This window comes from Pantanalinema rosaneae CENA516 (assembly GCF_050753385.1).
Lineage (GTDB): Bacteria > Cyanobacteriota > Cyanobacteriia > Leptolyngbyales > Leptolyngbyaceae > Pantanalinema > Pantanalinema rosaneae.
In genome coordinates, this window is sequence record NZ_JBLZFZ010000004.1 from 57,672 (window position 1) to 115,342 (window position 57,671).

The 57,671-nt window shown below is 45.0% G+C and carries 43 protein-coding genes and 1 pseudogene (2 of these 44 cut by a window edge); 14 read left to right on the forward strand and 30 right to left on the reverse strand.

Annotated features, from left to right (window positions below):
* A protein-coding gene (locus ACN4EK_RS03315; protein WP_431656055.1) for a hypothetical protein crosses the window boundary here: on the forward strand, window positions 1–1,071 show its 3' portion. Its footprint begins 780 nt before the window's first position; 1,071 of the gene's 1,851 nt are visible here — the last part of the coding sequence; its start codon lies beyond the left edge, outside the window; its stop codon occupies window positions 1,069–1,071.
* A gap of 163 nt (window positions 1,072–1,234) precedes the next feature.
* On the opposite strand, the gene ACN4EK_RS03320 is transcribed toward ACN4EK_RS03315, so the two are convergent.
* Entirely contained in the window at window positions 1,235–1,639 is a 405-nt protein-coding gene (locus ACN4EK_RS03320; RefSeq protein WP_431656056.1) for a response regulator, read from the reverse strand.
* 189 nt (window positions 1,640–1,828) lie between these two features.
* Here ACN4EK_RS03320 and ACN4EK_RS03325 point away from each other — a divergent pair, with 189 nt between their 5' ends.
* Window positions 1,829–4,426, forward strand: coding sequence for a DNA gyrase/topoisomerase IV subunit A (locus ACN4EK_RS03325; RefSeq protein ID WP_431656057.1), 2,598 nt, complete (start codon window positions 1,829–1,831; stop codon window positions 4,424–4,426).
* Window positions 4,427–4,501: 75 nt separating this feature from the next.
* Here ACN4EK_RS03325 and ACN4EK_RS03330 read toward each other — a convergent pair whose 3' ends face one another.
* On the reverse strand, window positions 4,502–6,721 hold the full coding sequence (locus ACN4EK_RS03330) for a phosphoketolase family protein (protein ID WP_431656058.1): 2,220 nt from the start codon (window positions 6,719–6,721) through the stop codon (window positions 4,502–4,504).
* A 529-nt stretch (window positions 6,722–7,250) separates the two neighbouring features.
* On the opposite strand from ACN4EK_RS03330, the gene ACN4EK_RS03335 reads away from it, so the two are divergent.
* Together ACN4EK_RS03335 and ACN4EK_RS03340 are read left to right on the forward strand one after the other, a co-directional pair.
* The gene (locus tag ACN4EK_RS03335) at window positions 7,251–9,842 is read left to right on the forward strand and encodes a glycoside hydrolase family 31 protein (protein ID WP_431656059.1); all 2,592 of its coding nucleotides are present in this window, start codon (window positions 7,251–7,253) and stop codon (window positions 9,840–9,842) included.
* Window positions 9,843–10,077: 235 nt separating this feature from the next.
* Complete coding sequence (locus ACN4EK_RS03340; RefSeq protein ID WP_431656060.1) at window positions 10,078–10,251, forward strand: hypothetical protein; 174 nt, start codon at window positions 10,078–10,080, stop codon at window positions 10,249–10,251.
* 106 nt (window positions 10,252–10,357) lie between these two features.
* Here the strand turns inward: ACN4EK_RS03340 and ACN4EK_RS03345 are convergent, their stop codons facing one another.
* Window positions 10,358–10,573, reverse strand: coding sequence for a hypervirulence associated TUDOR domain-containing protein (locus ACN4EK_RS03345; RefSeq protein WP_431656061.1), 216 nt, complete (start codon window positions 10,571–10,573; stop codon window positions 10,358–10,360).
* A gap of 157 nt (window positions 10,574–10,730) precedes the next feature.
* Window positions 10,731–11,228 (reverse strand): orange carotenoid protein N-terminal domain-containing protein, encoded by a 498-nt coding sequence (locus tag ACN4EK_RS03350; protein ID WP_431656062.1) that lies wholly within the window; start codon window positions 11,226–11,228, stop codon window positions 10,731–10,733.
* Window positions 11,229–11,401: 173 nt separating this feature from the next.
* On the opposite strand from ACN4EK_RS03350, the gene ACN4EK_RS03355 reads away from it, so the two are divergent.
* The 5 genes from ACN4EK_RS03355 to ACN4EK_RS03375 all read left to right on the forward strand — a co-directional run bounded on the left by ACN4EK_RS03355 (window position 11,402) and on the right by ACN4EK_RS03375 (window position 16,558).
* Entirely contained in the window at window positions 11,402–12,295 is an 894-nt protein-coding gene (locus tag ACN4EK_RS03355) for an SDR family NAD(P)-dependent oxidoreductase (RefSeq protein ID WP_431656063.1), read from the forward strand.
* Window positions 12,296–12,581: 286 nt separating this feature from the next.
* Window positions 12,582–13,358, forward strand: coding sequence for an SDR family oxidoreductase (locus ACN4EK_RS03360; protein WP_431656064.1), 777 nt, complete (start codon window positions 12,582–12,584; stop codon window positions 13,356–13,358).
* A 6-nt stretch (window positions 13,359–13,364) separates the two neighbouring features.
* Window positions 13,365–15,689: a glycoside hydrolase family 31 protein gene (locus tag ACN4EK_RS03365; protein WP_431656065.1), complete on the forward strand. Its 2,325-nt coding sequence runs from the start codon at window positions 13,365–13,367 to the stop codon at window positions 15,687–15,689.
* Between the two features lie 140 nt (window positions 15,690–15,829).
* Window positions 15,830–16,171: a hypothetical protein gene (locus ACN4EK_RS03370; RefSeq protein WP_431656066.1), complete on the forward strand. Its 342-nt coding sequence runs from the start codon at window positions 15,830–15,832 to the stop codon at window positions 16,169–16,171.
* 132 nt (window positions 16,172–16,303) lie between these two features.
* Complete coding sequence (locus ACN4EK_RS03375; protein WP_431656067.1) at window positions 16,304–16,558, forward strand: hypothetical protein; 255 nt, start codon at window positions 16,304–16,306, stop codon at window positions 16,556–16,558.
* On the opposite strand, the gene ACN4EK_RS03380 is transcribed toward ACN4EK_RS03375, so the two are convergent.
* Both ACN4EK_RS03380 and ACN4EK_RS03385 read right to left on the reverse strand, forming a co-directional pair.
* Window positions 16,510–18,477 carry a sensor histidine kinase gene (locus ACN4EK_RS03380; RefSeq protein ID WP_431656068.1) on the reverse strand — a complete coding sequence of 656 codons (1,968 nt, stop codon included), beginning with the start codon at window positions 18,475–18,477 and terminating at the stop codon, window positions 16,510–16,512. The genes ACN4EK_RS03375 and ACN4EK_RS03380 overlap by 49 nt on opposite strands.
* Before the next feature lie 180 nt (window positions 18,478–18,657).
* The gene (locus tag ACN4EK_RS03385) at window positions 18,658–19,284 is read right to left on the reverse strand and encodes a DUF3611 family protein (protein WP_431656069.1); all 627 of its coding nucleotides are present in this window, start codon (window positions 19,282–19,284) and stop codon (window positions 18,658–18,660) included.
* A gap of 561 nt (window positions 19,285–19,845) precedes the next feature.
* Between ACN4EK_RS03385 and ilvA the strand changes: the two genes are divergently transcribed.
* From ilvA to ACN4EK_RS03400, 3 genes are all read left to right on the forward strand, one after another.
* Window positions 19,846–21,357, forward strand: coding sequence for a threonine ammonia-lyase, biosynthetic (ilvA, locus tag ACN4EK_RS03390; RefSeq protein ID WP_431656070.1), 1,512 nt, complete (start codon window positions 19,846–19,848; stop codon window positions 21,355–21,357).
* A 368-nt stretch (window positions 21,358–21,725) separates the two neighbouring features.
* Window positions 21,726–22,154 carry a PAS domain-containing protein gene (locus ACN4EK_RS03395; RefSeq protein WP_431656071.1) on the forward strand — a complete coding sequence of 143 codons (429 nt, stop codon included), beginning with the start codon at window positions 21,726–21,728 and terminating at the stop codon, window positions 22,152–22,154.
* 215 nt (window positions 22,155–22,369) lie between these two features.
* Window positions 22,370–24,961: an ATP-binding protein gene (locus ACN4EK_RS03400; RefSeq protein WP_431656151.1), complete on the forward strand. Its 2,592-nt coding sequence runs from the start codon at window positions 22,370–22,372 to the stop codon at window positions 24,959–24,961.
* Here the strand turns inward: ACN4EK_RS03400 and ACN4EK_RS03405 are convergent.
* Window positions 24,954–26,561, reverse strand: a complete 1,608-nt coding sequence (locus ACN4EK_RS03405) for a DEAD/DEAH box helicase (RefSeq protein ID WP_431656072.1) — start codon at window positions 26,559–26,561, stop codon at window positions 24,954–24,956. The two genes, ACN4EK_RS03400 and ACN4EK_RS03405, sit on opposite strands and share 8 nt — an antisense overlap.
* Window positions 26,562–26,604: 43 nt before the next feature.
* Complete coding sequence (locus tag ACN4EK_RS03410; RefSeq protein ID WP_431656073.1) at window positions 26,605–29,859, reverse strand: glycoside hydrolase family 15 protein; 3,255 nt, start codon at window positions 29,857–29,859, stop codon at window positions 26,605–26,607.
* A 385-nt stretch (window positions 29,860–30,244) separates the two neighbouring features.
* Here ACN4EK_RS03410 and ACN4EK_RS03415 point away from each other — a divergent pair, with 385 nt between their 5' ends.
* Window positions 30,245–30,376, forward strand: a complete 132-nt coding sequence (locus ACN4EK_RS03415) for a hypothetical protein (RefSeq protein WP_431656074.1) — start codon at window positions 30,245–30,247, stop codon at window positions 30,374–30,376.
* Window positions 30,377–30,756: 380 nt separating this feature from the next.
* Window positions 30,757–32,244, forward strand: coding sequence for an SLBB domain-containing protein (locus ACN4EK_RS03420; RefSeq protein ID WP_431656075.1), 1,488 nt, complete (start codon window positions 30,757–30,759; stop codon window positions 32,242–32,244).
* Here ACN4EK_RS03420 and ACN4EK_RS03425 read toward each other — a convergent pair.
* From ACN4EK_RS03425 to ACN4EK_RS03530, 22 genes and pseudogenes are all read right to left on the reverse strand, one after another.
* Entirely contained in the window at window positions 32,219–32,407 is a 189-nt protein-coding gene (locus ACN4EK_RS03425; protein WP_431656076.1) for a hypothetical protein, read from the reverse strand. The genes ACN4EK_RS03420 and ACN4EK_RS03425 overlap by 26 nt on opposite strands.
* Window positions 32,404–34,575 (reverse strand): GumC family protein, encoded by a 2,172-nt coding sequence (locus tag ACN4EK_RS03430; protein WP_431656077.1) that lies wholly within the window; start codon window positions 34,573–34,575, stop codon window positions 32,404–32,406. The genes ACN4EK_RS03425 and ACN4EK_RS03430 overlap by 4 nt, the downstream gene beginning before the upstream one ends.
* Window positions 34,576–35,165: 590 nt before the next feature.
* Window positions 35,166–35,924, reverse strand: a complete 759-nt coding sequence (locus ACN4EK_RS03435; protein WP_431656152.1) for an XDD4 family exosortase-dependent surface protein — start codon at window positions 35,922–35,924, stop codon at window positions 35,166–35,168.
* Between the two features lie 542 nt (window positions 35,925–36,466).
* Window positions 36,467–36,841, reverse strand: a complete 375-nt coding sequence (locus ACN4EK_RS03440; RefSeq protein WP_431656078.1) for a hypothetical protein — start codon at window positions 36,839–36,841, stop codon at window positions 36,467–36,469.
* Between the two features lie 640 nt (window positions 36,842–37,481).
* The gene (locus ACN4EK_RS03445; RefSeq protein ID WP_431655305.1) at window positions 37,482–38,519 is read right to left on the reverse strand and encodes an IS5 family transposase; all 1,038 of its coding nucleotides are present in this window, start codon (window positions 38,517–38,519) and stop codon (window positions 37,482–37,484) included.
* 118 nt (window positions 38,520–38,637) lie between these two features.
* Window positions 38,638–39,258 (reverse strand): annotated as a pseudogene (locus ACN4EK_RS03450) (IS4 family transposase); the annotation flags it as partial.
* A 130-nt stretch (window positions 39,259–39,388) separates the two neighbouring features.
* Entirely contained in the window at window positions 39,389–40,684 is a 1,296-nt protein-coding gene (locus ACN4EK_RS03455) for a glycosyltransferase family 4 protein (RefSeq protein WP_431656079.1), read from the reverse strand.
* On the reverse strand, window positions 40,685–41,848 hold the full coding sequence (locus ACN4EK_RS03460) for a glycosyltransferase (protein WP_431656080.1): 1,164 nt from the start codon (window positions 41,846–41,848) through the stop codon (window positions 40,685–40,687).
* A gap of 7 nt (window positions 41,849–41,855) precedes the next feature.
* Complete coding sequence (locus ACN4EK_RS03465; protein WP_431656081.1) at window positions 41,856–43,070, reverse strand: polysaccharide pyruvyl transferase family protein; 1,215 nt, start codon at window positions 43,068–43,070, stop codon at window positions 41,856–41,858.
* 155 nt (window positions 43,071–43,225) lie between these two features.
* Window positions 43,226–44,383 (reverse strand): glycosyltransferase, encoded by a 1,158-nt coding sequence (locus ACN4EK_RS03470; RefSeq protein ID WP_431656082.1) that lies wholly within the window; start codon window positions 44,381–44,383, stop codon window positions 43,226–43,228.
* Window positions 44,384–44,509: 126 nt separating this feature from the next.
* Complete coding sequence (locus ACN4EK_RS03475; RefSeq protein WP_431656083.1) at window positions 44,510–45,826, reverse strand: glycosyltransferase family 4 protein; 1,317 nt, start codon at window positions 45,824–45,826, stop codon at window positions 44,510–44,512.
* 113 nt (window positions 45,827–45,939) lie between these two features.
* Window positions 45,940–47,178 carry a glycosyltransferase family 4 protein gene (locus tag ACN4EK_RS03480; protein WP_431656084.1) on the reverse strand — a complete coding sequence of 413 codons (1,239 nt, stop codon included), beginning with the start codon at window positions 47,176–47,178 and terminating at the stop codon, window positions 45,940–45,942.
* A 113-nt stretch (window positions 47,179–47,291) separates the two neighbouring features.
* Window positions 47,292–48,305, reverse strand: coding sequence for a polysaccharide pyruvyl transferase family protein (locus ACN4EK_RS03485; protein WP_431656085.1), 1,014 nt, complete (start codon window positions 48,303–48,305; stop codon window positions 47,292–47,294).
* 109 nt (window positions 48,306–48,414) lie between these two features.
* Window positions 48,415–49,335, reverse strand: a complete 921-nt coding sequence (locus ACN4EK_RS03490; protein WP_431656086.1) for a glycosyltransferase family 2 protein — start codon at window positions 49,333–49,335, stop codon at window positions 48,415–48,417.
* A gap of 5 nt (window positions 49,336–49,340) precedes the next feature.
* Window positions 49,341–50,522 carry a hypothetical protein gene (locus tag ACN4EK_RS03495; protein ID WP_431656087.1) on the reverse strand — a complete coding sequence of 394 codons (1,182 nt, stop codon included), beginning with the start codon at window positions 50,520–50,522 and terminating at the stop codon, window positions 49,341–49,343.
* A 312-nt stretch (window positions 50,523–50,834) separates the two neighbouring features.
* Entirely contained in the window at window positions 50,835–52,178 is a 1,344-nt protein-coding gene (locus ACN4EK_RS03500; protein ID WP_431656088.1) for an O-antigen ligase family protein, read from the reverse strand.
* Window positions 52,179–52,344: 166 nt separating this feature from the next.
* Window positions 52,345–52,590, reverse strand: coding sequence for a transposase (locus ACN4EK_RS03505; protein ID WP_431656089.1), 246 nt, complete (start codon window positions 52,588–52,590; stop codon window positions 52,345–52,347).
* A 17-nt stretch (window positions 52,591–52,607) separates the two neighbouring features.
* A complete protein-coding gene (locus ACN4EK_RS03510; RefSeq protein WP_431656090.1) occupies window positions 52,608–53,504 on the reverse strand; it encodes a glycosyltransferase in 897 nt (298 codons plus the stop codon).
* 7 nt (window positions 53,505–53,511) lie between these two features.
* Window positions 53,512–54,060 carry an acyltransferase gene (locus tag ACN4EK_RS03515; RefSeq protein WP_431656091.1) on the reverse strand — a complete coding sequence of 183 codons (549 nt, stop codon included), beginning with the start codon at window positions 54,058–54,060 and terminating at the stop codon, window positions 53,512–53,514.
* A gap of 17 nt (window positions 54,061–54,077) precedes the next feature.
* Complete coding sequence (locus tag ACN4EK_RS03520) at window positions 54,078–55,010, reverse strand: NAD-dependent epimerase/dehydratase family protein (protein WP_431656092.1); 933 nt, start codon at window positions 55,008–55,010, stop codon at window positions 54,078–54,080.
* 295 nt (window positions 55,011–55,305) lie between these two features.
* A complete protein-coding gene (locus tag ACN4EK_RS03525; RefSeq protein WP_431656093.1) occupies window positions 55,306–56,406 on the reverse strand; it encodes a DegT/DnrJ/EryC1/StrS family aminotransferase in 1,101 nt (366 codons plus the stop codon).
* On the reverse strand, window positions 56,406–57,671 hold the 3' portion of the coding sequence (locus ACN4EK_RS03530) for an ABC transporter ATP-binding protein (RefSeq protein WP_431656094.1). It continues 39 nt past the right edge of the window; 1,266 of the gene's 1,305 nt are visible here — the last part of the coding sequence; its start codon lies off the right edge, out of view; its stop codon occupies window positions 56,406–56,408. Before ACN4EK_RS03530 ends, ACN4EK_RS03525 begins: the two co-directional genes overlap by 1 nt.

A 57,671-nucleotide genomic window follows, 5' to 3' on the forward strand; every position in this document is an offset into this window, starting at 1 on the left:
CTTGAGTTCATTGATGAAAATGGCAATGTCGTCAATAACGTGTTCAACAATACGGCTCGGTTGATTACCTACGAACCGAATGGGACAGATGCCCTGTCTAAGCTGGTGCGGGGTGAACTGTCGTTAGTGGCTTCGCGTGGCATTGTCGATCCGAACTACCAGCCTCCGGTGGAGGAACCCCCAGCGGCGATCGCAGAACCTACTCCAGAGCCCACCCCTACTCCGGAAGCCAGTCCCACGCCAGAAGCAACTCCCGAACCCACTCCAGCAACAGAACCAGTTTTAGAAACTCCTGAGCCCGTAGAGTCTGCGAAGGAAAATTCCAGCCCAGAACCCATTCCAACTGTAGCAATCCCAGCTATTCCAGACATCTCAGCCCCCGCCGAACCAACACCAGTGCCAGTTACTCCGGTTGAACCGATCGCACCTCCGATCGCACCAGAAGAACCTGCCATCGAAAACTCAGTCGAAGCTGAAGCAGCGCCCGTTTTAGAAGAGACCCTATCTGAACCGGCGATCGCTCCTACTAGCGAAGAAGCAGAACAGCCTGCCTCTATTCCTGTTACTCCTGAGCCGACTGTGTCACCCGAATCCACTCCTGCTCCTGAACCTGTTCCCAGCCTGCCGCCTGTCGAAACGGTGAAAGCACCAGAACTTCAGGAGTCTCCGGTTCCGGCTGAACTGTCTGCCCCGATTGAAGAAACGCCCGTGTTACTGGTTCCTCAACCTGTAGAAACACCATCTACCCCATCAATCTCCAGTCCTCCTACACCATCTCAGGAGGTAGCTACTCCAGAAGAACCTGTGACTCCAGCGCCAGTGCCATCCAACCCACCTGCTCCTTCTGCAACTTCACAAGTGGGACAGCAAGTTAGCAAAGTGGGACGACAGATTGGGGAACAGGCTGGACAACTAGGACAAAAGGCGAGCCAATTGGGGCGACAAGCCGGTCAACGATTTGGGCAATGGTTCGATCGGGCACGTCAATCCATATCCAAGCCAGCAACCCCAAACGTTAGCCCGAGTCCTGTAGTGACGGAGCCAACGGCGACTGGTTCAGGGGCGGAATAGGCGGAAGATGGGGAGGATGAAGAAGATCGGGAAATGAGGAAGATCCTTACTACTCCGTTCTCCCCGCTCCTCGATCAAAAAACTTTGGGAATCTGGGAAAAGTTTTCTATAGTAGTACTTGTGTACCTGGAAAAACGAGAGATCCAATTAAATTTGCCAAATACTACTCCTCTAGGTCTGGCAATAGTGCCATAATCTGCTCGACAAAGGCTTGATGGTCAACGACCGGCTTAGAGATGTAGCCATCTGCCCCACTCTGCTTGAGGAAGCTTTCTCGATCGCCTTCCATCGCATGGGCAGTCACCAGGATAATCGGAAGATTGGCAGTTTTCGGATCGTCCTTGAGCATCTGAGTAATTTGGATACCATCGACCGATTTTCCCTGGTAAACACTTCGAGCTAACGATACATCCATTAAGATAATGTCTGCTTCTCCCGCCTGGGCGATTTGCATGACCTCTTCCACATTTTCGGTATGCCGCACCACCAGCCCGCCTCGTTTCGTCAGAATTTTAGAGAAAACCCGAGCATTAATCAGGTCGTCCTCCACAATCAAAACCGTCTTCATAGCACCTTCCTTATGCAGTAACCCAGCTTATTGATACCTGTGACCCCGATTATGCAGTCGTTAATCCTTATGTGAGAGGCTACCCAGAGATAGGTGAGAGCAGAATTTAGGATTATCACTATAGTAGATGTCACTCGATCGAGATTACACAGAACCGTCGTCACGTCAGGAATATAGGAAATAAAACTCATGGCTAAGCAACTGAATATGCTCTCCGCAGGACAGGTTATCACAACCGCTCTGCATACAGAGATGCAACAGTCGTATCTTGAATATGCCATGAGTGTGATTGTCGGTCGTGCCCTGCCCGATGTCCGTGATGGCTTAAAGCCAGTGCATCGGCGGATTTTGTATGCCATGCATGAGCTAGGGTTAACACCTGATCGCCCCTACCGTAAATGTGCCCGTGTCGTCGGGGATGTGCTCGGTAAATATCATCCCCACGGAGATCAAGCGGTTTACGATGCCTTAGTTCGGTTAGTTCAGGATTTCTCCAGTCGTTATCCCTTATTAGCCGGACATGGCAACTTCGGGTCGGTGGATGATGATCCCCCCGCAGCCATGCGGTATACCGAAACGCGGCTGGCAGAAATTGGCAATGAAGCGTTACTGACTGAAATTGGCGAAGCCACGGTCGATTTCATTGGTAACTTCGACAACTCGCAGCAAGAACCGATCGTTCTACCGGCACAACTGCCCATCCTGTTGCTCAACGGCAGTTCTGGCATTGCGGTAGGGATGGCAACCAATATTCCGCCGCATAACCTGAATGAGATTGTTGATGGCTTAATTGCCCTGATCGATAATCCCAATCTGTCCGATGAGCGGCTATTTGAACTAATCCCCGGGCCGGATTTCCCAACGGGTGGTGAAATTGTGGGTACAGATGGCATCCGGGATGCCTACACCACAGGTCGTGGTAGTGTGGCGATTCGGGGAGTGGCTCAAATTGAGGAAATTCAACCGGGACGAGGGCGGCATCGTCGTCCAGCGATCGTCATCACAGAATTACCCTATCAAGTCAACAAAGCAGGCTGGATCGAAAAAGTCGCTGAGTTAGTGGGACAAGGACGGCTGGATGGCATCGCTGATATTCGGGATGAAAGCGATCGTGATGGCATTCGGGTGGTGATTGAACTGAAGCGGGAAGCCCATCCCCAAAAAGTCCTCAATGCCTTGTATAAGCAGACCGCCTTACAAAACAATTTTGGGGTGATTCTGCTGGCACTCACCAATGGGCAACCCCGACAAATGACCCTGCGGGAGTTATTACAACACTTCCTCGACTTCCGGGTAGCCACCCTGACCCGCCTCTATCAGCATGAACTCGATCGCGCTGAAAGTCGCCTGCATTTGCTCGATGGCATGTTGATTGCATTGGAAAATCTGGATGAGGTGATTGATATTTTACGCAACGCTCCTGATGGCAGTACCGCAAAAGCGGTTTTACAGGAAGAGTTGGAGTTGAGCGATCGACAAGCCGATGCGATTCTGGCAATGCCCCTGCGGCGGCTCACGAGCATGGAGCAGCAAAACCTTCAAACGGAATTTGATCAACTCAGCGATCGACAAACGGAATTGCAAAAATTATTGGGCGATCAACGGGAACTCCTGAAAGCCCTGAAAAAAGAATTACGGGCGTTGAAAAAGAAATTTGGGGATCCCCGTCGGACGCGGATTATCGGTCGTCCGGAACCCGGAGAGAGTCAAAAGGGTAAGCGAGCCAACGCCGGTAACGCCGAATTGAGTGCCACGACTGGCACTGACTCCACAACGCTGTTGCCCTTAGATGACGAAGAGGAAATTGCCGAAGAAACGGTTTTGGAACTGACTCAACGGGGGTATGCTCGCCGTATCTCCGTGAAAACCTTACAGCGCCGGAATAGTCGGAATGAGGAACAGCCTACCCCCGGTCTAGCCGAGTTTGAAGACTTTACCCTCCAGACTCATATCACGACCACGGCGCATACGATTCTGGCGATTACGCGGGATGGCAAAGCCTACCCCATTCACATGAGCGATGTGCCCCAGGCAACCGGTCGATCGCGGGGTGTGCCGTTAGTCACGCTGCTACCTACCGCCGCTCAGGGCAGTCCGGATACGATCGTCGCGAGTTTCGTGATGCCAGAAGTTCCGGAGGAACAGGATTTGGTGTTAGTGACTCAACAAGGTCGGGTGAAGCGATTACCTTTGGAAGACTTTACTGATTTAACGGCGCGGGGTCTGACCACGCTCAAACTCAAAGATGAGGATCAGGTTGCCTTTGCTTGCATCACAGAGGCGGGTGAACAGTTGGTACTAGCCACCTCGAACGGTCGGATGTTGCGGGTGGAAATTGACGACGATCGCCTCCCCCTATCCAGTCGTACCTCGCAGGGACAAACCGCGATTCGCTTGATTAAACAAGAACGGTTAGTCGGTTGTGTTACTGTGCCGGTAGATGGTCATTTACTCATGGTGTCGGAAAAGGGCTATGCCAAACAGATGCCTGTTGGTTTGTTGCGCCTCTCTAATCCTGGGGATCTGGGTGGACAGGGACTGCAATTTGCCACCAAGACCGATACCTTAGTTGGACTGGCAGCCGCCTTCTCAGACTCAGAAATTATTGTGCTAACCAGCGCCGATCGCATGAGTTATATCGAGCTAGAAGAAGTACCAGTGGAAGGTAAAGAGGGCAAAGGTAGCCGGATCTTGAAGCTCGATCGCGATGAGAAAATTACCAGAGTCACATCGCTGGAATTTACCGACCTGTTTGAAGAAGAGGAAATAGAAGAAGAGGAAGAATAAGAGCGATCGGGCAACTGCCGGGTAATCAATCAGATCATGACTGGAGCAATTACCCGACAGTAGTAGCAACTCAGCTTAATGCACCAATTCGATCGCACGTTTGGCAAGCGCTTCCGCCGTAATGCCATTGAATGCCATCAGTTCACCGGGGCTAGCCGTGGTTTCACCTCGCTTCCAGGCAAAAGTGTCGCGACGGCTCGTACTCCGTAACATCACGGGTTCCAACATCCCACTGGCACCACCGGTAACGGCGATCAAGGCATCACCACCAAATAGGCGATCGAAACCAGCCTCATCCAAAAACTCGCCATCGGGTTCGGAACAACTTGCCCAAGCCACATCCGCAGGACGGTAGAGACGACGGGGATTGACGACGGAGACAATCCGCACCCCTAAGCCCTCGGCTTCCAGGCTGGCCGCCGCTTCAAATACGGGAATCAGGATCATATCTCCAATCACCGCGAAGACTACCGTTTTTGTCCCCGGATCACCGTTCACCTCTTGCAGCACGATCGCCCCATCCTCGATCGCCTGTCGGGTTTGCTCAAAGGTTGTCCGAATCGGTAACGGTGACTTGCTGGCAGTAATGACGATGCCTTTATTTTTAGTGGTCAGCGCCCAGTCGTAGCACACCTGAATGCTATTCGCGTCCGGTGGAAATAGCGGGAAGACGTTACCATTCCGCATCATGGCAGCAAAGTAAGCTTCAATCTCCGGACGTTGATGAGTCCAACCATTGCGCCCCTGTTCTAAAGCCCCGGCGGTAAATAGGGTCACGGTGGCTGGTGTAGGGCGACGCAATTCTGCCATTGCCTGAGTCACCGTTTGCCAGATTGGTAACCCATTAATCGCGAAGGATTCATAGGAACACCAGAGCGATCGCGCCCCCATTAACGCTAAACCTGCGGCTAATCCGGCACAGGCATCTTCACTTAGGGGTTCGTACACCTGTCCACCCGGTTGCTGATTGTAGAGGGGATCTTCAGTTGGGTGATTGATCTTGAGAGCCTGGTTAATGTTGGCAATCCCAGAGGCTTCGTTACCATCGGCATTCGTTACTACAAAGGTGCGATCGCTTTGCCCCACTTTGCCCACTAATCGCCCCATTGCTGTTGTGGATACTTTGGGATCACCCCCTATGGAAAACTCTTCTAACGGTAAAGCTTCCAGGTCGGGTAACGATCGCACTGATTCAGTCACCACTGTTTTACTTGCAGAACCACCGCCCGCCCGGTAACAATTGGTGCGAACCAGTTCCCAGGCGGCAGGAGTGAGGGCACGCGTCTTTAAAGCGGTCACAATCTCAGGATTATCGAGGGTATGTTGAGCATAGAGGTTATGGGATTTTGCCCCCCGCGCATGGACTCCTGCCCCTTTCAGTTGCTTGATAATAAAGACGGTCAGTTGCCCCCCTAAAGCGGCTTTTGCCGCCGTGTCCACCCCTGCGACCACCGCCTTAACAAACTCTAGCCGTTGTTCAAACGAAAAGGCGGTGCTGTCAACGAAGGCTCCAGCCTGGTTTTGATCATCAAAGTCTTTGGCATCAATCAGGACAACCTGCTCAAAGCCATTGCCCTGCCAGTAGGCGGTCATTTGCTCGTTAGACAGTAGCGATACCATGCTGTGATGTTCCTGAGAGTAACCGTTCCAAACCAGGACAGGCAGGAAGTTGGTGACTTCAGGATAGGCGGTATGGAAGTGCGCCATCGAACTCATAATGTAGGGTTCGCCCAATCCACCATCCCCCACGGTGAAGGGAAACAGCTTGTCTTGATGGAGTAATGCGGCAGACATGGCAAAGTGTTGTCCCTGTCCCAAGGGACCGGCGGGAGCTAGAATGCCAGGAATGTAGCCGGATAAGTGCCCCAACAGACCGTGGCGTTCCCGGAAGCGATCGCGCAATTGCTGTACCGTTTCAATCCCCATAGCTTCCAGGGAGCGATCGAGGAACATGGCACTGTAAAAGCCGGGGGCATGATGTCCGACTTCCGTGACTATATTTTTGTGACCCAGCATGACTAAAGCAGCATAGGCTTCTGCCTGACTGGCAAATCCACCGGGATGCCCAGAGGCTTTGCTCCCCGTCATTTGCAGGATCAAGTAGCGCAAGGCATCGGCATACAACATCGTCTGGTAAGCCGCCGTTAGATCGGTGGGATCGGCGATCGCAGTGTCTCCATCAGCAATCACAGGAGCCTGACCATAGGTATCAAATCCAGGCAATGTGTCCCCAAAATATTGAATACCTTCACAAAAGACTGGAACCGATTTGGGTGTGGGAGTGACTGCGGTCATGCTCTAGATACCTAACTGCGACAATAAACAGATCTGAAAGAATATCTCAACTATTCATAGTACACAGCTACCTGCCCAAAAAGTTATCACCACGATACAGACAACTGAACGCAGCTATCAATTTAACACTATAGTTTTGCTTGCTCTCTCATTTAGATTAGTTAGAATCGTGGCAACTTATGTCATCTGGAAGATTTAAGTAGCGTAGCTTTTAGATATATTCAGACGTGGGATTGATCTGAAATTTCGGTAGTTCATTCAAAATCAGGATTGATGCTACGGGTGGACTGGTAAGCTTCATGGCGTAGAAGCATAGATTAGTAAAGATTCAACTATTCCTTTGTTCTGAAAAGCTTTAGCAAGCCAACATTAGACTAACTTAATGCAGTTGAGCTTTAAATATTAGGTTAAATTTGCTGGGCATCAGGTGAATTCCTGAACATCATATTGATGTTTAAAACTTAAATTAAGTTTTAGTTAAACATTTGCCAGCATCTTTATTTAGCCTTCTTGGATAACCATTAATTCTATGACGTTCGATCAAACTAAGCCTCTAAGCCTTTCTGAAACTGTGCAAAATCGCTTCAAACAGGTATCACTCAAGTTCAAGTTCTTTCTGGGATCGCTGTTTTATTTAACCTATGCACTGTACGCCTATCGATATTCGCGACAACGCGATCGCTTAGAACAGCAATTTGCTCCTCCACCTACCACCGAAGTCATAGAGAGTCCAGGCAAACTATTACAAGCAGAATCCTGGGCAAGAGGGGCTTATTTTTATTTTGAGCAAGCTGAGCTAGAGATTTGCTTTTTGAAGGCAGATTTTGTCCAATTAAATTGGAAACCGGGGCTATCTCCTGTTCCTTATGCACTAGCTAAACCGATCGATCATACATCCTGGCAATTATGGTCAGAAGTCAATATTGAACTAAACGCCACATCAGAGGGGTGGACTGTTTCCAGTGGTGAGCTAGAAATTACCGTTAGTGCTACAGGTGAGTTGAAATTCTATACAGCTAACGGTGCTTTATTGCGTCAGGAACTTCCCCCCGATCGCAATGGCGAAGCCTGGAGTCATCACACCCAATTGCGTCAGGAAGAAAATTTATATGGCTTAGGAGAACGAGCCGCCCGGTTAAATCTGCGTTCTCATGATCTGTTTCAGCCTGCAAACCCGGATTCAGATAGCCAACCTGACCCACCCGCAACCACCCGCACGTATCGCATGTGGAATTACGATGCGGCAGGCATGTATGCTCCTGGCTCCGATCCCATGTATATCAGCATTCCGGTATACATCAGTTTGCATCAGCAAGGCAGCTACCTGATCTTTTATGAAAATTCCTTTGAAGCCACCTTTACCTTTGATCGCGATCGCGCCACCGCCGCCTTTACGGGAGGAGCATTACACTATTACGTCGCTACAGGATCCCCCGCCCAACTGTTAGAACGTTACACCGAACTGACTGGGCGATCGCCCTTACCGCCTCGCTGGGCATTGGGCTATCACCAATCCCGTTGGGGTTATCGAACCGAAGCGGCAGTTCGAGAAACCGTCCAACAATTTCGCGAATTAGATTTACCTCTCAGTGCGATTCACTTAGACATTGATGTGCAGGTAGGTTATCGGGCATTTACGATCGACCCGCAACGCTTCCCTCAGTTGGGCAAGTTCACCCAGGAATTGGCATCTGAGGGAGTACAATTTATTACGATTATTAATCCGGGGATTAAATACAGCCGCAAAAGTAAGCTGTTTTTAGAAGGACGGATGCTAGAAGCCTTTTGTAAACTGCCAACGGGTGATCTGGTGATTGCTCCAGTGTGGTGCGGTTGGTCAGCCTTTCCAGACTTTACAAATCCCCTAGTACGGCAATGGTGGAGTCGGCAATATGAGTTCATGTTGGATTTAGGAGTCGCTGGCTTTTGGCATGACATGAATGAACCAGCCGCCTTTATTACCTGGGGCGATCGCTCCTTACCCAAAGTCGTGCGCCATCACATGGAAGGCAGAGGGGGAGAACACCGCGAAGCTCATAATGTTTATGGGTTGCTCCAAGCACGAGCTGGGTATGAAAGTTTGTGCCAGTATCGTCCAAATCAACGTCCCTTTATTGTTTCACGCGCCGGGTGGGCAGGGTTACAACGGTATGCCTGGACCTGGACAGGAGATATTGAGTGTACCTGGGAATGTATGCAGCAAACAATCCCGACGGTGCTAGGGCTAGGACTTTCTGGGATTCCCTATAGTGGACCCGATATTGGTGGTTTCCAGGGCAACCCATCGGCAGAACTATACTTACGCTGGTTCCAAATGGCAACCTTCATGCCGTTCTACCGTTCCCATTGCTCAAATAACGTTGAGTATCGTACCCCCTGGACTTATGGAGAACCGTATCTCAGTATTATGCGGAACTTCCTTCAGTTACGCTATCAGTTAATGCCTTACTTCTATACGCTGGCCTGGGAAGCCTCCCAAAAAGGGTATCCTTTAGTGCGTCCGTTATTCTGGTACAACACGGATGAACCCGCTCTATGGAGTATTGATAATGCCTTTTATTTAGGGAAGTCACTCATCATTTATCCTGTGTTTGAAGAGGGAGGACGATCGCGTCTTGCTACCCTACCGCCAGGTCGCTGGTATAGCTTTTGGGACGACACGATGCTAGAAGGAATGGCTCAAGTAGAACTCAGTGTCCCCCTGGAACAAATGCCTCTACTGGTAAAAGCAGGCAGCATTATCCCAATGGTCATAGACAATCAATTAATGCTGCACTTGTACCCACCGGAACAGGAGAGTTGTGAAGATTGCATATACAGTGATGCCGGAGATGGCTATGGGGAATGGCGCTTAGATCATTTCCGGTTGATCCGATTTGCCGAAGGAGTGGAATTATTATGGGAACAACAGGGTGATTTTCCCTGCCTCTATCCATTTCCCTATCATAGTATTCAACTTCAGCTACATGGATTCCAACCTCAGCAACTCTGGATTGACGGTCGGGAGATCACTCCTTCTCGCAGGCTAGATCAGGACGATCGTCGTCCTCAGTTCATTATTCCTAGTCCATTTCGCCAAGCCTACGTCACAGGTGAGTTTACCAGAAGTAATCTGCACTAGAATCCTAAAAACGATAGGAGTAAAAATTATCTGGTAATAAATTTACTATTGCAATGTGAGCAACAAATCTCTCATTAGGTTGAGGTGGAATAGTAGTGCAACCTGGATGATAAAACGTAGTCTAATTCTAGTTTCAAGTGGAGATTTGAGGCATGATGCAATCACTATGGCTGGCAGCCGCCCGACCTGTAGAAAATCAAATTGCCCCTGGTTTTCCTCCGGGACACCTCTAATTATGTCAATTTGCTGCCTGTTAGCAGTAGTGCTGGCTAGCCGTGTGGTGCAGCGTCCTAATGTTGGGCCGATGATGCCGTTAGGACCTTTAACAATGAGCGTACCTACGTTTATTGGCGCTATGAGTTTTGGTCATTTGCTAGGCACTCTAGCGGTTCTCACATTAGCGCGTTAATGGTTAATGACTAACAGGTCTAGCGATCGGACATAGAAAGCCTATCGATCGCTAGGACAGCTTAATATACTTACTTCGGGGCTAGACATGACTCATTCATCATGCTCTAGTCCTGAATCTTTTTGAGTGATTCTGGTTTATGGGCAGCTTCTTTACCAGTTTTATCGCTTTTTACCAAGTATTCTGGATTGTCATCCGAAGCCGCTACATGATGCCCCTTAATCTCAGTTTCTTTGGTGAGTTTTTTCTCGACCTGACCCTGAGTTTTTCCCTGGGAGGTTTGCCATTCCACCTGGTCTCCCGATTTAAATTGTTGTGCCATCGTGTAATCTCCGGTTAAATATTCAGGTTCGCAATAGAAAAGGGCAATCAAGCGGGTAGTAAAGGGGATGATTGCCCACAATTCTCATGATTTAACTGTGATCCACAGGGTAGTCGTTGTTGAGTAAGACTAACCCAGGAGCGGATCATCTACTGAATTACAGATTGGTATTGCGATCGTGCGGAGCCGAGTTGGGATCAACTCCCATCGGTGACACAATATTACGGAACAACGTAATCTGTTGCTGGAATTCCAACCCGGTAATTTGGCTCATCAGTTGTTCGGCTTGGGCAGAGAGCTTATAGTCAGCAGGCATGGGACTAACGGTGCCTTCATCCATCCCACAAGCCAGCAAATACCAGAACAAGAGTTTCGTCGTATCGCTTAATGCGCCATATTCACGAGCAATTAAGTTGTTTTTATGGGTGATCAGATCCCGTTGCAGTTGTAATTGCTCTTGATGGGACAGCCCCTTGACTTGATTAAACAATCCTTCCGCCACTTCGGAAGAAACAGTGCTAGCTCCCGGAGCAGCAGGAGTCACAGAGTCACCCATTTTTTTATAAATAAAATAAAACAGGGCAAGCTGTTGATCAACATCTAGACTACGAAAAGATTGTGCTAATCCAGTGGTGGGTTCTGTGGTAAAAGTCATAAAGTTCTCATCTCACTAACTGCAAGCTTTCATTAAGCTTTTTGAACCTTAACGAAGAATCTCCGTCACTTAAACCAACTCAGGATAGAAGCCAGTAATCCTGCTGAGGGTAGAGGTAGGTTTGACTTGATCTCTCAAGATAAGAGATAGGGAAAATAGGGAAATTAAACTTTATGACTAGTACAATCAGTCCGACTAGACGCTTAGAAGGCAAAGTAGCGATCGTCACAGGGGCTGGGACAGGGATTGGTGAAGCGATCGCCCATAAATTTGCCAAAGAAGGGGCTAAGGTAGTAGCAAATGGTTTACCTGGTGATCCAGTCGATGATGTAGTTGCCGCCATTCAACACTATGGAGGCATCGCCATTTCCTATATTGGCGATATTTCCGAGGAATTTCACGCCCAAACCTGTGTGGAATCTGCCGTTGCTACATACGGAAAATTAGATGTCTTAGTCAATAACGCTGGGGTATTTCTGACTAACGCTGAAATTGACCAATATCCGATCGAGGATTTCGATCGCACCATTCGCATGAATCTGCGATCGGCTTTTTTGATGACACGCTTTGCCGTACCCTATCTCCGGAAAACAAACGGCAATATTGTCTCGGCGGGTTCTGAAGCTGGCTTTAATGGGTTAGCTCAGAATGCCCCCTATGGCGGCACCAAGGGTTGGATGCATTCTTTCATGATGGGCATTGCCGTGGAAGAAGCGAAATATGGGATTCGGGCAAATTGTGTCTGTCCAGGGGCGATCGATACCGCATGGACTCATAAAGAAACCGGCCCAATGGATCAACAAATGGAAAAAATGTTGATTCAGGCAACACCAATGGCACGCCGAGGCACACCGGAAGAAGTGGCAAATGTCTATGCCTTTTTAGCGTCTGATGAGGCTAGCTATGTGACTGGAGCCCTATGGTTAGTGGATGGTGGCGTAACTCCAGCCAAAGGTCCCGTTGGCAAACAAACCCCATTCTGGAAGCAAGTAGCACCAGACGGCGAACTACGCTTAGAACATGCTCAGGAAGGGTTGGAAAACAAAGAAACCCATCGAATTAAATAGGCTGTCGAGGCGAGGTTCATCCCCTATTTCACATTTCGCTCCCCCTGGGACATGGTTAAGAACCTTTTGGCTCATTCATTTTTAGAGTGATCCCCCTAAATCCCCCTTGGGAAGGGGGACTTTGAACGGTTTTGTTCCATCCTGGCTAAGAAGGGTTAGGGAGGATCACTAACGCAGTTTCCTTTTGCCTGTGAAATAAGGGTTGGGGATGGCAGCAAAGGAGTTTTGTTAGTCAAGCAACAATAGAAGGATCGAAATGATTCAATTCATCATGTAAGGAGCCAGGATGCAGGGTAAAGTTGCGCTGATTACAGGAACAGGTTCAGGGATTGGTAAGGCAACGGCGCTTCTACTCGCGGAGCAAGGAGCTAAAATTGCAGCGATCGATCGCAATCCCGAAGAAAGCCACGAAACCATTGAAACAATTCAACAACGGGGTGGCGAGGCAATGACTGCGATCGCGGATATTTCGCAACCGGAGCAGATGCAAACGGCGATTCAAACGATTGGTGAGAAATTTGGTCGCATTGATGTTGTCTTTGCCAATGCTGGAATTAATGGGGTGTGGGCTCCGATTGAAGAATTAACACCAGAAGAATGGGATAAAACATTAGCAATTAATCTCAAAGGCACGTTTCTGACTGTGAAATATGCAGTGCCTTATTTGAAGCAACATGGTGGCTCAATTATTATCACGTCATCTGTCAACGGTACTCGCATTTTTAGTAATACTGGTGCAACAGCCTATTCCTGCTCGAAAGCGGCTCAAGTGGCATTTACGAAAATGGTGGCATTGGAGTTAGCGAAACATCGCATTCGGGTGAATGTGATTTGTCCAGGTGCGATCGCCACTGACATTAATGAAAGCACTGAACAACGAGATCTCAACACTATTAAAGAACCTGTGGACTTTCCCAGTGGCAGAATTCCGTTAACGGACGGCAAATCAGGTACATCCGAGCAGGTTGCCCAACTGGTACTATTTCTGGCATCCGATGCGTCCAGCCATATCACTGGGACAGAAGTTTGGATTGATGGTGCCGAATCGTTGTTGCAAGGATAAGATTGCATGCCCCAATATTTTGGACAATTGCCCTCTACGGATCAAGCCTGGTCAGTGTTAGGGGCTGTCGATTCAGTTGAAATTCGCGATCGTAGTGTGCTATGTCGTTGCCAAACAGCAACATTACTGGTGACGGTTCTCGCTCCTAATTTAGTGCGAGTGCGATTATCGCCAACGGGTGAGTTTGCCCCCCGCCGCTCCTGGGCAGTGACCAAAGATGATGCGGAATGGAAGGATTCGATCGTTGAAATTATTGAGCATGAAACCGCCATTTTTTTAGAGACAAATCAATTAACCGTCCAAATCGATCGTCATCCTTGCCGCATTCGTTGCGTTGATACTCAGGGTCATCCGTTTGCTGAAGATACGGACATGGGTATGGGGTGGTCTGCCAGTGGGGTGTCTGCCTGGAAACAGATTCAACCGGAGGAACACTTCTATGGTTTTGGCGAACGGACGGGATTTTTGGATAAATTGGCAGAGTGCAAAACCAATTGGACTACGGATGCCCTGGACTACGGTTCCTTAACCGATGAAATGTATCAGGCAATCCCAGTGTTTATGGCGCTGCGTCCCGGCTTAAGCTACGGGATTTTTCTCAATTCCACTCATTGGAGCCAGTTTGATCTGGGTGCAACGGAACCGGGGATTTGGCAAATGCTGACGCGATCGCCGGAGTTAGACTACTACATCATCTATGGACCGCAACCCGCCCAAATTCTGGCGACCTACACGGAATTGACCGGGCGAATGCCATTGCCACCCAAATGGGCACTGGGGTATCACCAATGTCGTTGGAGTTATGAATCCGAGGCAGTCGTGCAGGAATTAGCCCAGGAATTTCGTCGCCGCCGCATTCCCTGCGATGTCATCCATTTAGATATTGACTACATGCAGGGCTATCGAGTGTTTACCTGGAGCCAAAAGCGATTTTCAGATCCCAAAAAATTAATTGATGCCCTTAAGCACGAGGGGTTCCATGTGGTGACGATCGTCGATCCGGGGGTGAAATATGAGCCGGAAGCCGATTATCAGGTATTCGATCAAGGTCTGGAACAGGATTATTTTGTCCGAAAAGCAGATGGCAAATTGTTTCATGGCTATGTCTGGCCGGAAAAAGCAGTATTTCCCGACTTCCTCCGCTCCGATGTGCGGCAATGGTGGAGTCAACAGCATACCGCCTTAACCGATATGGGGGTGGCAGGCATCTGGAATGACATGAATGAACCCGCCTTAGACGATCGCCCGTTTGGGGATAATGGGAATAAAATCGCCTTTCCCCTGGATGCCCCCCAAGGAGAACCGGAGGAACGGACTACCCATGCTGAAGTGCATAACCTGTACGGGCTGAATATGGCGCAAGCGTCCCATGCCGCTTTACAACAATTGCGACCCGACCAACGATCGTTTGTCTTAACGCGATCGGGGTTTGCTGGCATTCAACGCTGGTCGTCGGTGTGGATGGGCGACAACCAATCTCTGTGGGAACATCTGGAAATGTCGTTACCGATGCTCTGCAACATGGGACTATCCGGTGTCCCGTTTGTCGGCTGTGACATCGGTGGCTTTGCCGGGAATGCAACAGCAGAATTGTTTGCTCGCTGGATGCAGGTAGGCATGTTATATCCCTTAATGCGGGGCCATTCTGCCATGAGTACGGCTCGCCATGAACCGTGGGTATTTGGCGATCGAGTCGAACAGATTTGCCGGGAATATATTGAATTACGCTATCGTCTATTGCCCTACATTTACTCGCTATTTTGGCAAGCCGCAACGACCGGCGCACCAATTCTGCGACCATTGCTATATCACTATCCTAGTGACCCCCAGACCTACGCCCTGTATGACCAGATTTTGCTAGGAGAACATCTGATGGCAGCCCCGGTTTACCGTCCTGGGGTAGAATATCGAGCCGTCTATTTGCCAGCCGGAACCTGGTATGACTGGTGGAGCCAGCAGTGCTATCACGGCCCCACCCACATTCTGGCTCATGCTCCACTGGAACGAATGCCACTGTATGTAAAAGCAGGGGCAATTATTCCCATGCAACCCGTGATGCAATATGTGAACCAATTTCCCTTAGGCGAACTCACTCTTAAAGTCACCCCTGAACCGGGTGAATGGACGATGTATGAAGATGATGGTCACAGTTTTGATTATCAGGCAGGGGTTTGGGCAACTACCACCTATCGCACTCGCCCCCAGGAGCAGCAGATTCTAGTAGAAGTGATCGATCGCCAGGGAAATTGGACTCCTCCCGATCGCAAGATTAGTGTGGAATTAATGGGCGAATCTGGGGCATTCACGGCTATCTATAACGACCGACTGTAGTTAGACACATAACAATCTTCCTTAAGGCTGACAGTATTGCCAGAATAGGCTGTTCCTGTGATAGAGAAGAACTATATTCGATCGCGGTAGCCTGATTGGTAAAAGGAAATAAGACTGTTGATACTAAGTTCGCATCCTCAATGACACCTACTACCGTTCAACTCCAAACAATTACAACTCAGGCAGAGCCGATTTCTCCAATCGAACCCAAGTCTGAAGCCACCGCCCACTACACCATTCCAGGACTGATCCTGTTATGTTTTATCATTGCCTTTATTGTGTCTTCCTTCCCTTCCGTCCCAAAACTGACGCAACGAATTATCTTCAAGCGATCGTCGAAAATTCCCTGCCAAAATTGTCGCTTTTTTAGCAATAGTTCCTATCTGAAATGTGCGGTTCATCCCATGTCAGCCATGACCCAGAATGCGATCGATTGTTCAGACTATCAATCTCCACAAAAATCTCATTCTTCAGTTAGATAATGCTAAATATAAGGGCGGTGCTTTTCAATCTCTGTATAGATAGCCATGACTCCTATTGTGATGCAATATAGAAAAGAATTGACATCATCTCAATTGGAAATCGGAATTTGTTGATCGTTAGGATTTATGCGTATGGCATCATCAACACCGCTACAAGGCACAGAACTGATTGATTGCGCTAGAGCCAATGGTCGAGAAGGTCTGGAAGCGGCTGCCTATCATTGTGGCTACGGTGACAACCTGGCAGCGTTTGAGACGGAATTAAAACAGGCGTGTGACGCGATCGGGGTTGATATTACCAGTTTCAGTGACCTAACCAAAACCTCGCAAATCCAAGCTCAGGTGCTGGGGGAGGTTGTTGCCCCCGATAGCCCTACCCAGCTTTGATCGATCGCGGTCCAAGGTAATCTCACTTCAAACAACGTCCAACCCTGTTGGCTCAATACACGAATTGTGCCGCCCAATCGTTCCACTAATTTTTGGACTAAGGCTAATCCTAATCCCGTTCCGCCCCGCCTCCAGGGATCTGCATTCGGGACTCGATAAAATTTATCGAAAATATGGGATAGTTCGGTAGCTGGAATTTCTGCCTGGTTTCGTACCGTAAAAATCACTTCTGGCGGTGAATCCAACTCGACCCCAGTTGTCTGCTCGACTTGTAGCTCAATCTGTCCTTGGGCAGGAGTGTACTTACAGGCATTGTTGAGAAGCTCCGACAGTACCCGCTCCAGGCTAGCCCGATGGGTCAAGATGGGAGCCAGAATCGGGGAATGAACAACTTGAAGCAACTGTTGCTGTTCCTGAGTCCGCAGATCAAATGGTTTAACCACAGCCGGAATCCAGGTCGATAAATTCACTTCATCGTCTAAAGCAATCACATACGAGGAGGCTTCTAACCGCTGTAAGTCCAACAGATCATTAATCAATTCCGCTTCCCGTAAACATTGGGACTGCAAGATCTCTAGATACCGTTGCCTTTGCTCGGTATTCGTTGAAAGTTTGAGCATGTGAATTGCCATCTTCATATTGGCAATGGGAGTCCGCAACTCATGGGACACAGTACTCAAAAACTCATCCTTCATTTGATTCAACTTTTCCAGTTCTGTCACCTGGGCTTGCGCCGCTTGATACAGTCGAGCCTGACGTAAAGCGATCGCACACTGGTTGGCAACCTGCTGGACTAAGCGAATTTCTAACTCATCAAAGGACTCATGTCCCGATTTAAATAGCCATAAATCCCCGATCGTGTCGTGATTATCCCAGATTGGACAAGCAAACACCGCTTTTGAGGCATTGATGGCACAAGGAGGCTCAGGCGCTATGGCGCAGAATGCCCCCATTGGCAGATCACAAACTTTTGTAGTTGTTCCTAAGGTTGACAATGGCAGGATCGTGTACTCATACCGAACGGTACGGGTCGCTTGTTCCGCATTGTAAATTCCAGCTTCACAGGCAAACACCCCTAGAACTTGCCCCAGTTCCTCCACCGCCACCTGCAAAATCTGCGCTTCATCCAAACTATCCCGCACCTTATCTGTAATGCGTTTGAGAAGCGCCTCATGTTCTAGTGAGCGTTGTAATTGCGCTGTGCGCTCCTGCACCTGTTGCTCTAATCGGGCGTTCAGCGATCGTAGTTGTTCTTCACTCGCTTTCAGTGCCATATCTGACCGCTCTCGCTCGATCGCAATGCCCGCCAAATGAGTTGACAATTCAACCAAATGCCGATCATGTTGACTGGGATAACGGGGCATCCGGTACACCATCGCAAACGTCCCTAACACGTCCCCATTACTGGCAAAGATGGGACTAGACCAATACGCCCGAAACCCATAGGACAGCGGAATTTCTCGAAATGCTGCCCACAACGGATCATCCGTTACATCCACACTGGTAACCGGTTCTCGTCGATATACGGCGGTGCCACAGGTGCCAGCGCAGGCTCCCACGGGGATACCATGAGCCAACAGTTGTTGATAACTGTCTGGGAAACTCGGTGCCGCACCTAAGTAAAGCGTCTGTCCAGTGTCATCCAGTAATAAAATTGAACACAGGGCATTTGTGGTCTGTTCTTCAATCCGTTGGGCTAGAACGGCTAATATTTTCGGTAATGGAGTTCCTGTAGCGATCAGTTCCAATACCTGATTCTGGGCATCTAACAGCGATCGTTTCTTAGAAGGGTGAGACGGCGGACGTAAGGTGCGTAAATTATTGAACTGAGATACTTGCCGACGCAGTTCGCCTAACTCAGCACAGAGTTCCTCTTTAGATTTGTCCTGATCGTGGTAGCAGATGCTCTGAGATGACATTGAATTAGCAAAGATAGAAAAGATGGGAACACAAGATGACCGATGGGTTGCTTGAAAGGTCTTCTATCTGATCTTATCCTGCACCTACCAGTCCGAATCCGAAATTCTGCGTATTCTGTCAGCCACGATCGTGATTTTTTACGTAAGTAGCTAAATGAAATGACTCCTCATAAAAGCCATTTATTGACGATATAACCAGTTAAATAGGCTGAGGGAAACAACAGTCGCCAGGAAATGAGCAGTAATTCCATTCATATTTGCCATAGCTACAAAAACATCCAGCGATCGAATAATCCGATTTGGATCATAAATAGCCACTCCTTGAGGCTGGGCAATGGATTTTGCCAGTAGCACGCCGAGCGAGGCTCCACCCCCCAAAATGGTTAGCAACATGCCAATTAACCCCACAATAATTCCCAGCCGTAAGGCTTGCATTACCTGGTCTTTGCGGGGATGAACACTTGGATTAGGATGGCGTAGTCGCTTGGCAAAACGAGTTTGGCGAAACGCTAAAGTAACATTGAATAATAATACTAAAATCCCTGCAACTGCCCAAAAGATGCCAATCCCAATGCCCGGAGTTGTCTGACTAATTCCCTCACCGATTCCTACACCAGGTGCAACTTGAGTAGCAGGGGCGATCGCTTGATTAAAATTACGTCCTGAAATCGCTAAGACCAAAAATAAAGCTGTGACGGCTGCAAGGGCTAACTGTACCCAAACCCCAGACCATCCAGCAATGCGTAAAACATTAGCAATCCGTTCAAGTTTGGCGCTAAATGTATTTGTCTCGGTAGTCGTTTGCATAATAGTTCTCCGAGCCTGCTCGTTGACTCTATTTGCACCATACCAAGCTGGTTAATCACTAGCGACTTCCTAAAGAAAGAAACTAAATTGGCAATCAGAAATCAAATAAATTTGCGATCGATGATCAACAGTAATTACGCCAATCACAAGGCTGTTTGAAACGCCAACCTTGTTTCTCTGCCCAGCCTCCCTAAATTTTGAAGGAAACCGACCGGAAGCCCATCCACGTTAAATCTTTTTTTTTGAGATTCTGTTTACCAGTTGAGCTAACTATTAAAATAACACTACTGAACGATAATCATCCCCCTAGTCCTACTGAATATCCTAGCCTGTCATCTATCAAAAGATAGAGAAAATACAGATATTATTTGGCAAGCGCGAAGAGAGACTAGTCTAGCTAGACTGAAGGAACTGTCGGCAACATGTCGAGGCCTCGTTGAGTATTACTGTCCCTGATAGGATACCCAGCGATTGCTTGACAGAGAAATCTCCCTGCATAGCAGCGAGCCATAAGTAACGTAAAATGATGCTCTATCCGGCATATCCCACCCCGTTAACGCCATGCTTTGCGACTACTTGCAACTGATCCTGACTGCCCGTGTGTACGACGTTGCTCAGGAGACCCCCTTAGAGTACGCACCTAACCTCTCGACCCGGTTTAGTAACAAATTTCTGTTGAAGCGGGAGGACATGCAATCCGTCTTTTCCTTTAAGTTGCGAGGCGCGTATAACAAGATGGCAAAGCTCCCACCGGATTTGTTGGCACAGGGGGTGATTGCCGCATCGGCAGGCAACCATGCCCAGGGGGTCGCCCTTGGTGCCAGTCGCCTGGGGACGCGTGCCATTATTGTCATGCCAGTCACGACCCCACAGGTCAAGGTAGATGCGGTGAAAGCCCGAGGGGGGCAAGTGGTCTTGTATGGGGATACCTACGATGATGCCTATGCCTATGCCCGTCAACTTGAAGCCGAGAAAGGCTTGACCTTTATTCACCCCTTTGATGATCCAGATGTGATTGCCGGTCAGGGAACGATCGGCATGGAAATTTTGCGGCAGTATCAGCAGCCGATCCATGCCATTTTTGTGGCAATTGGTGGGGGTGGCTTAATTTCTGGGATTGGAGCCTATGTCAAACGGATTCGTCCAGAAATCAAAATTATCGGGGTAGAGCCTGTAGATGCCGATGCTATGGCACGATCGCTGCAAGCGGGACAGCGGGTACGGCTACCACAGGTGGGATTGTTTGCCGATGGCGTGGCGGTGCGGGAGGTGGGCGAGGAAACCTTCCGGTTGTGTCAGCAGTATGTGGATGAGATCATGCTGGTCAATACCGATGATACCTGTGCCGCGATTAAAGATGTGTTTGAAGATACCCGATCGATCCTGGAACCGGCGGGAGCCTTAGCGATCGCGGGAGCCAAAGCCTACATTGAACGGGAGCAAATTGAGGGGCAAACCCTGATTGCGGTTGCCTGTGGTGCCAACATGAACTTCGATCGACTGCGGTTTGTGGCAGAACGAGCCGAGTTAGGGGAACATCGAGAAGCGATCTTTGCCGTCACGATTCCTGAGGAACCCGGCAGCTTACGGAAGTTTTGTGAGTGTATTGGTAAACGCAGCCTGACCGAATTTAACTACCGGATTGCTGATCAACAAGCAGCCCATATTTTTGTGGGGGTACAGATTCAAAATCGGGCAGATGCGATCACGATGGCACAGACGTTTGAGACCTGTGGGTTTAAGACCATTGATCTGACAGATGATGAACTGACCAAATTGCACCTGCGGCACATGGTCGGTGGACATTCGGCTCTGGCTCACAATGAATTGCTGTATCGCTTCGAGTTTCCCGAGCGTCCGGGCGCATTAATGAAGTTCGTAGGTTCCATGAGTCCTGATTGGAATATCAGCCTATTCCACTATCGGAATAATGGATCAGACTACGGACGCATCGTAGTGGGGATGCAAGTGCCACCGCATGAAATGGCAGACTGGCAAGCGTTTCTGGATACCCTGGGCTATCGGTATTGGGATGAAAGCCAAAACCCAGCTTATCAGTTGTTCTTGGGCTAACGGTGTTCTGCCACAGGGTAGGTTTAGCCCAATAGATGCCTCAGGTAATCATGGCATTACTTCTATAACCTACCCGCACGTTAAACAACTTGCTTCTGACCAGTTCAGATATCTGGTTATTTTTCTATTAAAAAATTATATTTGTTTTGTTCTTTTTTCCAAAAAAGGAAATCTACTTGCCGGACAGAGAACTATGTACTGGCTGAGTAAAAGCTACTATTTAGAGCAGATCAATACCAAGCAAAATCAAGTTTTATCAAAGTTAGCCAACTATTTATACTTTATCGAATTAATAATTAGGATAATTAATTTAGATCATTTGAGATCCACGTTGGCAGCGAGTCTGTGTAACATTACGAGTCAAACCTATGATACAAAGTTGCGTTACAAATAGTTTGCCTCGATCGATGGATCTAGATCGAGTTATAGACAAACCATCAGCACATACGGCACTCGTGATTTTTGATGATGAATATCGATATGCTCATATTGATCCCGATTGGGCAGAAATGAACGGGCTAATTGTAGGAGAAGTTCTGGGCAAACGGATCAGTGAGGTTCTTCCCCAACTGGCGACCTTAGTAGAACCGATGTTACGAAAAGTCTTACTTTTAGGTCAGCCAATTTTAGGTCATCCCTTAACCCATGAGCATTGGCAACCCTCGGAGCGGCAGCAGGATTGGTTCGTATCGTATTATCCAGTACGGGCAACGCATGGTAGAACCATTGGGGTGATTAGTATTCTGATGAGTCATGGCAACTCGGAAAGCAGCACAAACCATAACAGTTGCCCTTAATTCTGGATTAGCAGAAATAGTCACACCAGTTAGCCAACGTGAAAGATTTTCTATCGTTGAATTAGCGCAGCTATAGCCAACTTTACTAATGGGGCAGGGCAGCGTCTGATTTTTGAATGTGATACGCTGGATGACAATCGTTCAGGTTCAGACAATTCATGCAGTCATCGTCGCATTCCAGAAGCACGAACTAAACCCTAATAATTATTACTATGATGATCTGTGTAGAGCGTATCAAGGGCTTACTGGACAGTTCTAGTGACTTATTCCAGATGATCTCACTTGATGGACGATTACTTTATACGAATCAGACATGGTGCCAAACGCTGGGATATAGTGCTACAGAAACTCAAAATCGTCCGTTAATTGAGTTAATCCATCCCACGTGCCGCGATCGCTGGTGCGAGATCTTCGAGCAGGTAAAACAACAGCAATCTGATACAGCGATTCAAACGACGTTGTTGGCAAAAGATGGTAGAACGGTTGCGATCGCTGGACAAATTTACTATCACACGGATGCAGATGACCTGACCACCCTCTGGAGTTTGTGGCGAATTGTCAGCGTGGAACAGCCAGAGATCCGCTTCAAGTTTTCACCCCAGGCGCAGGGCTTTGCCGGGATTGCCGATAGTTGCACTCAACTAATTCGCCAATATTGGCAGAGTTCCACATCCAAATATATTCATCACGCCTTACAATCTTCCCTGCCTCTGCTAGCCCCATTAACCTATCCAGCCAGTCGGCAAGCATCATCTGCTGCCATTACTTTTCAGCCCCCCAACCGAGTCTCGTCTATGCAAGCATCTCAGTTGCTGGCTACCATGACCCTACAAGAGCGCGAACACTTTCTCCGCAGGATTTATGATGTGGCTGAAACCGCGATCGTCGTGATGGAGGTATTAACCAAACAGGATCTCTACTTTGTCGGGTGCAATCCAGCGTATGAGCGGCTGTTGGGCGTAACCACAACGGACATCCAGGGCAAACGTCCAGAAGAGGTGTTATCTCAACCGATGGCAATGGCAATGCGAGAGCGCTATCTAGCCTGTGCTGCCGCCCAAGAACAGATGACCTATGAGGAGTGCTTACCTCTGGGAGGGGAGGAAACCTGGTGGATCACTCGCCTCACTCCCCTACCAACGAATCCATCTGGGGGAACTCAGATCATTAGCAGCAGTACCAATATTACAGAGCACAGACGGATTGAAGCCGCCCTGCGATCGCGGAATCGCCAACTCCTCACCTTACATCGAATGTCTCAAATTGCCTTAAGCCAGCAATCTCAAGCGGAAATCTTCCCCACTATTGTGGACATGATTAGTGTGGTGACGGGGTTTCCGATCGTGACGATCGAACTGTACGATCGCGATCTCCAGGTGATGCGGTTTGCAGGGACAAAAGGCATCCCGTTCGCTAAAACGGACAACGCTATTACCGTTCCAGCGAATCAACTTACCTCTAGCATGGTGATTCAGACAGGGCAACCCGCGATTCATCGTTATGGCATCACCGAAGTCGATGCCTGTTATCTCAATACAATCTTTAGCCAGATTGGTCAGATCAAAACACTAATTTGTCTGCCAATGACAACGAATCAACTGACCTTCGGCGTACTCAGTCTGGCGCATCCAGATCAGGTTGAAATAGACGACAGTTGCTTACAGTGGATGACCAGTTTAGCCAACTATGTTGCCCTATTAATTGGTCAAAAGCAAACAGAATTATCCTTAAGGGCAGCCAATCAAAAAACTACCCAAATTCTAGAGAGTATTACAGATGCGTTTTTCATCCTCAATCATCAGTGGCAATTTACCTATTTAAATCCCCAGGCTGAGCAACTATTACAAAAGAATCAGCCAAAGTTGCTAGAGAAATGTATTTGGGATGTATTTCCAGAAGCGATCGATTCACTGTTCTATCATCAATATCACAAAGCCATTACAGAACAAGTTAGTGTTAACTTTGAAGCCTTTCATCCCCATCTCAATAGCTGGTTTGAAGCCCGGGCCTATCCCAATGGAGATGGTCTTTCAGTCTATTTCCGGGATGTGACAGTACGGAAACAAGCCGAAGCCGAGCTACTCAAACATCTAGAGCGAGAGAAGGAGTTAAACGAACTGAAATCTCGATTTGTAGCGATGGTTTCTCACGAATTTCGGGCGCCGCTTACCAGCATTCAAACCGCCTGTGAATTACTAGAACACTATGAATGGACAGCGTTAGAGAAACAAGAAAGATTTCAACAGGTTTACGATTCGATTCAATATATGGCAGCGCTGCTCGATGATGTGATTATTTTGAGTAGCATTGAGGCAGATAAATTACAGTTCACACCGGAATTACTCGATCTCAATGGGTTTTGTCAACGCTTAGTCGCGAACTACACAGTTACAGCACGCAAGTCCCAACATCTGGTCTTTATGCCATCGAACCAATCACGTAATAGTTGGATTGATCCCAAATTACTTCGCCAAATTTTGAGTAACTTACTATCTAATGCGATTAAATATTCGCCGCAGGGCGGCACGATTCGCTTGATTTTAAGTTACCAGGGATCAAACGCCATTTTCCTGGTACAGGATGAGGGCATTGGGATTCCACTGGAGGATCAAAAGCATTTGTTTGAAGCCTTTTATCGCGCTAGAAATGTGGCGACGATCGAAGGGACTGGTTTAGGCATGGCGATCGTTAAACGCTGTGTCGAATTACATCATGGTGAGATCACGGTCGAAAGTCAGCCTGGCGTAGGAACTACATTTATTGTGACGCTACCCATGAACCTCATCCCCGAAAAATTCCTCAACTAAAAAACACCTTCTGCCAATTCTGAGTACCAAATTCTTTTTGAAATTCGCTGATTACCCAAGTAATTGTTTTATTTTGTTGCTTGGCGATCGCCATCAGGTATTGCTTATAGGCTTGCTTTTGTTCCAGAGTAGGACTATTGCCAAAGGTTGATCCCAAACACCAGGCATCCTCTGGTAGACAGCCAAATTGTTCAAAAAATAGCCGCAGTGCCCAATTGGGCGATCGATTCTCTCGATACACCTGTTGCCGTTGAGCATGGAAACATTGAATCATTGCCTGTCGATCTTGAGGGTCAAGCTGTTGCTGTGATTCATTCAATACTTCAACTAGATCCCCAGTATGAACGGGGGGCGGTTCTTGCAACCAGTGATGTCCACACTCCGGACAGGTCATGATAAATGACCAGACAATCCGGCTACAGGCAGGACACTGTTTCTTGGGAGCGGCTCCGGGTTCAGTCGGCTCTGTACTGGTGGGCAAGGTGTACTCCTGCACATCTTCCGGAAAGCCTAATCGATGCAGGTTTCCGGCTTGATCAAGAATAATGCCGTGGGTCTTCCCGGTTCGGGGCGAAATCCGCATCACCCGTCCAATTTGCTGGAAATGGAGGGCGCGTGACTGAGTAGGACGCAATAATAAGCCAACTTCCACGCTCGGTTCATCAAAGCCAATGCTGATCACATTGCAGGAGGTCAGTACCGTTAAGTACCCATCCCGCAGATCGTCATACAATACCTGCCGTTGTTTAATCGGCGTACTCCCATCCACCACTGCCGCCGGAATTTTAGCCGCTTTAAAGGCTTTGGCAACGTGATGAGCATGTTCCACATCAACACAAAAGGCGATCGTCCGGCGATCGGGAGTTAAGCGTTGCCATTCTTCCACAATGCGTTGAATTAACTCCGGGCGATCGCAGGCATTCTTGAGGTCGCGCTCATCGAAATCTCCGGCAACGGTTCGCACCTCTGCCAGATCAATCTGGGAGTCTGTAGGCATCCCGTAATACTTCATCGGAGCCAGAAACCCCATTTGCTGGAGATCCAACGGCACCGGAGAAGCCACCAGGGTTTCCAGATGATCGCCCAACTGCTCTTTGCCCAGGCGGTAAGGGGTAGCCGTTAAGGCTAAATGGACGGCTTGAGTATGGGTTTCATACAGCAATTGCTGCCCGACCTGACTAAAGATGGTCGTGTGTCCTTCGTCGTACAACACCACATCTGCCTGCCAGTCCCGCCACCACGATCGCTTAATCATAGTTTGGATACTGCCGATCTGAATCGGAGCGGTGGGATCTTCTTTCCAACCCGCTTTAATAAATCCACACTGCAACCCAAATGCCTGCAACTTCTCGTAGGTCTGCCCGACTAAGACATCCAAATGTACCAGAAACAGCAGCCGACAGCCCCTAGCGCGGGTATGGGCACAGATTTGTCCGGCGATCACCGTTTTTCCGGCCCCGGTACCCGCCACGATCGCCACTTTGCGATACCCCTGACTCAGTTGAGTATACAGATCTTTGATCAGTTGCAACTGATAGGGTCGCAGGGTGGGCGGATTCGGAGGTAGTTCAGAGATGAGGGAGGCTTGCATTCCATCCATTGTGCAAGATAACTGCGGCTTCAGCACTGAATTTTTTGTCTATTTAATCCGATTGCAGCGCCATTGTTTGAGTCTTAGGCTGGTCAGTTTGGGCTAACTCCGTCAGGAAGCGCAGGGCTTTAGCGACATAATTGGCACAGTCATAGGGCGATCGTTCGTAAAAACTCCGCCACGCACTGGCTTTATATTGATCGTAAGCGACACTATGGTCTGGATGATGATCTAACCAGGCCAGCCGCACCGCATGACCAATCAGCACATCTAAAACAATATACTCAGCAATATGCAAATCAGGGTTACGATCGGCGATCGCGGCTAACTCCATTAAGGCTTCAACGTTCACCTGACGATATTCAGGTGCTTGAATTTTATTGAGTAAATGTTCCACCTGAAGGGCAAAATTCTTCTCACCGGGAGTCATTTCTGCCAACAACAATTCACTATCCAGGCAATTGCGCCGTTCTAACTTATCACCAATCACTAAGCCCTGACAATGCTTCAACAGTTTCCACACATGAGGATAGAAGTTTTTCGGCACTCGATTCAATGAGCCATCCATTTGTCGTTTACGCAACCAGTCACCGGCGATCGATGGCGTTTCACTCGCTTCGGGTAACACCACCCACTCAATATCCTTGACCCGTTGAGACGCGTGTAATGACTCTTGCTGAAATAGGGTCTGGTTACTGTCCTCATAGCCCACCAGCACCCGATGCAGCCGAGTTTGAATTTCGTGGGGGCTGAGTTGCAATAAGCGCTCATAAGCTTCCCCTTGATTAACCTGCAATTCTTGTGCCAAGCCACTGGTAATTAACAGGATCAAGTAACCAACCCGCAGAGTTAGTAAGCCATTAAATAAATGTGGCTCCGCTTTAATCAATAGACTCAAGTAAGTCAGCATTTCTTGCGTCAATACCCGATCGCGAATATCTTCACGACAGAATTCGCGGATTTTATCCAAGGTTTCCTGGGGAGATACCGGACGGCTAATCACAGACGCTTCACTATATGCTCGTCCGATCGCAATTTGCTTTTGCCGCACCAGAATATCCGTCACCGCATCGGCTAGATTCAGGTTAACTTTATCGAATAAGCCTGCCGCCCCCCGGACGATCGCCCAAAGCTTGAGTTTCCCAGCTTTAACATAAATCTCATCTAAGAGATCTGCAACCGTGACTGCCCTTTCCGGTTGTCCCCAGCCGGTATCAAAATGCAACCCCCGCAGCCGTACCAAACTACTGAGTAATTCGATCTGCTCATACAAATTATCGGAATTTCGCAAAGTTGTGAGTAAGAGTTTAATATTCGTTTCGCACTCTAATTTGAACTCCTGCGTAATACTCAAAGAAACTGATTTTGTCGGATCACAGGCTAAGTAAACCGCATTCGGCTTAGCATCCTGCACCGCCGCTTGGGTGAACTCAAAATCGTGGAGAAAATCCATCCGTTCTACACACGCCATCAGCATCAACTGATGTAATCGCCCTAACTTCACCTGAACACCATGACAATCCCCTTCTCGCAACTCTTTGAGCAACGTCAACATGGGAATAGGATTGCCATTAGCATCATCCTCTGCCTGAAACATGGCATGAGTCAGCAAAATCGTGATCGTTGGTCGTCCCAGTTGACTCCAGTGCCGTTGAATATGAGCCAGTTCAGCCCGAATTTGGGTGACAAGAAAGTGTGGATCGAAGGTGAGATAGAATTGTTGTTGATCTAAGAAGGACGGCAGGAAGACGATCGTTTCTCCTTGAATCCGAAAAATTTTGGAGGTGGTGAGACTGCGTAATCGCCGTAACGGACGACCTGTGAGGGGAATTTTGTCATTCCGACCAATTTGGGTATAGGCCTGTGCCAATTCCCCCGCTTGCCGGACTTGAATCGGTTCGACCTGTTTCGGGGTTTGGGTATCAATCCCATAGGCGGCTAACTGAGCCTGTAACGCTTCGTCTTCTGCTAAAAGGGCAATCTGAACGATCGGTTTACGTTGTTGGCGTAGATGCAGATGTCTGCCCAATGGATCAATATCACCCACAGAGAGCAACTCCTCACTCAAGAGTTGTCCTAGCAAATAAAGACTCTGTGCCCAGACCAGAGGAATATTTTCGTTAGGTAAGCGGGGTTGACTTTGGGGTGAGGTGCGTTCTGCTTCTACCGAGTCTGCCGGTACATAGTAGAGTTCTGGCAATAACTGTAAACCATCGCGCTCGATCGTGAGAGTCTGCAAGCGCTCCTGGTAAGCCGTTGCCTGGGCATGATCTCCCTGGAACAACCCATCCAACATTAAATAGGTGAAAAATAGCGGCCATTCACATTCAATATGCTCGAATTGCTTCAGTTCCCAGGGTTCGTAGTGCAACCGATGGGGATCTTCTAACACCGTTTGATGCCCATCCCGCAGGAAGCGCTTACAGCCGTACTTGCCTTGTAGCTTGGTAATAATATCCTGGCGAGTGCGATCGCAGAGTTCTAAATTCTCAACGGCAAAAGCGGGAAAACTAATCACACTTAGCAACGCCGCATCAATTTCCTTAGAACTGGATTCCCGGGGGAGTAAAGATTCCAGCGTGATCCGAGTCCGGGCAATTTCATCGGGTAGCACATGAATGACGGATGCCTGTCCCCCCTGAACCCCAAACAAGTTCAACCCATTCATGGCTTCTAATGCCGCCTTCGCCATACCAACGGAACTGGCATTCAGTTCAGCATTGCCATGATTAATTTTGTGACCCCGCTCCCAAATCCCATAGTCGGGAGTACGATAGGCTCGCCCAATGTAATAGACCAGATTTTGCACAAAGTTGACTTCATCCAAGGTAAAGACAATGGGCAGTCCGGAGGCAGTCATTTGTGCCAGCATCAGCAGGAATACAGAGGTGGCATCTAACTGCAAGTGTCCCCACTGGTCATCACCAACAACCGTATCCCCCGTTTTGGTATCGTATTTGGCGTGCAGAGCATCTAGCAAAGACTGCGTTTCTTTAAACTGCTCGACTTTATGGGCTTGCCGCATCATGGCAAATAACAAGCCACGCATTAACTTGATCACACTATGTTCTAGTTCAAAGGTGCGACCGCGATCGTCGTCGAGCTTGCGATAGGCTAACGCCAGCCCCCAGACTGCCAAAATGCTATAAACATTGTCCCGTACCCAGGCATCCGTATAATCTCCGTGGGCATTCACAGCGGTACTGGCAGGTAACAGTCCAGTAATCGGATTTTGTCGAGTCAGGATAATCGCTTTAATTTGTTCATAGTAATAATCCAACCGTGCATACCGATCCGCCGCTTTCATGCCAATATCCTGATAAACCAACAGTGGAGCTAAGGGACATCCGATTATTATCCCCTGTCTTCAACCCAGTAAATGTAAATACAGCAGTTTTCGCCCCCCTAGCCCCCCAATTTTGGGGGGAACAGGAGCCAAAGTCCCCCAGAATATAGCCTGACGGCATTGTAGAAAGGGGGCTTAAAGCCCTACGGGCATACAAGAAAAGGGGGCTGACCGAGTTGAAAAGTGTGGTGCATTCATTTGAAAACGGCTGTAAGTTAGCCAGCTTGTGTCGTGTTTTCACCAAATCTTTACTAAAGGGAGGCAAGAGCATACCGTACTTTCACGCAAGATTGATTAGGATGATTAAATCAGAACCGACCACAGTAATGGCTGTTGAGGTATCGATATGTCTCGTCGTTGCAACCATAATCAATCGCCTTTCATCAAAATTGTTTACTCGCAAGTAAAGGTTAACGGCAAAGTGCAATTAGTTCCGATGGAGCTTTATGCCGATGGTTCCCTCAAACGCAGTGAGTAACCTGAACCAGTATCGTTATGTAGTCGGCAATTCCAACGATCGTGATTACAAAAAAATCTTGATTGTCAGTCGTTTTTAGCTTTCCCAGTTGTGTTCTAGTGAGAGTTTGAGTGTACCCTGATCGTGTATCCCTGGCAGTGCGTCAGGGATTTTTTTTGTTAGTCACACCTTTTTCTGAATTTCCCAGATCTCGCGATCGAACTCTCCGGATATCAACGGTGGTTTCTGTAAAAGTTGACGGATGCAGTATTCTTACTCTGGTCGTTCACGATTACTTTAAATTCCGTCACCACCTGAACTGACCCACTTGCACTGCACCAATCTACATTCCTTTGCAGGCTACAAGCGTTGAATCTTGCTAATCGTTTGGATCTTTCATCATGCAGCAACAGGGTCTAAAAACAGGGAGGCGGAACTGCGATCGCGTAGCGCTAGCTGCCTTCATTGGCTTGCTCGCCTCAACCACTCCAGTCATGGCGATAACCCAACCCACTAATCAGAGTATTGTAGCGCCCCCCAGCCCCAGCCAACTACCGAATGATGATGGTTATTTACTGGGAGCGGGCGATCGAGTGCGGATTGATTTTTTTAACGTGCCGGAGTTTAGCGGTGAATACCAGGTACTCCCCAATGGCACCCTCAACCTACCTCAAGTGGGAGCCGTTTCAGTCCAGGGTAAAACCCTACAGCAAGCATCCACTTTAATTTCTACCCGGTATGCCTCGATCTTGAAGCGTCCGATTGTGACGATCGGGCTATTAACGGCTCGTCCGATCGTCGTGGCGATCGCAGGCGAAATTAGTCGTCCCGGTTCCTATACGATTACTCCGCCGACGATCGGGGACAACCGAGTGACAACCACTAGTAATGTGATTCAACTGGCGGGTGGCATTACCCAAGCCGCCGATATTCGTCGCATTCAGGTACGCCGGACTCAACCCGATACCGCAGGGATGCAGGTGATTACGCTGGATCTGTGGCAATTGATTCAGACGGGCAATTTGAATCAGGATTTACGCCTACAGGACGGCGATAGCATCTTCATCCCCACGGCAACCACAATTGATTTGAATGCCGCCCAAACCTTAGCGGCAGCGAACTTTGCGGCTACCCCAAATCGACCGTTGAAGATTGCTGTGGTTGGCGAAGTGTATCGTCCTGGGCCTTATGTGATCACACCTGGCGTGATCTCAGGAGCGGCAGGTCAAACGGTCGCCACTGCAAATCAAACACCGCAATTTCCTAGCGTCACCCGGGCGATCCAGTTAGCTGGAGGGATTACTGAATCCGCCGATATTCGGAATATTCAGGTACGCCGATTAACCCGAAGTGGCGTACCACAGAAAATTAATTTGGATTTTTGGCAGTTACTCAAAGCCGGGGATAACTTGCAGGACTTGCCCCTACAGGATGGCGATACGATCGAAATCCCGACGGCTAAATCCATCAGTCCCAGTGAAGCAACAGAATTAGCGGCAGCGAGCTTTTCGCCAGACAGAATCATAGTGAATGTCGTCGGGGAAGTCGCCCAACCTGGGGCAATTCAAGTCCGACCGAATATCCCGTTGAATCAAGCCCTACTGGCGGCAGGTGGTTTCACCAATAACGCCAAAAAAAGTAGCGTGACGTTAATTCGCGTCAACCCCAATGGAAGTGTGACCAAACGCGAGATTAAAGTTGACTTTGCTCAGGGGTTAAATGATACAAGAAATCCGATCATGCGTAACAATGACATTATTCTCGTGCGGCGATCGACATTCGCTGGCATTGTCGATACAGTAGGTCGAATTATTGCTCCTGTCAGTGGATCCGTTGGAGTATTTGGTGGAGTATTGAACCTGATTAGAACGCTAAATTTGAATGATTGATCGGATTGGCAGAGTTCGATTCATCAACACCATGCAGGAATTTTTCCAATACCCAGCGGTAATCGGCAAGGTTAATCGGATGCTTAAATGTACCGTTGGGTAAGGCAAATCCGGGCTGAGATGTGGCTGTCCGTTGAGTCGGGAATACGTTGATCCGATTCACGACGAATGGGCGAGACTGTAATAGCTCTGAGCTAAGGCTGAGGTCTGAGGGGCATCGTTAGCAATCACGCCCAATACAGGGGTCGCCAAAAACTTCAGTTCTTCTAACGCGGCTAACACCGATGCCCGATTGGTTTTGCCTAATCGGACTACTAAGGCTAAGCTATCGCACTGCGCGGCTACTAACCCACTATCCGCCAGCCCTAGTAGTGGTGGCGTATCGACAATCACCAGATCAAACAGGTTGTGCAGCTTTTGGAATACTCGTTCAACCTGCTCAGGCGTAAACATCTCGACGGGATCGATCGGGGGTTGCCCAGAGGTTAAAACAGTCAGGTTCTCGCAAAAGCGCAGGGATTGGGTAACGGCATGGACATCTTGCCCACCCAGCAGCAAATCACTCAATCCCTGTTGATTGGGTAAGTTTAACCGTCGATGAATTTGTGGACGACGCAGATCCGCATCCACCAGTAACACTCGTTGCCCCATCGCCGCTGTCGTCATGGCTAGATAGAGCGCGATCGTGGATTTACCATTGCCTACTTCGGGAGAGGTGATGGTCAGGGAACGAAGGGGAGTGTGGGTTTGCTTCAGCAAGCGCAGATTTTTAGACAGCGATCGAAAGGCTTCGGTGACGGGAACGGAAACAGCTTTAGAGGGAGAGTAATCATGGGGGATGACTCCCAGTAAAGGCAAGCGGGTCGATCGTTTCACCTCATCTGCGGTATGCAGCATATCTTGAGTAATTTCGACTAAGAAGCCGACACCGACACCCAGTAATACCGCTAATACAACAATCAATGCCAAAAACCGCACTTTACTGATGCTGTTGATCGGCAGAGGTTGCCCCAATTCATCTACTTCGAGTCGAGGTGGAATGGTGAGTTCCCAGGGGATTTCCTGTTGAGCCGCATCAATTTGCAGGGCTTCCTGCCGGGTGGCAAATTTGTTCAAGCTTTCAGTGGCTAACATTAACTCCCGTTGCAAATCGGCGTACTGCCGCGCGATCGCCGGTAGTTGCTGAATCTTTTGATTGGTTTCCGCCTGTGCCTGATCAATGGCTTGGCGGCGAGCATTGGCGATGGCGATCGCATCATTTGCCTTGCTGACGACCCGACTCGCCTCTTGATTCAACAGGGTTTGCAGATTTTGCCGCTTTTCTAACAATGCCTGCATCGCCGGACTATTGGGCTGGAATCGCGCCGCATCTATGGCAATTTGTGCCTCAACTTGCTGATATTGACTGAGTAAGGCTTGATAATAGGGAGTTTCGCCCAAAACGGACTGGGGACTAGCATTTTGAAGTTGTTGGGCTAAGGTGTTGCGTTTGGCTTCGGCTTCCGCAATTAAAGTTTGATTATCCGCCTCAACTTGATCTAATCGTCCGGTTGCGGCGGTCAACTGCTGACCTTGCATGATCGGATCTACAATCGTATATTGCTGCCTCAGGGCTTGAATTTGCCGTTGTAGCAGATCCACTCGCTGACGCAAGGGCGGCAATTGGCTATCAATGAATTGGATCCCACGTCGGATGGTCGATTGTCTTTCTTTCAAACTGTAATTCAAAAAGGCTTGGGACAGGCGATCGAGGATAAATTTGATTTTTTCGGGGTCAATGTCCTGGTAGCTAACATTAATCAGTTTTGTGCTCTGTTCTCGTTTGTCTGAAGTCAGTGTAGTAATCCGGGCAATCTTTAAGTTCTGAGTTAATGTTTCATAAGTGATATCAGGATAGCGTTGGCGCACCTGCTTAACCACTGGCTCCAACAACTTGGGACCTTGCAAAATTCGGATTTGCGACTCGTAATCCAGGCTGGACTGATTAACATTGATGCGTTGGGCATCCGGTTCATCTGCCCCCTGAGCTCGGGTAGAGGAACGCGCCAATTGTTCCTCTGCGGTAATCGGTTCGACCAGGAGTTGAAACTTTCCAGCATATTGTGAGGGAGCTGATTCTGTCAGCAGCATGAGGCTCCCTCCCGCTAGTGCTGTGGTTCCTACAGTCACTAGAGTGATCAAGAGCGCCCGCCGACGGATTACGGCAGCCAGCCAACCTAAATCCCACTTTTCTTCCTCTGCGTCTGGGGATGCAGGCGGTTGGACTGAAGGGTAGGGCAATTTGCCATTCGTTTCAGCAAGGATGGGTAAAGAATCTGGCTGTCTATCCATCTCGGTTTTGCATCCAATCAACAGCAGTGGGTAGAGGTTACAGGGTGCTTCACATAGTCAATCAGTAGGTGATATCACCCCATCCCGTAAGACACTTTACAAACCAGGTTGGGAGTAACCGGAAATATTCCCCAGCTTCATCGAACGCTAATCAAATCGATCAATAGCGTTTGTCCTCTCAATCAAATCTAGGGAACTCGTAGCCACTTAGTTTGCCAATTTTAAGCAATTGGGTTGAATCAAGAGGGGTTGGAGCGGTTGGATGAATAGAAATGAATCAGACGATTGTTCCAGTCATTCTAGTGACACATCACTGCAACAGTAGAACGGCAACTCATCTATATACTGCTACCAGCATCTACGGATGGTTAACAGTTTTGGGCTAAGCCGAAGATTCAACCATTAGGCTTCTTTCATCTGTTCGTGTTTGAACGTAACCTAAGTAAACTCAGGTTGCACTATCCGATCAGGCTGCTGGAGCCAGAGCAAACAAAGTTGGATAAGAAAACACCCCAACACAACGATCAGGGTGCTTTTTACGAGAGGTATTCGAGATTGCTGAGATTCGTCTTAAACCTAAGGGGTTGGAGTTATACCTCCGTCTCTGCCTCCGCAGCCTGTTCTGCTTTCCGTTTCCGCAATACCCCCGCACCTAATGCAAGGAGACCCGGCAGCAATGCAGGAGTTGGAACTGAAGTCCCAGGAAAGTTGGGTTCGTTTAAGTTAGTACCGTACTGAAAGCGAACATTGCTTATGTCAGCAAGGTTAAAATTATTGGGCAGTCCAGCTAAAACAAAATTAGCAACATTATTGACCAGAGGTGCTTGCTGAACAGGATTATTTGCCGAATTGCCATATCCGTTAACGATGCCATACTGAAACTGCTGCTGACCACCAATGCCTTGAAAAATGTTTAACCCAGCAGTACCCAAACCATAGCGTTGAGATACCCCAGGTAAACCTGATGAATTTTGAGCGAAACTCCACTCCTGACCATTACCAGGCGTATTCAGAAGATTAACGTTTGTTGAGGAGGTATTAGGATTGTTTTGTGTAACTGTTGGAGCGTTAGCTGATGAAAGCGATAAACTTGGGTTTTCTGCAATATCCCAGAAAACTGCGGTTAGAATATCGGCTGGAACATTGGCTCCTGATCCTGTGTTAGTTAGTTGCACAAGTAAGTTTGAACCACTAATGTCAAAGCTTACAGATGCAGATAATGCCCCAGAAGACCCTGTGAAAACGCTAGCAGATTGAGCAGGGGCTGGTGACAGAGTTCCAGCAATGGTGATTGTACCGACGATAGCGGCACTTTTGAGCAGAGTATTTTCATGATCTGATGTTCCAATCTAAGGAATACAGTGAATGCATCAAGAGCGCACCTTTGTGATAGCAACAAAGCTATTTAAGAAGTGCTAGTCCCAACTTTGGTGCAATGGTCACAGTGATTCCCCACTCCAGAGGAGTTGTAGGGATTGCGTTTGCTACCAAGATCAACCGAGACTTGGTAGAGCCCCCTTATGTCAGACTCTTACTTCCTTTTCCCAGAAGTAATATCTGCCTATAATCAGAACTATAGGCTACGTCGAATCACCGATCTACCTAATTCACTGTATCTTTACGACGAGATCAACTTGGTATTTTTACGGTAAAGCTGTTTATCTCAAGTTAGAAATTGATTTAAGCCATCGTCTAAATTTTTCTACTACAGCAACCAAGAGTTAATTTGAACACAGAACTTGGCGTTGCTAAACAGTAGGATGAGTTAACTCAAAGTTATCAGCATTGAGTATCTTTATTTCATCGCTAGAATCGGCAACGCCCAGAACCTGAGCAAACACGGACTAACCAGGAAAGCTCGATCGAGTCAGGGAACCTTTTAAGCTCTTACCTACGATCGAGTCATGAATGCTTCCTGGCTGTTGCGACGTTGGGGACGCTTGCGCTCAACCCGCCGGGTTCCACCAGCCATTTTATACTCATCACTGTTTTTGCCATATTTGCTCGCCACACCGATCAACATTCGTTCCGTCCACTCTGCCATGACCTCTTCAGCATCTTCCATAGCCGTGTAAGTTTGATCGACGGCGGATAACGAGGTGTTGTAGGATTCCAGCTTCTGGCGAGCATCCTCAATGATTTGAGTAAAGGCAGCAATCGTTAGGCCATTGCCTAGATCTAGAGCCGGGCTAATCGATTTCAAGGATGCCAAACGAGTTTGGGCTTTCTCTAATCCAGCCGATGAATGCTTTTTACGTCGGGACATAGGGTTAAATTCCTTCCTCAAAAGGGTAATATCGGGTTCACCCTAACGCGCTGGAAGTAGGAACTGTAACCGTAATTTTTAGGAAAGCAAATTCATTGGCTCCGAATGATTAGCCATTTATCCGTAGGTTTGCCGAATTAAGATTCTGAATGCCTATCCCGCTGAACGTTTAGGATATTCTTACGCCTAAAGCACCGATCGCAGCAAGAGGAAATTGGAATCGGATCAGCGCGATCAAATTTAGCTGACTCGCAATCAAAATCTGAGAATTAACAGATAATTAATGATTAAGCAAAATCAGAAACCACTTAAACAAAAATTATCTATCAACATTCAAAGATAATTAACGTTTAAGCAAAATCAGAAACCGCTTAAACAAAAATTATCTATCAAAAAGCGTGATCAGATTCATCATTAGGGAAATTAAGTTTCCCTAATGATGAATCTGAACTTGAAGCAGGAACTATGCTCAAGTTACCTAATTGCTCTTGAGCCACTACTATAGGGAACCTCGATTAATTGAGGTTTTACAAATTTCAAGTCTCATTCCAGTCTCAAAGTCGATTATCAGTCCTCTATGCCGTCAAATCTGCTGTGGATTCTCCGCTCCACTTGCTGCCATGCCGGATGTTGGATAGATCTATCCGTCAGCTTCAACCGGGCGTGTTTGCCAGAAGACCAAACGCAGGAAGTTGTAAGTCAAATTCTTCAACCCTAACTGCACCTTAGCCCGCTCCAGTCCAATCGAGCGTACCAGTTTGCCACCCATTTGCATCACCCAAGCCCCAAAGACATGCTCGACCTTGGCCCGGGTTTGAGAGCGCTCTCGGTTGGCGGCTTTTTGTTCCTCGCTTAAGGGGCGATTGCGATAGGCGCGTTCATGGATGTGACTGATGAAGGTTAAGACCACGAGCAACCCTTCGAGGGCGACGGAACGATAGGCACTGTCCGCCCACACCTCATCGCCTTCATTGTCAGCATCGAGCACTGCCGTGAAGGCTTGACTATCGTGCACGGCGGCATCGGTCACGGCATAGCGACGAATAAAGCCATGGTTGGCATCAATACTCAGGTGATCCTTATAGCCGAAGTAACTCTTGCCGTTTTTCTTCGTCCAGGTCGCATCGCCATCTTTTTGTGCCCCCTGATGCGGATTCTCTTGCCATTGGGGTGGCCTTTTTCCAGCCTCCAGATGGGCTTTTTCATCCTGGTCAAAGTGCTGTTTTGGCACCGGGATCAAGGTCGCATCAATAATTTGCCCCCCTTGGGCTTGATAGCCTTGCGCGCTTAAGTATTCTCCAAAGGACTCAAACAACGGCTCTACTAATTGATGCGCTTGCAACTGCTGACGAAATAACCACACTGTGGTCGCATCCGGCACCGAATCTTCAATTCCTAACCCCAAAAATCGCATGAACGAGAGTCGGTCTTTGACTTGATATTCCAACGCTTCGTCACTGATGTTGTACAACTGCTGTAACACTAACAGCTTAAACATCAAAATCACATCCATAGGCTTGCGTCCAGCGTTGCTTTTGCGCGGTTTGTCATGGATCACGGCAAGTTGTGCCCGAAACGATTCCCACGGAATTAACCGGTCTAAATCTTCTAAAGTGCTTTTCTTGGCGGCTAATTCTTGCTGGCGCTGTTCTAAATCCCAGAACCCTTGTTGTCCCATTGCTGTCCTTGGATGGCCTGACTGCTGCTATCTTATCTCTCTGATCTCAGAATGAGACATCCTTTTTTCGATTTTTCGAGGTGCCCTATATTTATAAGTTCAGTTGGGTAGTGCCCTTCTAAGTACGGGACAAAAGTTGTAGAGATTGCAAAAAGTCGGACCCATTAGACGCAGATGGATTGAGCACCAAATGGCGCAAATAATCGAATCCTAAGCGAAACAAACTTTTGGCACGACGACCGTGTTTTTTCATCTCAATCGGCTGCCATTGATGCAACCATACGCCTGTTTTCATGGCCCAACATAAAGCTAAGGTCAACAAGGCGAACAACTTGCTCAACCGCTCGGCATCGGTGAAGTGAGTGGATTCCAGACAGAAACCCCGCGTTTTGAAAATGCCAAACAAGGTTTCAATCGACCAACGTTTGGCGTAATCTTGAACCAAATTCTGGGTGTGGACGGGCGCAATGACCACGAGTAACTCCCCATCCTCAAGTCGCAGGGCTTCCACAGCAACCGGATAACCCCAGACCCGGCAAGTGCCAGTGAGTCTTTGAGATTGACCGACTTGCAGATGGGCAAAGACGACCCGCGCCGCCAGGACCTTGCCATCGTGCTCAATCTGGTCGGTGTCCCGAATCCGTAAGCGAAAGGCTAAAGCCGGTTCGAGCAGGAGATAGCGCACCCAGGCTTGGCCAACGAACTCGCGATCCGCACACAAGCAGTTCACCTGTCTCGTGTCAACTACCTTCAGTTAAATTAAATTAATTTGAAAGATACTCAGAAACTAATCATAATAACGCTCAAATTGATTTAGCAAAGATGTAAAGAATGAGCAGAAAGCCTTTGGGTAGAGTAAAATCAGAAGCTTACAGACTAGTAGAACGTTTAGATTGAAACAGTATATCCTGATAAATTTTAGAAAAAAGTTTACTCTTTGTTTCCCAAGCAAAATATTCTCGCACTCGCTTTTGCCCTGCTTGCCCCATTTGAGTTTGCAAAGCTGGATTTGTAGCAAGTTGTACCATTGCCTCTGCTAATCCCTGAATTGCTTGCTCAGGTGTGTGAGCAGCAACTTTGATGCCTGTTTCTTGTGTAACTTGGTAAGCTGGACCACCTAAGTCGAGACAAATTACTGGCCGTTGGGCTGCCATAGTCTCAGCACACACTTGCCCACCCGAATCGTGAAGGCTGGGATGAACCAGAATATGACATTGCTCAATGATGGGTTTCAATTTGTCCCGCGAAATACTCCCCAAGAATTTGACTTGCTTAGAAATTTTTAGTTCCTTGGCTAATTGCTCAAGTCGCTGTCGTTCTGAACCATTGCCAATTATCCAGTACTCAGCATTCTCAATTCCTGCGGTAGCGAACGCCCGCAACCCTAAATGAATGCCTTTCCAATGTATTAAGCGACCAATACTCATAAACCTAACTATATGTTCAGAAATAATATGGCATTGCGCAAAGTAGGTAATTTCGTCAACTGATAGAGCTAGTTGAGAAACAAGTTGGAGCCGTTTGACCTGTAAAAGCCGTAACCGTTCGGCTGTCTCTTTCGTGGTTGCCAGAGCTAAAACGCTGCGTCGAGCAGTAAGCCGAGTAAATGGGTCATATTCGCCTAGCCGTTGTGCAATCAGGCGTAAGGCTTCATAAAGTTTGCCACGGAAACTAAAGTCTTTCCAGAATGCTATTGGAGCGGCTTCTCCACCTCCAACCGGTCCCCAAATAAAGGGCACAGGCAGTAGAGCAAGAAAACTGGGAGACCAATATTTGACATAAGTAGAATGCTGAATAATGTCAAAATTAACCTTTTGATGTAGAGTTCGACCTACAAAGTAAGCTTGAATTTGCCAGAGATAATAGTGGATCTGGACAGATCCTTGCGTGTTCTTCCAATCTTCACTCCATCCTAAAGGTTCAAAGTAAATGAAGTGCAAGTTTGGGACAGGATGACAAGCTAATTCAGTTTTGATCGCTGCACGAGAGAATGTTCGAGTTAACACCCAAACTTCGTGATATTGAGCGATCGCAAGAGCCATATTCCACCCAACCCCTTCCTCCGAACCTAATTCGGGCTCACAAGCATAGGCAGATAACAGGACTTTCATAACAGAATTGCTTTCTAAAAGATGTTGTGTATAAAGAAAATGAGCTATTAACACTTATAGGAGCATTATCAGACGGTAATACTCTTCAAGCGCATTCGCTGCAATTTTTTTCCAACTCAAATTGTTTAAAACGTAATGTCGCCCACAGAATCCCATTGCTTCCCACTCAGAACGCTTCTGGATGAGTTTAAGTAAACCACTTTTAATTGATTCTATATCTGGTTGAACCACGACACCACACTTACTAGCTAAAACGTGAGGAGCAATACCAGCACCTTCACTCACCAGTACTGGGCGACCGGCTAGCATTGCTTCAAGAGCTGATAAGCTAAAACCCTCAAACCGTGAGGGGACACAGAAGATGTCATAGTTGGCAATGATCTCGATGGGTGAGCTTGTGTATTCGGGGGGAAATACTTTTACTTTTTGGATAATCCCCAATCTGTCTGCATATGCTTCTAGATACTGTTTCTCATTTCCCCAGTCAGGACCTTGAAGCGTGAGCTCTACTTCTGTCAGTTCAGCAACCTGAGCAAAAGCATTCAACAGTAAATCGATGCCTTTATGGTAAGTATCCAGACGACTAAAAAAGAAAAGTTTAACTGGATCCTTAGTAGAGTAGTTCAGTTTCACTTCATTAATAGTATCAACATTTGTGAAACCATTAGGAACTTCAATTATAGAAGTCTGAATGTTCAATTGTTGTAACCACTGACTTTGTCGTCTGTCTAGTACCTGAATAGCTTTTGCTTTCTGCAACATTTGCTTCTCCAAAAGATACCAGTAGGGCCATTTAAGATGAGCATTCTTTTTAAAGATGGCAGGGTGGTAAACATCATGTGGTGCAACGATATAGGGAATAGAATGTTTTCGCAGGAGTTGAGAAAGAGACGCAAGACTACGGTGAAAAATTCCATTCAAGATAAATAAGCTATTCTGACGGTGCTCGACCAAAAAGGGTTCTAAGTCAGGTGACAAGGTAAAAGAGGCTGTTTTGTCAATCGTATCGGTTTTTCTACTTTTTGGGTTTTTAAAGCAGCGAATAGTATATCCACTTTCAGATTGGAATTCACTGTCCTGAATCCATTCACATAAAATAGTAACTTTAGCTCCACAAGCCACAATTCCTGCTGCTAAACCATGAACAGCTTTACGAGTACCTTCATGCAAGTCCTCGCCGTAAGGTGGAAAGTGCTTCAAATAAAAAAAGAGATCCATGATATCCTTATCGAGTAAGTAAAGCTTTAACCTGCTTACGGTTTCTCTCTATTTCAAATAAGTCTATTAATTCTTTTTGTTGATAAAGATGATACCCATTGAGTAGAGAAATGATTTGAGAAACTGCCTGCGGTTGCAATATATCTACGCTAAACTCCTTCAAGTTTATCGGTTCAAAGAACTGCTGGATCTTAGATCCAGGAGCCACTCCAACAACTGGTAAACCTTCCGAAATTGCTAAAATAGCTGAATGCAGCCTTGATGCAAGAACAAGATGGCTTGACCGAAATACTTCATATAAATCTTCCAAATTAGTTGGGGTAATCAACAGTTTTCTTGTGGTGTTTATTCGTGTAAACACTTGCTGTGCTGGTTTAATATCTTCTGTGGAACCAGTTGTAAAAATAGTAACATTTGAATCTATATTTTCCTGATTAAGATAAGCATTAACTAAATTAACTAGTTGGTCTTCATAGCTCTGTTGAAGGTTCTTTCGATGTTCTGATAATTTCATTACATTAACTGCTAAAGTTTGCTTACAATGGGAGATTTGCTTATAATCTACTAAATAGCTTTTAGTAGGATGGATTCTTAAAGCAAAATCACCAAATACCCCTACACGGGTAGAGAGTAAATCTGAAAGGCGATTTGCCGTTTTTTGATCTCTAGTAGCGACAAATTGACAAGACTGAACAAAGTCTTGAATAATTTTTCGTCCTTGAGGAGACCATTCTTCCTCTGCACTACAGCCCAAACAAAAGACAGGTAAATGAAGCTGTTTAGCAGCCCAACTAATTTCAGCGAGGGATTGGGGAAAGTGAAGATTCCAATCCGATAATAAAGCACCCCCTCCTACTAAGATTGCTTGAGCTTGACTTAATTGAGGCATGAGAAGCCGAATTCTTATCTGTTGACGAAATGCTCTAATGAACCGTTTCCAATATTTTTGAAAAGGATGGTGTACCCAGTTAGTAAGATTACTGTTGCTTATAAGGGGAGTATTAGCATCTGAGTAAAATTGGTATTTTCCTAACTTAGTTTGATCATTCTTGAGGATAGATGGATGATAAATAGGTGTTAATGAACCGAGCCCGTAAGTCTCTATAGCCCAACCTGTATCCCTAAAAAAATCAATAACACCTTCTAAAATAGCGCGATCTCCTAAATTAGTTGTATTCCATTCACCAAAGACTGCAATTTTTTGACAATTATTTTGAACCATATCTATTCAGTACTTTGCCTCCATTCTTTATCTGTAAAGTTTGATTTATAGGTATTGACTTGAAAAAGCCTTATATAAAAAATTTACAGTAGAAGATATAAGAATAAAGATTTGTATAAGTCTTCTTTAAAGATATTGTTAATGAGTTTAGTAATTCACTTTACTGCCATTAATTGAGAGATAACTTCTTCAAAAAAATCTTTTACTAGTACTGGTGTATGTTCAGCAATTAGTTGTTGGGATCTCTGTCCCATTTGATTGATCAACTTAGGCTGTTCTATCAATCGCTGCATCAACTCAGCCAGTTGTTTTGGTTCAAAAGGATCAAAGAGATAACCATTCTCTCCATGAATTACCATTTCAGAAGCTCCTGCTTGCTTAGAGCAGAGGATGGGCCTTCCAAAGGTCATTGCTTCCAAAACAACCATTCCCCATGCGTCTTCCAAGCTAGGGAAAACAAATATGTCCGTTTGTTTTAGGTATAAGCCTAAACAACCATAAGAACATCTTCCCATCCAGATAATTTTTTGCTCTAATCCTAGCTCTTTAGCTTGCTGCTGCCACATCTCTTGCTCAGAACTTTCCCCAATTATCAAAAAACTAAAATTGTGGTAACCCTGCTTCTGTAATAAAGAACAGGCTTGCAATAATTGGCAAAGCCCTTTTCGTTTTACAAGCTTGCCAATAAAGGTAAAAACAGTGTTGTTTAGTCTGGATGGAATTGTTCTATAAGCTGATAGCCCAGCTAGTAAACTTGTTTTATCTGGAACTAAATAGGAACGGTAAAATATTTTAGATTCACTAATCTTTAAATAATCCCGTAAGTATTGCTTAGCCCCTAGATTATTTGCAACAAAAGCATCGACGTATGGAGCGATAAGCTTTCGTGTAATAGAACGAACCTTTGAATCCTTTAGATCAGAGTTCGGTGTGCTGCCTTCATATAAAATAATGATTTTATATCCTAATATTGCTTTTAATCCAACAGCTAGTATAGACCATATGGAAAAGGCATTGGCAATAATGATATTAGGCTTGCTATCTAGAAGATATTTAACGATAGTTAAAGGTAAACACATTAAACCGGACTGATAACCATAGTGATCTGTTTTTTTCTTGAAGAATAAACGCTTTAGCTCTCCAACAATTTTTACTGCCTTGGCATAAGGAGCGGTAGGATCAAATTCTTTCCAAACACAGGTAGTATAAAAAGTAGTGTTAGGAAAAGCTTTGAGAAACTCACTCCAAATAGGTTGCCAATGAGCTCCAGATGCGGCTGATGGTATTAACCAAGCAATGCAATAATTTTTCATATCAAACCTTTTTGATTAGATTAGAAACGCAGATAGTTAATTTATGTTCCTGCCACTAAAATCTGGTGAAAAAAGGAAAAATTCTTAGGATTACTTGAATTTTTATCTCATTTCAAAAGAGGGAAATCATGTATTGAAAATAGAGTTTAATAAATTTTGAAAAATAATACTTGAAAATTTCTCAGGTGAATATTGTTGTGAAAAAGTGTGCATTTTACTAGGATTACAAAAGTTATCTAATGGCTCAGATAATAGACGGAGAAGAGCTTTTTCAAGCTCCTCTGGTGATGAGGAATTAATTGCTAAACCTAATTCATTTTGTCGTACTATTTCTCCCATTAGCCCATAGTCTGAGCTCAACACTGGCTTTGAGGTGGCAGCAGCTAAAAGTATAATTCCACTCATTCCAACATGTTTTTGATAAGGAGCAAGAATAACATCCGCTAACTGAAAGTATGCAGACATATCATTGTCAGGAATAAATTTAAATAACTTTATAATTTGTACATTAGAAAGCTTACAAGCTTTAGCTACTTGAGCTTCTATATGAACTTGTTCTGCTTGGATCTCTACTTGTCCAGCTAATATCAAACAGAGTTTTTGACAATATTCTTTTGGCAGCCTTTCAATAGCTTGTAAAAGTTGATAAACACCCTTTCGTTTATCAATTGCCCCAAACAACAAAAAGATACGTCGCCCAGTTTCGATCCCTAAAACTTTCTTAGTTTGCTCTATTTGGTAATCATTAATTTTTCTTAAGAATGGAATGGGATCAGGTAAATAAATAGATTTAGCTTGATTATCTAAATGAAAAATATACTTTATAACAAGTGGATCAAGGCAAAATAGCTTTTCCAGTTGCGGATGCATCAGTATTCTAGGAAGAATAATTTTTTCTCGCCAGTGTTGTATTGTTTCTTTACGAGTTGGTTGATAATTAGGGAGTTTAGTATAGTGGAATGTTGGTCTGAAATAGATACCTGAAATTCGGCATGGTAACTTTAGCCCAAGTGCTAATGGGGTTTGAAATGAATCAAAGTACATGACTAAGCAATGGGTCGTTCCTCTTAAGCGGACATATTTCCATAATAGTATCCATTCTTGTAGAGCTCGGAATGCTCGATTGATAGGAGATGTCCTTGGAACGAGAGACTTAGCTTCTTTAGGTGTAATGGTTACAATGTTAACAGTTTGCCTGTCAATATCTGAGTTAGATATTACACAATCAAAATGATTTTGTGAAACCTCAGGAGTTACAAGAATATCTATTTGTTCATTTAAGCTTTGTTCATGCCAATATTTTATTAAGTGTTGAATATAGATTGGATGATGGCCACCTGCATAAAGATCAAATAGCATTATCCTAGAATTGCTATGTGCGCTTTTATCCTCAGACTTGGTCTTTGATCTTCTAGTAATCAATGACTTTAAATAGCTTTGCATACAGTTATTTATACGTTTTCATGAATGATCGCTGAGTAATAATTTTATTTTGCTTTAAACTAGAACTTGTTAGTTTTATGTTTGAAACTCTTTGGAATCTCCTTTAAAGAAGTTTATTTCTTTAGAATCTTTTGAAATAAAGATTGATATTTTTTAGCTTGCATTTCCTGTGTAAATTCTCTTTCTACCTTTTGACGAGCATTCTTCCTAAGTATTTGATACTGATTACTTCCCTGCTGAAGTATCCACTTAATTCCTTGTGCTAAATCTTCTATTTCAAATGGTTTTGCTAAATAGCCATTCTTTTGGTGTTCGATCATGTCGGGCATACCACCAATATCAAAGGTTACACATGGTGTGCCACATGCTAACGCTTCCATTATGGTGTTTGGTAGATTATCCTGTACGGAAGGAGCAATAAACACGTCTGCAGAGGCATAGGCTAATGCTAAAGCAATGTCATCATTAAGTTTGTTCAAGTAATAACATTGAAAGCCTAAATCTTCATTGCTACTGCTAGCTGACGCACCAAATACTACTAGTACAATTTGGCTCTGGAGATCAGACTGGCGTAGAATCTTTAATGCTGCTTGCAGAAACTGGAATCCTTTCCGAGGATCGCTAGTTGCACTAGCGGATCCAAAGAGAACTAGTTTTTTGTCTAGTGGAAAATTGAGGAGATTTCGGGCAATTTGATAATTAATGGGACGATAAATTACTGGGTCAATCCCATTAGGAATAACCTCAATAGGAGTATTTCTAAAGAGAGAACTAGCACTGGCGCATTTAGCTAACCACCTACTAGGAGTAACAATTGTTAGGTTCAGATTTTTCCAAGCATTCTTCTTGCGCTGCCATACCAATCTTGATAGATCCCAATCTGTATGACTTTGAAGTTGTGGGCAGTTTCCACAAGATACTGTATAGTGATCGCAATTATAAATGTAGTGGCAGCCCCCTGTAAAAGCCCACATATCATGTAATGTCCAAACAATCGGTTGCTTAAATTTAGCTAGTGTTTCAATCTGGATATAACCCAATCCAATCCAGTGTAGGTTAATAATATCTGGCGCTAATTCCTGAATACTTGGTGCGATCGTATCAGGAAACCATTGTGGAGTGAACATTGAGCATACTCGCCTGGAATAAAAATGCGTTGGTGCTGCATCCAGATTAGCTGCTAATTTTGAAGCTAAAGTTTTGTGTTTAACTGTATTGATATCTATCCCTAGTTTGTCTCGAACTAGTAAGCGAGACTGAACACCTTTTAATAGTAATCCGTGGTGCAACCGATATGCTGCACGGGCAGCTCCACCATCTAAATCTGAGGCACTTACAAGTAGAGGTTTCATGTTTGATATAAAGTCTATAAAAAACAATAAAATATTAAGACTTTAGATGGAACTGAATTAGGTAAGCCTAAATCTTTAATCAACTAAATTTAGATTAAAACTTTTACTAATAGCTAATCTAGACTTCCTTCGCAACAAGAGAAGTTCAAGAATTGATTTTTCCATTTCTGGATATTATTTTCCGGAAGAAGAATCTTTGTTTTGTTGCACGAATTAATCCATTCTTCAATACCTTTGTAATCATTTCTCTGAATAACTGGTAGATTAGTATCTCTTGATATTTCAACTGCACGGTTATCTACAGCTAAAATTAAAGTTCGGCGCTTATTTTGCAGAGCACGGATGCCTGCATGCAAGCGCGTTCCAATATAGTCAATCTCATTCTTTAAAAGAAAATCATCTAGAGCTTCTAAACTTGGATATAAATAAATAACTTCATCTCCAGAAATTTCTTTCATATACTTATAATCGCCAGGTTGCTGTGTCCAAAAATAAATTTTTTCATATTCCTTTCTAAGTAGCTGAAAGAGCTCTAAATCAGCATCTTTATGTTGTTTATACTCTGTTAGAGTTAGAAGAACTGATTGTGCCCTTTTTGATGGGATTCCGATGCAATGTTTCTCATCTAATAACCACATAGTTGGACAACTGGTATTAATTACATTTTCAATACCCATTGATTTTAATTTTTTCTCTGTGTAGCTATCTCTAACTGAGTGAAGATATGATTGATTAAGAAGTTTTTTATAAAGAATACTGCTAAAAAGATCAACTTTCTCTTGATACTGCCACCAACCAACACCTAGAAGAATACTGTCTTTAACGTAAAATGCATCTGGAAGTCCAATTTCCCACTGTTTAAATCGCCTTGGATTTCCCATGCCAGACATCAAAAGATTAGTACCACCCACGAAGGTGAACAGACTTTGTGAAATCAAAGAATATGATTTTCTGGAAATTCTATCATGAGTTTGCAAAGATACGAATAGAGCATCTCTGAACACTTCTCTCAAAATTTTTCTGACAGCATCCATAATAATTAAATCTCCAAGATTTGAACTACATACTGAAGTGTCAAATATGGTAATCAATGGGACTGATGATTTTTTTGAATTAACTTGGTGCATATTAAAATAACCTATCTATTCAATCATTAAATCTAGTTGTTGGATAAAAAACTGAAATAAATTGCCTTTAAGTAAGACATTATGTTTAAAAATCGAAAAGTATGAGAACTTACTCTGGCATGTTTGATTCTAGCAATTTGGTGAGCTTATATAATATTTTTCTAAATACTTTTTTGTGGTTATACAAACTTCTAAAAAGATATCTATCATAGTCTCGATCAGCAATTAAAGTGTTGTTATGTTGAAGAGGAAATTTTAATGGGTTTACTTTCATTCTGGACAGATGAGAATTGCTATTAGTTGTATGTGTAGCATCCAATCCAAATCCTAAATTTGAAACTAAATTGATAGAGGGAACAATTGATAAACCTGATTGCGAAAGTCTTGCAAAGCTCCAAACATAGTCCCAAGTATCAATTTCTCTTTTTAATACACTATCAAACAGTTTTTCTCGGGCTTCAAACTGCTCTTTATCACATAGTAAATCTCGAATCAAATCTTTTGTATGTTGGTCGGTCCATAGATGCATACTATCGTCATAGTATTTCCAAGCTCTTCTCCAAGAAGCCCATCCCCAAATACCTCCGTAATAGGAGAAGTGATAGCTTTGAAGTTTTGACTTCCACTCACCTGCATAATTAGTTCCACTAATCATCATAATGCGCTCATCATCTCTGTATCTTTCTAGCAATTCCTGGCAGAACTGGAAGAAGCTTGGGTGGGGTAAACAATCATCCTCAAGAATGATGGCGTCTTCAACTTGATCAAAAACCCAACTTATGCCTGTAGCAAGTCGTAACCGGCATCCTAAATTTATTTCAGCATAGTTTTTTACTACTTCGCATGTCCAATCAACACTATCAATAATGGCGCGGGTAGTGGTGCATAAATCTACCTCCTCCGGCCTCTCAGGACGGGGTGCATCAGCAATAACGAATAACGTTTTAGGTTTTGCCTGACGGATACGCTCAAATACCTTCTTAGTTAAATCAGGTCGTTTGAAAATGATTAGAGCAACAGATATATTCATATGGATTATTTATTACTCATTTGGGAGGAAAATCGCAACCACTTTAGAATCATAGTGCTAGCGATTAAGGCAAGTAGTTTAGGGCTAGTTTGTACTGGAAGATAGCGATAACAGTATGCAGCCAGCCTAGAATCTTTTTCTTGATAAAGAATATCTTGCGCAAAGTTTGCCCATCTATCAGGAGGCATTAGATCTATAACCATACCTGCATGAGCAGAGGGTAGCAGCATATTAGAACCGTGGACACCAATAACTAAATTGCTTTCAGCATAGAATTGGCACAGCTCATATTCTGTTTGAATGTCAAACTGGTTAACCCTTTTGTCTATAATCCAGCTTGGAAAGTTAGTATGTGTACCTAAACCAGCGACACTTAGCTTTACATGCGGTATATGCCGACGAATATGTCGAAATAGACGTTTTATTTGCCAGTTCTGTAGCATTAAAGCCCAGAAGAGAAGCCCTAATCTGCTCAAAATTTTAGTTAGATTGGGAGAGCACCAGAGGCGATCTTCTCGCCAAATGAAAGTAACTTTAGTTTCCTTCTGTTGCCAAGTAAAATGAGAAACACCTGTGAAATTTGTAATGTTAAACTGATTGGGATGTGAAAAAGCTTCACTAATATAAACAGCTTGAAATCGATTTATTTCATTATTGATAGTTTGATTGAGACTCAAATAGTAGAGATTACCTTGACGCAAAGGAATATCTACTGTCCAAATTTCCGCGATTCCTTGAGGAACAAGCCATCGCATAAATGACTGAATAAGAACAACTAAGCCATAATCAGCATTATCTTCTAGATGTCGTTGAGCATTTAATAGCTTTAACAAACAGTGTCCATAAAGGTAGTCAATACAATTGAGGATAATCACACGATCTCGTTGCTGGAAAATCTCCCGGTTTAAGTTAACAACTTTCTGCTCCGGATTGATTAGATTAGCTAACAAAAGTTCTCGAGTCCAACAATTACCGAAAGCTACTTGCTTTACAAGATCTACTTGAGAAACTGCATTTTCAGCATGACCTATAGGAAGTTCCTCTATAATTTCTGCTCCACAGATTTGACAAGATAATCTAGTGCAAATGAACATACCTGCCCATAGTAATGAAGACGGCTTTAATACTACTTGGCAGTAGGGACAGGAAGACTGATGTTGAATCTGAGGGGAAACTTGAATAACCATGCACGAAGTAGTAGAAAAACAGTAAAGAAGTCCAAATTATTCTTTCTCGTCTACAAATAGCTATATCATTTTTAGAACTTATCTAACTTTTGATAAAAGAGCAATCTAAAATTTTACTATTTCAATCTTTTTGTATTGATTCTTTGCCACTTGCTGTCCCTATAAAATAGGGCATTTGAAGAGTGCTATTGAGTAGAATTGATTCTACAAAGCGTGTAAGGTGGAGCGAAGTGATGCACTCTTCACTTACAGCAGTAACTTTACTTAACTTAAAAAGTAAGCATCAAATGATATTAGCTAATGAAATTGTCTCTAGTGAGCCTTTGTTTTTAGAATAGAACTTGAATGCAATACAGTATTTCTTATTTCTATATCAATAGCTACAATGATTAAAATATAATAAAACCATCTGTAGTTTGGAGTGAATAGAAAATCTTGGCTAACGTTGCTTAATACTATAAACAGTAGAATAATTAAAGGCGCAATTGAATCAGGTTTTCTACCAACCTGTATATACCGAAGCAATAATATTACGCTTCTAATTAAAGAGGATCCAAATAACAGTAACCCCGTTAAACCTAAATCTAAACCAATTTGAATAAATCCATTATGTGCTCTTGGTGGAGTATAGCTAGCACTGCCAATTTCAATAGCTGGATTTTCTATCCCTCGCCAAGGTTGCCAGAAACCATAATAACCATATCCAGTTAGGCTATGTTGCGAAATTTTATGTATAAGTTGTGGCCAAAAATCAGTACGACCTGTTAAGGTTGAATCTTTACCAAATGATTCTGTTATAAAAGCAAAGTTTTGAGAAATGAATACAACTCCTAATATTGCAAATATTATAAAAGCAGGAGTTAAAACTAATTTCCATCGAAAACCAAATTTCCTTAACATAAGTAGAAAGAACATAAACATAACTAAATTTAGTAAAAGTAAGATTCCTGTTCCTGAGCCTGCTGCAAATGTTACTAAAAACATTAGTGATGCCATACTTAATGATAGCTTGCGCTTATAAGAGTAACTAATTGCTTGTAATATCCATAAAACTGTTCCTAGAGCTGTTAGTGTTCCTAGCCAGTTAGCAAAGGGCATGATTCCTTTTAACCCTTTCGGTTCAAAACCTATTGATGGAAATATTACTGCAACTATTAAGCCAATTCCGACAATCCATGCTTGACTCCACCGTAAGCCATAGTTTAGCTCTTGCCAGCTATATTGTTTAGCAATATGAGATCCTAAAGTTGTAAATCCAATAATGACTAAGCTACTTCGAAAAGTTAAGATGGGCGTCTCTGACCAAAAAGTGGATAGCATAGTGAATACTAATAAAATTATTAAAAATGGATCTCTAAATAGTAAAACTGAATTTTTTAAGAAATTCTTGAAATACCAATTCAAAGTAAGGAAGATCGCTATATAAACTGTGATCTGTAGTCCAGATGAGAGAGAAGTTTTGTCGAATCCAGTTAGAGTAGAAGGATGTATTTTAGAAAATGGAAAAAGATAAATGTCAATCATTGAAAATAGTAAAATAACAAGAAATATTTTTTTGAGGCTATACTTGTGTTCTTGTTTATTAGTATATCGGTAGGCAATCCAATAATATATTATTGCAATTACAAACGCTAATATAAAAATGATGAGATACATAGGAGGACAATTTATGCATTTCTAGTATTATAGAAATACAGTTGGGTAATAGGTAATTCAGGAAGTTAAGTGAGAAAATTTCTAATAAAGCACTGAGCAATTCTTTGCCTCGTTTTTTGGTATTGTGGATGAACTTAAAAAAACTCAAGTACAAGGGCAGCTTTGCCTAAGAAATATCACGATGAGGACGTAACCACGAGCACAGTAGCGACCAAAAGCCCTCCATTGTGTTGACATAGACTTCACGAAACCTATCCCAATCGTCATCGTGGGCATATTCCCCTGCGCTATAACATACTGTTTTGTGCTCATAGCCCCACTCAGGCAACGCATTGTAGATGCCATATTCATCGGTGTAAATTAGACTTCCTGCTGCAATCGTCGCTTTGACCAATTGAAATCTTTTTTGCATTAAAAATACTATGAACTTTAATGCAAAAAATGGCTTTTTCTCTGAATGCTTTTTTCTTCTAGCCACTGATAATTAAAAGCATGAACATCTTCTATTTGAGGAATAACTCTCTCCGGTCTAACTTGTTCCTTGAGTTTGTCTAAAAATTGAACTTTCTTAAGAAGATTTACTGTATCAACTTTTAATGTGAATATACGTTCCTGAACTCTTTTTATTGGCTGTTTAGATATACCATAAAACTTATCTAATCTATCCATATCTAGACGCATACGCTTCCATTGGCGACTATTACTTTGCAGATTGCCACAATGAACCCAACAAAGCCCCGTAAACCATGCTAAGTTAACATGCCTTGATGTAATCCGATATGTAAATTCACAGTCAACCCATAAGAAATTTGTGTTAAACAGCCCTGTAAGAGGAATAGAACTACGCCTTATCATAAGACCAAGACCAGAAAAATCAAATGCTCGAACTGTTTCTTTCCAGGCTTTGTAGCGATCTAAATACTGAGTAAACTCTTGAGGAGAAAGACATCCACCTCCACTAGCTCCTTGAGTACCGAGCACATCTATATCAGGATGAGCCAGCATAAACTGCTTACACTCTTGAATACCAGGATAGTAAAATACATCATCATCAGTAATGATCTTGATCAGTTCACCCCGCGCCATTAGTAAGCATTTGTTATAACCGTGAGCTTCTCCTTTATCAGGTTCAGAAATGAACTGATGGATTTTGCCCTGCTCATATAAGTCTTTTAGATAGTCAACTGTGCCATCTGTACTAGCTCCATCTGCAACCACAATCTCTTCGTCTGCTTGAACATTTTCTAATAACCGTTGCATTACCTCCCTCAGGTAAGGCAATTTATTGCGCGTTGTAATCACGTAGGAAAGCTTGATTTGACTCATAGTTATGTTAACGGTATCCAAGTTTCTTGGCATGTTCGATCATCTTGTCTTTAGAGCGAGCTTTGACGGGTTTTGCTGGAGTCCCAATATAGATTGTCCATGGCTCCGTAGTTTTAGTTACTAGTGAGCAAGCTCCCACAACACTGCCCTCTGCTAAAGTAACTCCTGGCATAATCACCACATTAGCTCCCACGTTTGCAAAGTCTTCGAAAACTACTGGTTCAACTACCAAGGTGTCTCGAAACTCATCAGGGATTCCAGGAGCTGTGACTAAACCTGCACCCAAAAACTCATCAGAGCCACAAATAATCTTGCCTCCTACCGAAATATTAGTAAAATTGCCCATTTTCAAAAGTCCATTGACTCCACCAATTACAGTGACATAGGGAGCAATGTGAATATAGTCTTCGAGTTGCGCTTGAGTTGTGATATAAAATCCACTATCAATTGCGATATGGCTACCAACACTAACCAGATGCGGACGCCTGATCTCTACATTAGAACTAATATAAACATCCTCGCCTACTGACCTAAGCAGAGACATGTCATATAGCATGATTCTTGATCCAAACTCTAATAAGGAAAAACAGATTCATAGTATCGAATCGTGGTTCCTATTCCCTCTAACAATGAGGTGAACTCAAAATCAGGAAATACTTTTCTAAATCGTCGATCGTCCATTACCTTCCTAGGCGCGCCATCTGGTTTTGTTTCATCCCATTTAATTTCTCCCTTATAATTAAAAGCAGACTTGATTACAGCCACCAATTCCCGTACAGTTAATCCAAATTCTTGAGCGATATTCAGTGGCTCTGCTAGACCAAGTCGATTAGGATCTTGAATGATCTCCAAGACAATACGACCAAAATCCTTGGCATACAACCATTCTCGAATCGCCGCTCCAGTACCCCAAACTTCAATCTCCTTCTGGTTCGTTTGTTGAGCTTTAACAAATTTGGAGATCAGGGCATTCAGAGCATGAGCCTTATTAGGATCAGTAGAATCAAATGGACCATACATGTTGGGCACGAGTAAGTTGATACTTCTAATTCCATGTTGCATTAGAAAACTTTCTCCTATTGCCCACATCAATCGGCGGGTAGCTCCATAAGCCAGTACAGAACGGTGCAAATGTCCATTCCACCAATCTTCCTCAGAAAACGTTTCTGTCTGGGCTGGATAGGCACAATTAGCAATGGGATTAATAATTATCGCCTCTGGACACACTTTAGCAACCGCCTCATACATCGATAGAACCATGCGTGAGTTATCCAGGATGACGTCTGCGGCCTGTTGCGTCACATAATTTAGGCTACCTACGTGTGCAGCACAATTAATGATGAAGTCGGGTTGAGTAGTTTCAAAAAAAGCCGTTGCCTGTGCTACATCTCGTAAATCAACTCCTTCCCGACGAGCAGTGGGAATATACACTACTCCATTTTCAGTCAGCACCTCTGCCACACTTCTGCCAACAAACCCTGTATGCCCTAGAAGTACAACCGTCATAATCTTCCTTAAAAAAGGTTTTGTTTGAATGTAATTTAGGCTATATAACTGCCATAACAGAAAACAATGATTAAGCTTTTATAGACAACTGGAAAGAAGCTAAAAATTACTACTCATGCAGCGCCAGAACTAGGGAGAATCCGCTCAATTTAGATGTACACCATAGCTTTAACCGCAGGCTAGTGAAATTTCTAAGGAACCGATAAAACAGAACATACTGTTTCAAATAACCTCTTACCAAGATCATTGTAATAGTGCTCAAACTATTAAGGGTTAGTACGTGATGCTACTTAACTTACCAACCACTTTTAATCGCCTCAATAACCTGGGCTATGTCTTCTTCCTTCAGCCCATCATGAATTGGAATATGAACCTGGGTTTCATCAAATCGAGCTTGATGTACTAAATTAGGTCGCTTGCCTCCAAAAACAGAGTTTCGATCGATTCGCTGATGTACAACAGAAGCAGTAACACCTCGATCGCGAAGTGCCAAGATGAAATCATCTCGTCTTTCCACATGCATACCATAAAGCCAGTAGGCGCTCTGGCGATCGACTTGATATTCAAACAATCGAATTCCTGATATTTGACCCAATGCCTCTGAATATCGTTTGGCAATCTGGCGTCGTTTTTCTAACCGATCCTGGAATCCCTGTAAATTTGCCAGACCTAAAGCTGCTGCATAATTATTTAAGTGATATTTGTAGCCCACCTCCGTGATATCGTATTGCCGCTCTCCCAAAAATGAAAGTTGAGAATTAGCTCGATCTATTCCAAACCAGCGACTAGCCAAAACTCGGGCTACCAAATCATGATTTAAGCAACAGACTGCTCCTCCATCCCCTGTAGTAAGATGCTTAATTGCCTGAAACGAAAAGCAGGTAAAGTCGGAAATTGCACCAATTACCTGGTTTTTATAGGTCGCTCCTAGAGCATGAGCAGCATCCTCGATCACTACCAGCTGATGCTGTTGAGCAATAGCATGAATAACATCCAGATCACAGGGATAGCCTCCCCAGTGAACAGTCATGATGGCCTTAGTTTTATCAGTAATCTTGCTAGCAATTGATTGCGGGCAAATATTACCTGTTTCATACTGAATATCTGCGAAAACAGGAATTGCCTGAACATACAAAATTGCTAGTGCAGAGGCTACAAAGGTCTGGGTAGGGCAAATTACCTCATCTCCAGGTTTCACTCCTGCAAGGAGCAACGCTAAGTGTAGAGCACTGGTGCCACTATGAACGGCAACAGGATTAATGAGTCCAAGTTGAATGGACAGAGCCTCTTCAAACTCTTTGACCTGCTTCCCTTCACTCAGTAAGGTTGAATCCAATACTGAATAGACTTTTTCGACAGCAGATGGATGAATATAGGTATGAAAGATCGGTATCATCACAAAGTTGCCAATTCATCAATACGCTTCCAACTGCATTCCAGGGCTGGCCATAACGCTGCATCTTCTCGCACAGAGGTCATCGCTCCACGAGCAATACAATGCTCATCCATTGGATCAGTCACCGAAAAATGAATGACATTTAGATGGTAGTCATAACAAATTCTTGGACTACCACAATCCAACGCCACATGTAGAACATAGTGATTGGAATTAAGTAAGTTGGCTGGTATTTTAAATCGACTAATGTATCTGCCAGGTCGTTTTTTCTGACTGCCGTCAAAATCTGAGGGTGCATCAGAAGCAATCATAACAGTTATCCCTTGACTATTCACCAACATAAAGTTAGGCATTACAGCTACACCAGCACAGTTAACCCACACAATTTCGATAAAAATTGCTTCATAAGTCAGGAAATTTGTCTGGATTTCATTCAATCCATTGAACAAATTAACTTCAGTAATGTAAGCATCTTTGTGCGATCTGGGCTGGTGAGTAATAAAGGTTCCCCCTTGATGGTTAGAGGAGGAAAACAGATACTTTTCTACAGCACAATTTACATCGGAAATACCTTCGGTATAGCCTCTTTCCAAAAAGATTGCTTTGGTAGCAAGAGCTTTAATTGTAGTCATTTGATGGGACACGAGTAAAACGGTTCTACCATCATCGTTGACATCTTTCATTTTCTGCAGGCACTTCTTTTGAAACTGGGCATCCCCCACTGCCAGTACCTCATCTACAATCAGGATCTCTGGCTCTAAATTGGCAGCAACAGCAAAGGCCAGACGCACATACATACCTGAAGAGTAACGTTTGACTGGTGTGTCCAAAAACTTTTCCACCTCTGCAAACGTGACAATCTCATCAAACTTACGTTTGATTTCCTCTCGACTCATACCTAAAATGGCACCATTCAGATAAATGTTTTCCCTTCCTGTTAGCTCTGGGTGAAAGCCTGTACCGACCTCTAGCAAACTAGCTACTCGCCCTTTGATCTTGATTCGACCTTGAGTAGGATCTGTAATTCGGCTAAGGACTTTAAGGAGAGTGGATTTTCCGGCTCCATTACGACCAATAATCCCTATTCGATCGCCCTGCTGAATTTCAAATGACACATCCTTTAGTGCCCAAAACTCTTCCTTGCTGGGGTTCTCAATTTTATTCTTAATCGAGAATCGTTTGCCTACAGACTTAATGCTGCCAACCATCACATCTCGTAGAGTTTTATATTTACGCCCCTCCTGCTGATGGTTAAGGACATATTT

Bases quoted from the DNA above. Each gene is read 5' to 3' on its own strand.
- ACN4EK_RS03340 (WP_431656060.1), top strand. From the start codon at position 10,078: ATGTCAATTTGCTGCCTGTTAGCAGTAGTGCTGGCTAGCCGTGTGGTG.
- ACN4EK_RS03495 (WP_431656087.1), bottom strand. From the start codon at position 50,522: ATGGTTATTCAAGTTTCCCCTCAGATTCAACATCAGTCTTCCTGTCCC.
- ACN4EK_RS03460 (WP_431656080.1), bottom strand. From the start codon at position 41,848: ATGGATCTCTTTTTTTATTTGAAGCACTTTCCACCTTACGGCGAGGAC.
- ACN4EK_RS03370 (WP_431656066.1), top strand. From the start codon at position 15,830: ATGACACCTACTACCGTTCAACTCCAAACAATTACAACTCAGGCAGAG.
- ACN4EK_RS03500 (WP_431656088.1), bottom strand. From the start codon at position 52,178: ATGTATCTCATCATTTTTATATTAGCGTTTGTAATTGCAATAATATAT.
- ACN4EK_RS03355 (WP_431656063.1), top strand. From the start codon at position 11,402: ATGACTAGTACAATCAGTCCGACTAGACGCTTAGAAGGCAAAGTAGCG.
- ACN4EK_RS03505 (WP_431656089.1), bottom strand. From the start codon at position 52,590: ATGCAAAAAAGATTTCAATTGGTCAAAGCGACGATTGCAGCAGGAAGT.
- ACN4EK_RS03485 (WP_431656085.1), bottom strand. From the start codon at position 48,305: ATGCACCAAGTTAATTCAAAAAAATCATCAGTCCCATTGATTACCATA.
- ACN4EK_RS03325 (WP_431656057.1), top strand. From the start codon at position 1,829: ATGGCTAAGCAACTGAATATGCTCTCCGCAGGACAGGTTATCACAACC.
- ACN4EK_RS03475 (WP_431656083.1), bottom strand. From the start codon at position 45,826: ATGCAAAGCTATTTAAAGTCATTGATTACTAGAAGATCAAAGACCAAG.
- ACN4EK_RS03470 (WP_431656082.1), bottom strand. From the start codon at position 44,383: ATGAAAAATTATTGCATTGCTTGGTTAATACCATCAGCCGCATCTGGA.
- ACN4EK_RS03335 (WP_431656059.1), top strand. From the start codon at position 7,251: ATGACGTTCGATCAAACTAAGCCTCTAAGCCTTTCTGAAACTGTGCAA.
- ACN4EK_RS03320 (WP_431656056.1), bottom strand. From the start codon at position 1,639: ATGAAGACGGTTTTGATTGTGGAGGACGACCTGATTAATGCTCGGGTT.
- ACN4EK_RS03465 (WP_431656081.1), bottom strand. From the start codon at position 43,070: ATGGTTCAAAATAATTGTCAAAAAATTGCAGTCTTTGGTGAATGGAAT.
- ACN4EK_RS03330 (WP_431656058.1), bottom strand. From the start codon at position 6,721: ATGACCGCAGTCACTCCCACACCCAAATCGGTTCCAGTCTTTTGTGAA.
- ACN4EK_RS03415 (WP_431656074.1), top strand. From the start codon at position 30,245: ATGTCTCGTCGTTGCAACCATAATCAATCGCCTTTCATCAAAATTGTT.
- ACN4EK_RS03395 (WP_431656071.1), top strand. From the start codon at position 21,726: ATGATACAAAGTTGCGTTACAAATAGTTTGCCTCGATCGATGGATCTA.
- ACN4EK_RS03445 (WP_431655305.1), bottom strand. From the start codon at position 38,519: ATGGGACAACAAGGGTTCTGGGATTTAGAACAGCGCCAGCAAGAATTA.
- ACN4EK_RS03510 (WP_431656090.1), bottom strand. From the start codon at position 53,504: ATGAGTCAAATCAAGCTTTCCTACGTGATTACAACGCGCAATAAATTG.
- ACN4EK_RS03480 (WP_431656084.1), bottom strand. From the start codon at position 47,178: ATGAAACCTCTACTTGTAAGTGCCTCAGATTTAGATGGTGGAGCTGCC.
- ACN4EK_RS03360 (WP_431656064.1), top strand. From the start codon at position 12,582: ATGCAGGGTAAAGTTGCGCTGATTACAGGAACAGGTTCAGGGATTGGT.
- ACN4EK_RS03440 (WP_431656078.1), bottom strand. From the start codon at position 36,841: ATGTCCCGACGTAAAAAGCATTCATCGGCTGGATTAGAGAAAGCCCAA.
- ACN4EK_RS03525 (WP_431656093.1), bottom strand. From the start codon at position 56,406: ATGATACCGATCTTTCATACCTATATTCATCCATCTGCTGTCGAAAAA.
- ACN4EK_RS03385 (WP_431656069.1), bottom strand. From the start codon at position 19,284: ATGCAAACGACTACCGAGACAAATACATTTAGCGCCAAACTTGAACGG.
- ACN4EK_RS03420 (WP_431656075.1), top strand. From the start codon at position 30,757: ATGCAGCAACAGGGTCTAAAAACAGGGAGGCGGAACTGCGATCGCGTA.
- ACN4EK_RS03365 (WP_431656065.1), top strand. From the start codon at position 13,365: ATGCCCCAATATTTTGGACAATTGCCCTCTACGGATCAAGCCTGGTCA.
- ACN4EK_RS03515 (WP_431656091.1), bottom strand. From the start codon at position 54,060: ATGCTATATGACATGTCTCTGCTTAGGTCAGTAGGCGAGGATGTTTAT.
- ACN4EK_RS03405 (WP_431656072.1), bottom strand. From the start codon at position 26,561: ATGGATGGAATGCAAGCCTCCCTCATCTCTGAACTACCTCCGAATCCG.
- ACN4EK_RS03410 (WP_431656073.1), bottom strand. From the start codon at position 29,859: ATGAAAGCGGCGGATCGGTATGCACGGTTGGATTATTACTATGAACAA.
- ACN4EK_RS03400 (WP_431656151.1), top strand. From the start codon at position 22,370: ATGATCTGTGTAGAGCGTATCAAGGGCTTACTGGACAGTTCTAGTGAC.
- ACN4EK_RS03345 (WP_431656061.1), bottom strand. From the start codon at position 10,573: ATGGCACAACAATTTAAATCGGGAGACCAGGTGGAATGGCAAACCTCC.
- ACN4EK_RS03350 (WP_431656062.1), bottom strand. From the start codon at position 11,228: ATGACTTTTACCACAGAACCCACCACTGGATTAGCACAATCTTTTCGT.
- ACN4EK_RS03520 (WP_431656092.1), bottom strand. From the start codon at position 55,010: ATGACGGTTGTACTTCTAGGGCATACAGGGTTTGTTGGCAGAAGTGTG.
- ACN4EK_RS03375 (WP_431656067.1), top strand. From the start codon at position 16,304: ATGGCATCATCAACACCGCTACAAGGCACAGAACTGATTGATTGCGCT.
- ACN4EK_RS03430 (WP_431656077.1), bottom strand. From the start codon at position 34,575: ATGGATAGACAGCCAGATTCTTTACCCATCCTTGCTGAAACGAATGGC.
- ACN4EK_RS03380 (WP_431656068.1), bottom strand. From the start codon at position 18,477: ATGTCATCTCAGAGCATCTGCTACCACGATCAGGACAAATCTAAAGAG.
- ilvA (WP_431656070.1), top strand. From the start codon at position 19,846: ATGCTTTGCGACTACTTGCAACTGATCCTGACTGCCCGTGTGTACGAC.
- ACN4EK_RS03490 (WP_431656086.1), bottom strand. From the start codon at position 49,335: ATGAATATATCTGTTGCTCTAATCATTTTCAAACGACCTGATTTAACT.